The sequence below is a fragment of the Colwellia hornerae genome, assembly GCF_007954355.1.
GTDB lineage: Bacteria > Pseudomonadota > Gammaproteobacteria > Enterobacterales > Alteromonadaceae > Colwellia_A > Colwellia_A hornerae.
This window is the reverse complement of sequence record NZ_VOLR01000008.1, coordinates 115,343-173,013: the sequence shown is the minus strand read 5'-3', so window position 1 is coordinate 173,013 and position 57,671 is coordinate 115,343. Positions and strand designations below refer to the sequence as shown.

The window sequence follows — 57,671 nt, the reverse complement described above, 5'->3', positions numbered from 1 at the left end:
GCGTTTATCGGTCCTAGTGGTTGTGGTAAGTCGACGTTATTACGTTGTATTAACCGTATGAATGACTTAGTTGATATTTGTAAGATTGAAGGTGAAATTAACCTTCATGGCGAAAACATTTATGGTAAACAAGTTGATGTTGCTGCGCTGCGTCGCCAAGTAGGTATGGTGTTTCAACGACCTAATCCATTCCCTAAAAGTATTTATGAAAATGTTGTCTATGGCTTACGTATTATGGGTGAAAACAATCGCCGTGTTTTAGATGAAGCCGCAGAAAATGCGCTGCGAAGTGCTGCGTTATGGAATGAAGTAAAAGATCGTTTGCACGACAGTGCACTAGGACTTTCTGGTGGTCAACAACAACGTTTAGTGATTGCTCGCGCCATTGCGATTAAGCCCGAAGTATTATTACTCGATGAACCTACCTCGGCACTTGACCCTATTTCAACATTGACGATTGAAGAATTGATTAATGACTTGAAAAAGCAGTTCACTGTGGTCATTGTTACGCATAATATGCAACAAGCAGCACGTGTTTCAGATCAAACGGCGTTTATGTACATGGGTGACTTAATTGAATACAGCGATACTAATACGTTGTTTACCACACCGGCAAAAAAGAAAACTGAAGATTATATTACTGGCCGTTACGGTTAATAGAGACGATTAATATTCTACTTTTATTATAGAATAACAAGGAAAAACAATGGATAACATCAATCTTGGTCGTCATATATCAGGCCAGTTTAACGAAGATTTAGAAAACGTCATCAACCATGTCATGCATATGGGTGGGTTGGTTGAAAAGCAATTAAGTGATTCACTCACGGCTGTTTATGATGCCGATGAAGCGTTGGCAAAAAATGTGTTAGCGAACGATTATAAAATTAACGCTTTAGAAGTCAGTATTGATGATGAATGTACGCGTATTATCGCTAAACGTCAGCCAGCAGCTGGCGATTTACGTTTAATTATGGCTATTGTCAAAACAATTGCTGATTTAGAGCGTATCGGCGACGAAGCACAGAAAATTGCCCGGGTTGCACTGGAAAACTTCTCTGGCGAACAAAAAGCGCTGTTACTTAATTTAGATAATTTAGGCCGTAAAGTTTTAGAATTTTTACAAGCAACCCTTGATGCTTTTACACGCATGGACGTTGACTCAGCTGTGTTAACTCATGGTAATGATGAGAAAATTGACCGTGAATATGAGGCACTAATGCGCCAATTAATGACTTATATGATGGAAGACCCACGTTCAATTCCACAAATAATGAGTGTTATCTGGTCAGCGCGTGCTTTAGAGCGTATTGGCGACCGTTGTCAAAATATTTGTGAATACATTATCTATTTTGTCAAAGGAAAAGATGTTCGTCATACAACTGCGGAAGATATTAAATCTTTGTAAATTTACAAAAAGCCGCTACGTTTAAATAACTTTCTATATACCTGTGATGTTTCGACAAATCATAGGTATATCTACTTAAAAGCACAGGAATTGTCAGGTGATCGTGATAAAACGCTTGAAGATCGTGTTAAATGGGTTAATATCCGCGACGAATAATAACAAAGAGCAATTTGGCTCTGGGAATAAATTATGGCTAGAAATTCAATACTAGGTGTCTTTGCAAAGTCACCTATTAAACCATTAGAAAAACACATTCGATTGGTCACTAAGTGTTGTAATCAACTAACTCCTTTCTTTGCTGCTTGTGCTGAACAAGATTGGTCAAAAGCAGGAAAACTTCGCAGTAAAATTTCAAAATATGAACGTGATGCGGACAAATTAAAACGCGAAATACGCCTTGAACTTCCGGGTGGTTTATTTATGCCTGTTGATCGTGCTGACTTGCTAGAGTTACTTTCCCAACAAGATAAAATTGCTAACAAAGCAAAAGATATTGCCGGACGTATTTTAGGGCGCAAACTGATTATCCCCGAAACACTACAAGATTCTTTTGTGGCGTATGTCGCTCGAAATATTGAAGCAGCCGAAAAAGCAGCTGACGCGATTAATGAATTAGACGACTTACTCGAAACGGGTTTTCGTGGTCGAGAAGTAGCATTGGTTGAGAAGATGATTAACCAATTAGATGAAATAGAAGATGATACTGACGGCATGCAAATTAAATTGCGTAGCGACTTATTGGCGATTGAAAATGACTTAAATCCTATTGATGTAATGTTTTTATATCAAATTATTGAATGGATAGGTGATTTAGCTGATTTAGCCGAACGTGTTGGTGCTCGCTTAGAAATTTTACTGGCTAGAAAGTAAGGGTTACTCATGGATATATTATTAACACATGGCCCTATGTTGGTCATTATTGCCGGCGTTGTTGGCTTCTTTATGGCGTGGGGCATTGGTGCAAACGATGTCGCTAACGCAATGGGTACATCAGTTGGCTCTAAAGCGCTAACGATTAAACAAGCTATTATTATAGCGATGATTTTTGAATTTGCGGGTGCATATTTAGCGGGTGGTGAAGTGACTTCAACCATACGTAAAGGCATTATTGATGCAGCCTATTTCGTCGATAGCCCGGAACTGCTCGTTTTTGGTATGATCTCAGCATTGTTTGCTGCGGCAACTTGGTTGCTTATTGCTTCTATTCTAGGTTGGCCAGTATCGACAACGCACTCAATCGTTGGCGCTATTGTTGGTTTTGCTGCCGTCGGTGTTAGTGTTGATGCTGTTGAATGGGCCAAGGTTATCGGTATTGTAGGTAGTTGGATAGTTACACCTCTTATCTCGGGTATTATCGCGTTTATTATTTTTAATAGTGCACAGAAATTAATTTTTGATACTGACAATCCTTTAGTTCAAGCGAAGCGTTATGTACCCATTTATATGTTTTTAGCGGGTTTTGTTTTAGCGCTAGTCACCATTAAAAAAGGTTTGAAGCATTTAGGCTTAGACATAGGTTCAGGCGAAGGTTTCTTATACGCATTTATTGTTGCCGCTTTTGTAGCGCTTATCGGTAAGATCTTTATCAACCGTTTAAAATTTGATGAAACAGCGGCAAAGAAAACACACTATGCCAACGTAGAAAAAGTATTTGCGGTATTAATGATTGTTACTGCCTGTGCAATGGCATTTGCTCATGGTTCAAACGACGTTGCTAATGCGATTGGTCCATTGGCTGCAGTAGTAAGTATTGTTGGTAATGAAGGTCAAATTGCAGCTAAATCAGCTATTGCATGGTGGATTTTACCACTAGGTGGTTTTGGTATTGTTGCTGGTCTTGCCTTATTTGGTCACCGAGTTATTGCAACCATAGGTAACGGCATTACGCATTTAACACCAAGTCGTGGCTTCGCAGCTGAATTAGCGGCGGCATGTACGGTGGTTATCGCTTCAGGTACCGGTTTACCTATCTCAACCACACAAACATTAGTAGGTGCTGTGCTAGGTGTCGGAATGGCACGTGGCATTGCGGCAATCAACTTAACGGTTGTACGTAACATTGTCGTCTCTTGGGTTGTTACCTTACCGGTTGGCGCCGGTTTATCAATTCTTTTCTTCTGGGGAATGGTGGCAATTTTCACCTAAGCTCACTGAGAAAATTTACTTTTTAAAAAACCAGCAGTGATGCTGGTTTTTTTATTAAAAGTATTGAATTTGTAAACTTTTAGCACTAACCGTTATATAATTAAAAAGTGCTTAGGTAATGCTTGCCTGAACCACTATTACCCTATATTATAACGCCTCTTTGACGTTCATTAGAATCTCAAACTGCCTTGATAGCTCAGTCGGTAGAGCAGAGGATTGAAAATCCTCGTGTCCCTGGTTCGATTCCGGGTCAAGGCACCATATTTCTCTTAATTGAGACGCGAAAGCCCACAAGTTATTGTGGGCTTTTTTGTTTTAAAGAATATCTATTATCAATAAAATTAGTATCACTTTGCTAGATTCCCGTTTTATATCAAACTTTCTCTTTTAGCATTATGTTATAAATATCGTCCTTGATATCACTAGAACTCAATAATGATGAGTACAAAGCAAACCTATGTACCCTTAGGAATTTTTTTCGCCTCATGGAGTGAAAAAAAAGCTGGACGAGTACCGGGCAACATCCCTATCTGGGTGGGAATATTATCCGAATTAACCGAATTTGGTATTTTCTTTAGCGCCTATTTTATTGCTAAATTTTATTATCCGGCAGTATTCTCTCTTGGCCCGCAAAGTTTACATACCACTATTGGTGTATTGAATACTATTGTTTTATTGTCTAGTAGCTATTTTATGGCCAAGGCAATGGCCAATATTCGAATGAATAATTTAGTGAAATGTGAACGCTTTTTATGGCTTGCTCTACTTTGTGGTTGTAGTTACTTATGCTTAAAAACCTGGGAGTTCCACTGGAATGACCTACAAGGGTATAGCACTAGCACCAATGAATTTTTCACTGTCTATTATTATATGACGTTTAATCATTTCTTACATGTGGGGTGGGCAGCATGCGCCATATTATGGGTGATCTTTAGATTAAGAAAAGGGGCATATTCAGCAACAAATCATTCAGGTTTAGAGGCACTTGCTGTTTATTGGCATATGATTGATTTGATGTGGATTTTGATTTTTCCATTATTATATGTATTAAGGTAGCGTTGCAATATGAAAGGTCTCGGCAAACTAGAATACTACTTAATGGTATTAATTTTAATCACTTTACTTAACACTTTTTTAGGTGAAAATTTTCAGTCAACGGCAATTGTCAGTGTTTTAGTCGCAATAACGGTAATGTGCAAAGGTATCGTCGTTATTGATCACTTTATGGAACTTAAAGGCGCACATAGGTATTTAAGACTAATGATGAAAACTTACTTTGTGATATTCCCATCGTTAATCATGTTAACTATTTTTTACTGAGCTAAGCGCATTCTTGACGTTTACTTAGTCGCTATTTTAATAACCGACATTAGAAAGTATCACCACTCACCGTTTTATTCAGGCTATTCATCGCAGTAAACTTTCTGAAAGTAAACTTTTGTAAAGTCATTACAGTCTTTTATTAATATTGATTACAATTAATGTATTAAAAATACTATAAGTGGTTTCATTTTTATGGAAAACCGTTTTCGAATACATATCAAACACAGTGTTATGATTGTTATAGCAACAACCATGTTGTTGGCTTGCTCGAGTACTTCTGAGCTTGATAAAAATATCAGAAAAATTGACTTACCTGCAACTTGGCAAGAAAGTGAACAAAACCTTCAGGTTGAAAATAACTGGCTAGAACAGCTTGATAGTCCTCAAGTTCAACAACTAGTGAGAACAGCACTAGCATCGAATCACCAATTAAAAATTCAAGCATATAATGTTGAAATACAAAAGCAACAAATGATCATTTCTGGCAGTACGCTTTGGCCATCGCTTGATTTGTCTTTGCGTTCGGGTCGAAATAAATACAATGACTCTGGTACTTACGCTAATTCGAGCGCAGTTAATTTGAATTTAACTTATGAGCTTGATTTATGGGGGAAACTCTCTGCCGCTGACCAACAAGCTAACTTAACGTTTATGGCTGAGCAGTCGAGCTTTGAACAAAGTAAACAGCAATTAGTGGTTGATGTTGTCACCACATGGTTCGCGGTTGTTGAGGCGGAAAAATTATTGTCACTTTATCAAAGTCGTGTAAAAAACTCCCAACAAAATTTAGACATTATTGAATCAGGTTATAACAGTGGCTTAAGTGAAGCTCTTGATGTTTACCTGACACGTAATGAGCTAAACAATGAGTTAACGCGTGTTTGGGAACAAAAAGCGGTAAAAACTCAGTTAATTAGACAACTAGAACGTTTAGTCGGTGAGTATCCCACAGGAACATTGTTAGTTGAGGCTGATTTACCGCTACTAACCTCTGATATTCCGCTAGGACTGCCATCAGAGCTTATTAGCAGAAAGCCTAAATTAAAGTCTAGTTGGTATTTACTGCTTGCTAAAGATGCTGGCCTCGCTTATGCACACAAACAACGTTTTCCAAGCCTAAGTTTTACAGCGTCGGTAGGAGACAGTGGCATTGCTATCGATGACTTGCTATCAGGGGCATCGTTAGCATGGTCCTTGTTGGGAAATATTTCTGCACCTGTATTTAATGCTGGCCGCTTGGCTGCTAATGAAGAGCAAGCGCGGTTAGCGTTGAAACAAAACGAACAGCAATATCTTGAGCACTTATATAATGCCTTTACTGAGGTTGAGAATGTAGTGACCCAAGAAAAAAGTTTAAAAAATAGCTATAAAAGCATGTTGGCTGCACAAGAAAACGCCAAAGTTGCCGCGACACTTTCTTTTGAACAATACCAAAGTGGTTTAGTTAATTACACCACAGTACTTGATGCACAATCACGATCGTTTGACGCACAAAGTACCTTAATAAAACTTAAAAATCGTTTGATTGCTAATCGCATACAACTACATTTAGCACTCGGTGGTGACTTCACTGTGTCTGATAAAACCGCCACTACTATTAATCCAAAGGCTGAATAATAATGTCTTCACAACCTAGTTTACCTACAGAAATAACACAAAAACCAAGCATGATAAAAAAGCTGATCATTTTAACTGTTATTATTGGCGTTACATTATCATTAGTCGCGTTGATTTATAGTAACCCACCACAAGCCAAAAAGGCTAAAGCTTCAAAAGCGCCACAGATGACAGTAGCAACAAAGATTCTAGCGCCGCAACGTTATCAAGTCATGGTGGAAAGTTTTGGTACAGTAAAACCTCGCACGCAAAGTATACTTTTTTCACAGGTTGCTGGTCAAATTACTCAAGTCAGTAGCCAATTTCGTGACGGTGGTTTTTTTGAAAAAGGTGATGTTTTAGTACAACTGGATGACCGAGATCACCAGTCAGAAGTAAAAGTATCACAAGCAAATCTTTTATCGGCCAACCAAGTATTACTTGAAGAAAAAGCCAGAGTGCAACAAGCAAAAGCCGACTGGCAACGTTTGGGAAATGGTAAAGTAGCCGGTATTTTAGTGTTACGACAGCCACAACTTGAGTCAGCAAAAGCAAATGTACTTTCTGCACAAGCGCAATTAGATAAAGCCAAGCTATCGTTAGAACGCACCCAAATAGTGGCACCTTATGCGGGGCGAATTTTGAAAAAACAAGTCGATATTGGGCAAGTTGTTACCAATAACAGTCAACTTGCCACCATTTTTGCTGTTGATTATGTAGAAATTCGCTTACCGATTAATAATAAAGACCTTTCTTTGATTAATTTACCGGAAGAGTATCGATATATTGGTGAACAAGGTAATAAGGACGATGTAAAAATAACCTCAGATTTAATTGGTCATCAATCATGGCATGGAAAAATAATTCGCACCGAAAGTGCTATCGACGAACAGTCGCAGCAGCTCTATGTTGTTGCACAAATTAATCGCCCCTATGATGCAACAACCTCTTTGGGATCACCGATAAAAATAGGTCAATATGTTACTGCCCAAATAACAGCAAAAGAACTAAGCAACGTTTTGGTTATTCCCAGTAATGTTATTTATCAGGGAAGCTATGTCTATACAGTTGAAAATGGTTTATTAATTCGTAAAGAGGTTCTCCTTGGGTGGCAGAACGGTAAACAGTCAATTGTTGAGTCTGGGCTCGTTGCTGGAGATGAACTTGTGCTAACTTCTTTAGGACAGGTCAGCTCTGGAACTCCCGTAGCCATTGAAGGAAAAGCCCCAAGTAAAGCAGCACAAAAAAATCAAGAAGTTCTGCAAAATAAGGCAAAACTTAAAGGTATTAAAAGATCAAAGGGTGAAGCACAATGATCGCCTGGTTTGCTCGAAATCACGTAGCGGCGAATCTGTTATTAATTACTATTTTAATTTTAGGTTTATTTAGTCTCTCTGTGCGGATACCGGTTGAGGTTTTCCCTTCATTTGCCTCTGACCGTATCAATGTGAATGTCTCGTTACGTGGCGCTACGCCAGAAGATATTGAAAAAAGTATTTCTATTCGCATAGAAGAGGCGATACAAGACTTAGAAGGTATTAAGCAAATCGCTAGTCGTTCATCTGAGGGCTCTTCAGCGGTAAATATCGAAGTTGAAAGTGGTTACGATGCACGAGAAGTTTTGGCTGATATTAAAAGTCGTGTCGATACTATCAATACTTTTCCAGCAGATGCTGAAAAACCGGTAGTGTCGTTAGCAACTCGAAAAAGAGAAGTTATTTCAGTTAGTGTCGCAAGTATTTATGGTGAAAAAGAAACGCGAGAGTACGCAGAGAAAGTCCGTGACGAGTTGTTAAAAATACCAGCAATTACTCAGGCTGAACTGAGCGGTGTTCGCAACTACGAAATCTCTATTGAAATACCTCAAGATAAATTACAACAATATAACTTAACTATCTCGCAAGTGTCAGCCGCGATAAATAATTCTAGTACAGATGTTTCTGCCGGTAATCTAAGAACCGACGGAGGAGATGTTCTATTATTGTCAAAAGGGCAAGCTTATCGTAAAAATGAATTTTCTGATATCGCGATAAAGACTCATACCGATGGTTCTATTTTACGTTTGTCTGATATTGCGCTGATCACTGATGCTTTTGAAGAAACCCCGGTCAGAACTCGCTTTAATGGTAAGCAAGCCGCCTTTATCGACATCTATCGTATTGGTCCACAAAGCGCCATCGACGTTGCCGATGCAGTAAAAGATTATATTGATGAACAGCAAGAAAATGTGCCAATAGGTGTAGAGTTAAGTTATTGGGATGACGACTCTCAAATTGTAAAAAACCGTATTGCAACGTTAACAACAAGTGCGCTGCAAGGTGGTATTTTAGTATTGGCATTATTGAGTTTGTTTTTACGCCCGTCTATCGCCTTTTGGGTTTTTATTGGCATTCCGATTTCATTTATGGGTGCTTTTATAGCAATGCCTTTTTTTGGTATAACACTAAATGTCATGAGCCTATTTGGATTTATTTTAGTACTCGGTATTGTCGTTGATGACGCCATTGTCACCGGAGAAAATATTTATACCCATTTAAAAACCGCTAAGTCGGGGGAAGAGGCGGCGATAAGAGGTACGGAAGAAGTGGCTACGCCGGTTACTTTTGGCGTGTTAACCACTATTGCCGCATTTTTACCGCTGGCATTTATTGAAGGAGCGCGGGGGGCATTGTTTGCACAAATCCCGGTCATTGTTATTCCTGTTTTATTGTTTTCTTTAATCGAGTCAAAATTTGTTTTACCGTCACATTTAAAGCATTTAAAACTGCGCAGTCAAAAAACAAAAACCTCTAAATTTAGTCAACTACAACAACGCTTTGCGGATGGCTTTGAAAACACAATTTTACGTTATTATCAGCCTTTGTTAAAAAAAGCCATTAACTTTAAAACCGCAACGTTTTTTGGTTTTGTAGGTGTTTTCTTAATTATCATTACTTTGGTGATGAGTGGCTGGACTAAATTTATCTTCTTTCCAAGAATACCCAGTGAGACGGTAAGAGCTTCATTGACCTTACCAGCAGGATCACCATTTGAGGTAACGAATAAACATATCTTAAAAATGACAGAGAAAGCAGAAGAATTACGTGAGAAATATATTGATGAGGCGACCAATGAAAGTATCATCATTAATATTTTGGCAACAACGGGCGGCAGAGGCGGCACAACCAATCAAGGCAGTGTTCGTTTTGAGATAACGCCACCAGAGTCTAGAAGCTTATCAATTGGCTCAACACAGTTAGTTCGAGAATGGCGGGAGCTCATTGGGCCAATTCCTGGCGCTGAAAGTATGACCTTTAGAGCCGAGATAGGTCGCTCGTCAGACCCTATCCAAGTACAACTCAAGGCAAGCTCTTTAGACTCTCTTAAAGAAATTACCGATAAGGTGAAGATACGTTTAGCTACTTACCCAAGCGTTTTCGACATAGAAGACAGTTTGTCAGACGGTAAAGAAGAGCTACAAATCGAATTAACTGAGCAAGGTAAAGCGCTAGGGCTAACTCGGGTAAGTATATCTAATGAAGTACGCCGCTCGTTCTTTGGCTCGCAAGTTCAACGTATTCAACGTGGTAGAGACGATGTTCGGGTAATGGTACGTTTACCTTTGAGTGAGCGTCGCACAATTGCTGATTTAGAAAATATTCTTATTGGAACTCCAAATGGTGGTTCAGTTCCTTTGGCTCATGTTGCTCGTTTTATTCCAGGAAAAAGTCCATCTACCATCTCCAGAATTGACCGTTATAGAACCGCCAATGTTAGCGCTGATGTCGATAAAGAAAACACCAATATGACAATATTACAGGCTGATTTAAAAACTTATTTGGATGAACTTCTTTTACAATATCCAGGTGTTAGTCATTCGCTTGAAGGTGAAGCTAAAGAGCAACGAGAATCATTTGGCTCGTTAGCTTGGGCATTAGTTTTTGTTTTCTTTATTATTTATGCTTTGTTGGCCATTCCATTTAGGTCTTACTTACAACCTATTATTGTAATGAGCGTTATTCCTTTTGGTATGATAGGTGCTGTTATAGGCCACTGGATCATGGGCATGGAATTAACCATTATGAGCTTATTGGGCATGCTGGCATTAATTGGTGTGGTGGTGAATGATTCATTGGTATTAGTTGATTTTATCAATAAAAAACGAGCCGAGGGTATTAAGCTTATGGAGGCCGTACTTACCGCGGGCGCTTCACGTTTTCGTCCTGTTATGTTGACTAGCTTAACCACCTTTATTGGTTTAATGCCGTTACTTTTTGAGCAATCAACTCAAGCACAATTTCTTATCCCTATGGCTGTTTCTCTTGGTTTTGGGATCTTGTTCGCGACCTTTATTACCTTGATTTTAGTGCCGGTTAACTACTTGATTGTTGAACAGATAAAAGCATTTTTTGGTGTTAAGCCTACGGGATATATTATGGAGCAAGTTTAGCTTTTACATTTATGGTCTTTGAAGCAATAAAAAACCCAATAAAAAACCCAGTTAAAAACTGGGTTTTTTCATTTGAAATAAAGCTAGAAATCTTCCAGCATAAACTCTAACGAGTCTTCATACGCTTTTAGTTCTTTTTCTAGTTGAAACCTTTCCTTGATCAGTTCTATTTCACGCCATTTTCTTTTCTTATTAGTGCTTTCTGAGGACTTAGGTCTTTTACCAAATGAGCCCATTACTTGTTGAAGTTTATCCATAGAACACTCCTTTTTATTTAATAGCACCTTTTTAATAACACATTCAAGATGATAAGCAAATAATTAAAGCAATAAATACGGCTAATATCTGTTGGCAAAGTAACTCATTTTAGACTTTATTTTAAACTAACTGTATGAATAATAGCTATTAAAGCAACTCTGCAAGCTGTTTTTCTAATTTAATCTGGTCAAGGGTGAAATTTCTGATCCCCTCAGCAAGTTTTTCTGTGGCCATAGCATCTTCATTCATGGCCCAGCGATAGCTACTTTCTGATAATTTTTCCTGAGCGGCTAGTGTTGGTTGCTCACTAAATAACTTTTGCTCAAGGGGTTCATTACACTTTGATAGTTCGTCTAACAGGTTTGGACTTATCGTTAAACGATCACAACCGGCAAGTTGACGTATCTCATCGATGTTTCTAAAACTAGCGCCCATCACTACAGTTTTATAACCTTTACCTTTGTAATAGTTATAAATGCTAGTAACCGAGACCACGCCAGGGTCTTCATCAGCCGCGTATTCACTTTTACCGCTATCCTTTTTGTACCAATCTAAGATACGGCCAACAAAAGGTGAGATTAAATAAACTCCTGCTTCTGCACAAGCTTGTGCCTGAGCAAAACTAAACAATAACGTTAGGTTACAGTTAATGCCTACCTTTTCTAGTTGCTCTGCAGCTTTAATACCTTCCCAAGTAGATGCCAGTTTAATAAGGATACGATCGTTGCTAATACCTGCTTCTTTATACATCGCCATAAGCTTATGCGCTTTGGCAATTGAAGCTTGTGTATCAAAAGATAAACGCGAATCTACTTCTGTTGAAATACGGCCAGGTACTGTTTTTAAAATCTCTAAGCCAATTAATACTGATAGTTTATCAGCCGCATCAATAACTTGCTGTTCTGTAGATGATGACTGTTCTTTCGCCCATGTCACAGCTTCAGTAAGTAAATGTTGATAACCGTCCAGTGACGCTGCTTTTAATAATAGCGATGGGTTTGTGGTTGCATCTTGTGGTTGAAAATTTGCGATCGCTTCAATATCGCCGGTGTCAGCAACTACTGTGGTCATCTGTTTTAATTGTGAAAGCTGGTTAGTCATGTCCATTACCTTTTTAACGAAAAACTTAAAATTGGAGAATTATTACAACATAAATGGCTAAAAAAGCGATAAATCTTTGATGTAATGCCTAATATGACTGTATTTGTAACAAATTTTCAATATATAGCAAGTATGTTTGACATTTTTTTAACTGTGATAGCAATTGGCTTATCATTTATCTTCATGTTTAGCGGTTTTATTGTATTATATGGGCTATATATTCTGACATTGCTATTAAACGGGACCTTTATGCTACTTGTTGTTTCTCCAGCTAAAAATTTAGACTTTGAGTCACCATTACCGACCGATAAATTCTCTCAACCTGAGCTTTTAGCGCACAGTAAAACCTTGATTGCCCATTGCCAAAAATTAACACCGGCACAGATATCAACATTAATGGGTATTAGCGATAAACTTGCCGGGTTAAACGCTGCTCGATTTGGCGAATGGTCAATGCCTTTTACTGTTGATAATGCTCGCCCAGCGGTTTTAGCATTTAATGGCGATGTTTATACCGGATTAGACGCAAAAACCTTTAGTGAAGATGATTTTGATTTTGCTCAAAAGCACATGAGAATTTTATCAGGGTTATACGGTTTACTTAAACCCCTCGATTTAATGCAAGCCTATCGCTTAGAAATGGGCTCAAGGTTAGCGAATGACCGTGGTAGCAACTTATATCAATTTTGGGGAGACATTATTACTGATCACGTTAATGAAGCTCTAGCCCAACAAGGTGATAAAGTGTTAATTAATCTGGCATCCAATGAATATTTTAAATCAGTAAAGAAAAAAAATCTTCAAGGTGAAATAATTACTCCAGCATTTAAAGATTGGAAAAATGGCCAATTTAAAATGATCAGTTTTTTTGCCAAAAAAGCACGAGGTTTAATGGCGCGTTATATTATTGAACATCGCTTAACAGAGGTAGAGCAACTTAAGTCATTTGATGTTGCCGGCTACCAATATAATGAAGAAATGAGTCAAGGTAATGACTTTGTTTATACCCGTAAAGAAACTGAATAGTTGCGCTAAGCCATCAGCTCACTTTAATTTAGTTTACTTACTCAGTTATCGTTAATCAGCTATGCTTTAAGCTGTAAATACATAGCAAGAGAACACAAAAAAGGAAAAGGAATGCTCACATTACTCGCTAAACTGTTCAATGCACTGAACTCAGAAAGTTCTACTCGGCAAATATCATTGGCCATAGCGTTAGGTTTTATCGTTGGACTATCGCCACTGCTTACTTTACATAATATTTTTTTTATCTTCGTGGTTTTATTCTTACGGGTCAATATTGGCGGTTTTATCGTCGCTTGGGGATTCTTTAAAGGATTAAGTTACTTATTAACATCATTAATTGTCACTGTAGGCGAGTCATTACTGACCGCAGAGTCATTACAGCCTTTATTTGATGCTTTATATCAGTCTTCGTTATTCAAGCTAGGCCATCTTCATCATACTTATACGCTAGGCGCTCTAGTGCTTGGCTGTTTATTAGCTGTGCCATTATATTATCTAAGTAATTTTTTAATTGAAAAGTATCGGCTACATATTAAAGCCTTCTTTGAGAAATTTCGTATTGTTAAGGCATTAAAAGCATCAAAGTTCTACCGTATTTATAGCCACGTTTCTGGCCAAGGAGAGTTATAATGAGTCGTTTTATTCGCTGGAAAGGGCTAGTTGGTTTTTTTGTGGTCATGGCATTAATGATCACTTTTATTTATGTATTTGCGGATGCTTTAGTCAAGAAAGGTATAGAAAAGTCGGGAGAATGGTATTTAGGTGCCGAGGTTAATGTAAACGAGGTTGAAATAAACTATTTACCATTAACACTTAATATTGAAGGTTTTCAAGCAACGGATCCTGAAAAGCCTAGTCATAACTTAGTGAGTTTTTCACAAGCTTCGGCCGGTGTCGATGTTTGGCAATACTTATTTGGTAAGTTATATATTAGTGAGTTAACCGTTGCCGAGTTACGCATCGATCAACCAAGACAGTCTGCAGGTGAAGTTTATGCGCTGGGTGATGGTACTGAAAACGGTAATGATGGCGCAGGTGATTCTATGTTACCAGAGCTCGATGTCAGCTTACCTAAAGCAGAAGATTTACTCAATAATAGTGATTTGTTAACGGTTAAGCGCGGCAAAGCTTTAGCGCAAAGTTATCAAATCGAAAAGAAAAAGCTACAAGCTGCTTATGAAACATTACCGACCAAAGACGCATTAGCAGACTATAAAAAACAAGTAGAGCAACTCGCTAATATTAAGATAGAAAGTTTAGCTGACCTTGAAAAGCTTAATAAAGACTTTACCGTGCTGAAAACACAGTTTGAAGCTGACCAAGCTATTATCAAACAGGCAAAACAGCAAGTTAGCGCTTCAAAAACATTATTAACTGAGCAAACTAAAGCCTTAAAAGATGCGCCAAACGCCGATTGGAAAAACATTGAGAGCAAGTATCAACTTGACAGTGTCGATGGTGCTGATTTTGCTCATTTGTTGTTTGGTGAACAAGCAAGAGAATACTTCGGTTATGCTGATACCGTTTATCAAAATATTGCACCGCTAATTAAATCTTCAAAAGTCGACAAAGCAGCACCAGTAGCAAGCGACCAAGGTCGTTATGTGCAGTTTAACGATGAAATACCTTTGCCCGATGTACTTATTGAACAAGCAAACTTTTCTTTAATATTGCCGCAAGGCGAATTTGCAATTAGTGGCAAAGAATTGACACATCAGCACTGGGTACGTGGCCATAATAGTATTGTTAACGTTAAAAGTGACAACGTACAAGGATCAGGGGCATTAGCGCTAGCATTAGCTTTTTCATTAGATAAGCAAAGTCTTCTAACGGGTGATGGCCAATGGCAGCTCGCAGATGTTGACCTCAAAGATGTTTCACTACAAAAATCAAGTGCTTTTACTTTACAGCTTAACAGTGGTTCATTATCAGGTAATGGTACTTTTTCATTCATTGATGACCAAGTTAACAGTGAAAATAAATTTAACTTGGCTAACACTCAATATAGTGGTGCTGGCACTTCGCAGTTAAGTACACTATTTATTGACACAGTTAGGTCTTTAAAGTCGTTAGCGTTAACTATTGCCGCAAAAGGTAAAATAACAGACCCGACGTTGTCTATCTCATCACCACTTGATAATCAGCTAAAAGATGCAATGGTGCAGCAGGTATCAACTAAATTAACAAGTTTCAAAACTGATATTAAAGCAGGGTTAAATACCAAACTCACTAATGCTTTAGGGGTAAGTAATAAGGAAGCGGAGTCTTTAATGGATGTTGAAGCACTCATCGGAGATACTGATAAAGCATTAGATAAGTTGATTAACTCAGATATTGTAACAGCGAAAAAGAAAGAGTTTGAAGATAAACAAAAAGATAAGCTCAAAGATAAGGCAAAAGAAAAACTAGGGAAATTATTTGGCTAAGCTAGTTACGCTTGCTTATAATTACATGACAGGTTTACGCTTAGCTATCGTTTTAGTTACCAAAAAGTAGTTGAATAGCTAAGGTAAATTCGTTCGATAACACAGCTTGAATTTTTTGATGTAAAAAAGCCTCAGCTTATTGTTAAGTTGAGGCTTTTTTGTCTTTGTTAACGGGATATCTAGCGTTATTAAAGAGGCAGTGAGCAATGATTCTTACGTTCTTTTAACCGTTTAGTCTTAAGCTTTAATGCCTAAACTACTAAGGCCGCCACTTTTTTTGCCCTTACTATTGTAAGTCATGGATGAGCGATTATGATTCTCAAGTAGGGAGTTTTTCATGCGTTCAGCGGCGAGTGAAGATTGCTGTATGATTTGACCATTGACTTGGTTCTTGTCTTTACAACGCAATAAAATAGCTTCAATTTCAGCAATTTTATGCTGATGAATACCTGATTTCACTTCGTTTTTTAAAACAACATTTTGAGCGTTTTGTTCATCAAGTTGTTGTATGGTTTTTAGCAAAGCCTCTTTCTGTTCAGTGACAGCAGTTAATGCTTGTGGGCTTTGTTTTTGTAATACTTCTTTTTCAACGCTGAGCAGCTCTTCAAGCTGCTGTAGGTTATGTAATTGTTGAGCAATTAATTGCTCCGCTGCTAACGCTGTCATCACGTGTAACTCCTGTGATTAGGTTAACAGCTAACTGTTAACCTAGTTTAAATTCGAAATTTGCTATACTGGCAGCAAGCTTTTCAGGATCAACTTTGTACTCACCATTTGCAATTGCTTTTTTGAGTTGATCGATTTTTTTCTGATCAACTGCCGGTGCATCACTCGCTTTCTTTTGTAGCTCATTTAACTGTTGAGCTTGTGGTGTTAAAGAGACCGAATCTTTGCCTACAGATCTTCCTTGTTCACTACTTGCTGCATTTTGTGTGGCTTGCTGTTTGACTTGTATTTGTTGATCAAGCTTTTGCTTTACCTGACTGTTGTTTGACAAGTTATTGATATTTATAGCCATAATACTATCCTATAGATAACGGGTTGATATTCACTATCTTGTTATCGGCAAGCAGCCTAATAACTTAACCATTATTATAATTTAATTATGACTTCGTTGATAGCCGAGACTCGTCCTGTTACCGTTCTGCCACTCCCTTCATTTTCAACTCCTATTTGCTCACCCAAACCACCATCTTCAAGGGCTATGCCGGAGGTTTTTATCGTTAACGTTTTCGATTGCGCAATGAGCGTGACATGGCTGCCTTTGCAAACAAAACAAATGTTTTTCTTGGTTAAAATTGAGCCAGCAGATAATCTCCTTTTAGCTTTCGTCCCTATCACTATCTTTGTATCATTTAGAGATTCACCGCGGATTCTTCTGCTATCGCGATATTCAACGGTTACATTCGATTTATCAAGTCTACTGCCCTTACTAATGATACTTTTTGCCACAACTACCGGTACCACCACTTTAATTTTTGCAGGAATGTAAAGATACCAAGACGACGGGTCGTCACAATTTATTTTAACATTTACGTTTCTACCATTATGATTTTCAGGTATATTTGCGATTAAAGGCGTTAAGCAAGGTTTAATGATAATTCTTGGATCTAAAGTCGATACCGAAACGTTTATCTTTCCTCGTGTTGGTAATGGTGTGTTATTTTTTATGAATTGGGTCACAAAATCTTGAAGTTGCTCTCTGTCCATCGTTTGGGCAAAGACTAAATTTGAAAAAAACGCTGAGATTAGCGAAAGAATGATAAATATCTTGAATATGCTCATAAATTTGTCAACTATTTGCTAGGGAAATTAAAATACTCGTCTATGCTTAATTTATCTATCAGTTTAACAATAAGTAAAAGCAGACGAATACGCACTAAACGTCAAAAAATTGAACGTTCAATATGTATTAGTAAGCACAATCAAGAAGTGTGCCTTTTTGTGAATTAAGTAAAATGAGGTTTGTATGGCAGGAATTTTAGACTCAGTAAATCAACGTACTCAGTTGGTTGGGCAGAATAGGCTTGAACTATTACTTTTTCGTTTAATCGGATCACAACGTTTTGGTATTAATGTTTTTAAAGTACGTGAAGTTATGCCTTGTCCGCGTTTAACCTTATTACCAGGTCAAGACCCTTTCATTAAAGGTGTTGCCCATATTCGTGGACAAACGATTTCGGTGATCGATTTGAGTAAATCAACAGGTGGGCCTGAAATAATTCCTGATGAAAACTCCTTTGTCATTATCGCTGAATATAATCGCAGTGTGCAGGGGTTTTTAGTTGGAGGTGTTGAGAGAATAGTCACGCTAAGCTGGAAAGATATTATGCCTCCTCCAGAAGGCGCCGGTAAATCAAGTTATTTGACGGCTGTTACTGAAATAGACAAAAAAATGGTCTCTATATTAGATGTAGAGAAAATTTTAAATGAAATTAGTCCTATCTCAACAGAGTTAAGTGAAGATGTTGTTGATGCGAGTGTTGGTGTTGACCTTGGCGAACGGGTAATTATGATCGCAGATGATTCAACCGTGGCACGAAATCAAGTGAGAAGAGCATTAGAGCCTTTAGGGTTAACTATGCTATTAGCTAAAAATGGCCAAGACGCTTTAGATCAATTACTCGCTATAGAAGCCGAGTGTCATACATCAATTACTGAAAAAGTGGCTTTGCTTATCTCTGATATAGAAATGCCTGAAATGGACGGTTATACCTTAACCGCTGAAATTAAAAATAATGACCGATTAAAAGCCATGCCGGTAATTTTGCATACTTCATTAAGCGGTGTTTTTAATAATGCTATGGTTGCCAAAGTAGGTGCCGAAGATTTTATTCCCAAGTTTCATCCTGATGAATTAGCCACAGCAGTAAAAAAATGGTTAAAAAAAGATGAACTAGCAAATAATGCTAATTAACCCGTTATTTGTAGCGTATTCTATCGTTACTCAATGATAATAATAATTTAAGGCGGAATATCGTAGTGTCAGACCGACAGCTTGATGATAGCAGTTATCATCAGTTTAGAGTTTTCCTAGAGAAACAATGTGGCATCGTCTTAGGTGAAAATAAACAATACCTAGTGAAAAGCCGTTTAGCCCCTTTAATGGCGAAATTTGATGTTGCCACCTTAGGTGATTTAGTTACTCGTACTCTTAGCCCAATAGAAAGACAGTTACGCGCTGCGGTCATTGACGCCATGACAACCAATGAAACATTGTGGTTTCGTGATGAGTACCCCTTTGAACTATTGAAAAAACGTTTACTTCCTGAGTTTAAAAATCAAAGAACGCCTTTGAAAATTTGGTCAGCGGCAAGCTCTTCAGGCCAAGAACCTTATTCTATTGCTATGGCAGTACAAGAATTTAAGCAAAGTAATCCTGGCGCGTTTTCGGGAGGTGTTCAAATTATTGGCACTGATATCTCTAATACTATGCTTGAACATTGCAAGTATGGTCATTATGACAATTTAGCTTTGTCACGAGGTTTATCTGCCGAACGCAAAAGAATGTTTTTTGAAAATGGCGATAAAGGTATGTCAAAAGTCAAAGACTCGATTAAAAAAATGGTTAATTTTAGACAACTAAACCTATTAAATAGTTATAGTTTAATGGGTAAGTTTGATATCGTTTTTTGTCGTAACGTATTGATTTACTTCGCACCAGAAATTAAAAAGCAAATAATATCTCAAATTGAAGGGGTGTTAAATCCTAACGGTTACCTCTTTCTTGGCGCCTCAGAATCACTAACTGGTTTAAACCAAAACTTTAATATGGTTCGCTGTAATCCCGGTATTATTTACCAGAAAAAGAAATAATCACCCCACTAAAATCTCCTTTGGCATAGAAATTGTATAGTTATCTTCATTGATTTGGAGGTAACACTATGGCTATCACTTTTGAAAAAGCACTTGGCATTCATCCGCAAACACTTGCTGTTCGTGCTAAACGTGCAGAAGTTATTGCGAGTAATATCGCTAATGCAGATACACCCGGCTATAAAGCCAAGGGTATGGACTTTAAGTCTGCCTTAGCGCAAGCCTCTCAAAAACAACAAACAGGCATGTCACGTACCCACGATAAGCATTTTGATGTTCGCATTTCAAGCAACAATGGTGTGCAGTTTAGAACACCAGATCAAGCAGATACTGGCGATGGAAATACAGTAGATGCACAAGTGGAACGAAACTTGTATCTAGAAAACTCAATGCAGTATCAAGCCAGTCTTCAATTTCTTACTGGCAGGATTAAAGGCTTGAAAAAAGCCATCACCGGAGCAGGGCAATAATTATGAGCCTATTTAACGTATTTACTATATCTGGCACGGGTATGAGCGCTCAATCTGTTCGCTTAAATACCACAGCAAGTAACATTGCTAATGCTGATAGTGTTAGCAGCAGTGTTGATGCAACCTATCGAGCACGGCATCCGGTTTTTGCCGCAGAGATGCAAAAAGCTGCCGCAGGACAAGACGATTCAGCCGTGGGTGTAAAAGTTTTAGGTATTGTTGAAAGCGATCAACCTTTAAACATTCAACATTCTCCAGGACACCCAATGGCAGACAAAGATGGTTTTATTTATAAACCGAACGTCAACGTGATCGAAGAAATGACCAATATGATTTCGGCATCACGCTCATATCAAACAAATGTTCAATTGGCTGAATCAGCAAAGAATATGCTGAATAAAACCCTGCAGCTTGGCAAGTAACAATTAAAGGTGGGATAAAATATGGAAACAGTAAGCGGTAGCAAACCTTTAGATGGCATGCGCTGGCAAAAGGAAGATGTTACAACGACGGATAATGGCAATGGCATGTTAACGCAAGCAGATTTCTTTGCGTTACTGACCAAAGAGCTTTCTCATCAAGATCCGACTAAGCCCGTTGAAAATAATGAAATGATTTCGCAAATGACCGCGTTTTCAACGACCGACGGTGTAGCAACCTTGAACAAACAATTTACTTCGTTTGCGGCATCGATGTCTTCTAGCCAAGCCTTACAAGCCTCCTCGTTAGTTGGCCGTAGCGTTTTAGTTGATGATAACGTTTTTGGCATGGCTGAAGGTGAAGCGGTTAAAGGCAAAATGATCACAGATAAAGCGGCGAGCAATGTCAACATCTATGTTGAAAATACCGCCGGTGAACTCATTCAAACGGTTCCTGTTGGCAGTGTTGCCAAAGGTGAGTTTACCTTCAATTGGGACGGCAAAATGACAAATGGCGAGCCCGCTCCACAAGGTGCTTATCGTTTTAGAATTGCAGGCTTAGTAGAAGGTGAAGCATCAGAATTGCAAGCGATGACCTATCGTAAAGTTGATAGCGTAACGTTAGCGGGTTCAGGTGGAAATATTTTATTAAATCTTAATGGTGGCAGCTCCATGGCACTAGCAGATGTGGTGGAAGTATCAGAAGGTTAAATTAATAGTTCGTCGAACTTAATAAATTTAAGCCACTGTTATTTCAATGAAGAGTCAATACTCGAAAATTAGCAGTAATTAAGATAAACAATTTTTTATATGAGGTGCAATTATGTCATTTAATATAGCGTTGAGCGGATTAAACGCTGCTCAAAAAGATTTGGATGTTACATCAAATAACATCGCTAACGTCAATACCACAGGTTTTAAAGAATCGCGTGCGGAATTTGTCGATGTGTATGCTGCATCATTACTTGCTTCTGGTAAAACAAAAGTAGGTGACGGTGTTTTGACGGCAGACGTCGCTCAGCAGTTTCAACAAGGTAGTATTCAGTTTACTAATAACGCGTTAGATTTAGCCGTTACCGGTAATGGTTTTTATGCAACAGTACCTGAACTCGACTCATTAGAAACGTCATATACCCGAGCAGGTCAGTTTAAATTAAATGACAGTAACTTTGTTGTTAACTCGGCAGGTGAGCATTTATTAGGTTTTCCAGTCAACCCTGACGGCACCTCTGCGTCGGTAAGTTTAAGTACGGCAGAGCCTATTCGTATTCCTACGGCCTCTGGTGCTCCTCAGAAAACCAGTGAAGTAGACGTACGAATGAACTTACCTGCTGGTGACTCTTTCATTAGTAGTGCGCCAGGTAACTTTGATCCCGATGATCCTTTGACTTTTAACCATTCAACCTCAGTGACTATTTTTGATTCATTAGGTGATAGTCATATAATGACTTATTACTTTATTAAAGATAATCCTTCGTCTGATGCTAACGAGTGGATGATGTTTGCTGGCGTTGATGGCATACCGGTAGATTTAGCTGATCCAGGTGGACAGACAGATCCAGATCCAACAGCAGCCCCTGGAACGCCGATATCAAACCCACAAGGTGGCGATAATTCAGGTCCATTATCAGCAGGTGGTGGTGTTACTGGCATGCGTATGTACTTTGATTCTTCAGGTGATTTCGTTGCACAATTACCTATGCCAGGTGACGGTGGTGCTATTACTGTGCCACTTGGACCAACGATATTAGCCAATGGTGCTGATCCAGCTCAAACTGTAAAAATTAATTTTAATTTAGACCCGCTTGGCCCTAATCCAAATGAACCGACGCAGTTTGCTTCAAACTTTGAAGTAACTTCGTTAGAGCAAGATGGTTTAGCGGTTGGTCGATTAACCGGGATAGATATTGGCAGTGATGGTTTAATTCGAGCGACATACAGCAACGGTACGTCAGAGCCATTATCTCGTATCGCTTTAGTGAATTTTGCTAATGAACAAGGCTTAACGCAAATTGGTAATACTTCATGGAAAGAAAGCATTAGTTCTGGTGAAGCATTGGCTGGTGAAGCGGGTTCAGGTACTTTTGGTACCATTAATTCATCGGCATTAGAGCAATCAAATGTTAACTTAACCACTGAATTAATCGACTTGATTTCAGCACAACGAAATTTCCAAGCTAACTCTCGTGCATTAGAAGTTGATAATCAACTGAACCAAACTATTTTACAAATTCGATAAATAAATTATTTAAAATAATCTAGTTTGAAATAAAAAAGATAAAACATGCAGATGTTTTATCTTTTTTTTTACCAGTTTCGAACGACGATGTTGTTTATCTTTTTAATTCCTTTCTCTTTATTTTCTCGCAGTTATATTTCTTCTGGCATTGTTATTGCATTTCTCATAGTAAGATACAATTTTAGAGATCTGTTATGGACAAAATGCTTTATATCGCAATGAGCGGTGCGAAACAAAATATGCATTCGCTTGCCGTTAATGCTAACAACCTTGCAAACGCTAAAACTACAGGTTTTAAAGCCGATTTAGCGCAGGCGCGTTCAATGCAAGCTTTTGGTGAAGGCTTGCCTTCTCGTGTGTTTGCCATGACAGAAAATGCCAGCCAAAACTTTGACAGTGGTTCTTTAATGCAAACTTCTCGGGATTTAGATCTCGCTATTCAAGGGCCTGGTTGGTTTGCGGTTCAAGCAGAAAATGGCACTGAAGGTTATACCCGTGATGGCCAATTTAGACTTAACGAAGAAGGTGCTTTAGAAACCTCCAAAGGTGAACTTGTCTTGGGAGATACCGGGCCGATATTTATACCTCTGCCGGTAAATAATATTCATATCAGTAAAGACGGCACCATTATGGTTCAGCCTGAAGGTGCGCCCAGTTCACTTCAAGAAGAAGTGGGACGTCTAAAAATGGTTAACCCTAGGGTACAAGAGTTAGCCAAAGGTGCGGATGGCTTGTTTCGTCGAAAAGATGGACTAAATGAGAACGCTGACGTCAATGTTAAAGTAGAAAACGGCATGCTTGAAGCAAGCAACGTAAACCCTATTGGGGAAATGACCGCGATGATTTCTTTGCAGCGACAGTTTGAAATGCAATTGAAACTCATGAAAACGGCCGAAGAAGTTGATGCAAGTTCAGCATCTTTATTACGTGCTTTCTAATTTAAATAAATAATTTTTGAGGTGATTTATGAACCCAGCATTATGGATAAGTAAAACAGGGTTAGATGCGCAAACAAAAGATATTGCGGTAATTTCTAATAATTTAGCTAACGCTAGTACCATAGGTTTTAAGAAAAGTCGGGCGGTATTTGAAGATTTACTCTACCAAACGATTAATCAACCGGGTGGTCGTTCAGCACAAGATACAGAAATGCCTTCAGGCTTAATGCTTGGTGCGGGTACAAAAGTGGTTGCTACGCAAAAAATTCATACCCAAGGTGATATGCAAACTACCGATAACGCTTTAGATTTAATGATCCAAGGTGAAGGTTTTTTTGAAGTACAGCTCCCAGACGGTACGTCGTCTTATTCAAGAAATGGTCAATTTACCATGGACGAAGAAGGCAATATGGTAACACCAGGCGCGGGTTATTTAATTCAACCACAAATAACGATCCCACCCGATGCGTTAAGTATTATTGTTTCTCAAGATGGTGAAGTATCTGTAACCCTGCAGGGTCAACCTGATCCCGCTGTTATAGGTCAAATTAATACCGTTAACTTTGTTAACCCTACGGGTTTGCAACCGATAGGACAAAATTTATACATTCAAACCGCTGTTAGTGGTGCCCCACAAGAAGGGGTTCCGGGTTTAGAAGGTTTTGGCATGATAGTGCAAGGCGCGCTAGAAACCTCGAATGTAAATACTACCGAAGAACTTGTTAACTTGATTGAAAGCCAACGGGTATATGAAATGAACTCAAAAGTAATTTCAGCAGTTGATGAAATGCTTAGTTATATTAATCAGCAGTTATAACGTTAAGGAAGCTCTTATGAAAATTCGCTTAGTATTCGTTATCCTTTTTCTATCAATAAGCGGTTGTGCCAGTATTGAACAGGCAAAAACGTTACCCGATGATCCTGACTTTGCGCCGATCTTACCTGAAATGGAAGAAGCGTCTATTATCCCAACAGGGTCACTGTTTAAAGCTAATTATGTCAATAATATTTATTCTGACTCAAAAGCTCATCGTGTTGGCGACATCATTTCAGTCATTTTGAGTGAAAGTACCCAAGCTAAAAAAAATGCTAAAACTGAATTGAAGAAAGCAAACAGTGCCAGCTTAGACCCCATTATTGGTTTAGGAGGCGGAGCGGTTAACTTTCAAAACGATGCCATACAGTTTGGTTACAACCAAGGAAGTGATTTTAAAGGTGATTCAAAGTCTAATCAGGGTAACAGCTTAAACGGTAATATTTCTGTGCACGTTTTACGTGTTTTACCGAACGGTAATCTGATGATCCGTGGCGAAAAATGGATGAGTTTAAATAACGGTGATGAATTTATTCGATTGACTGGGGTTATTCGGGCACAGGATATCAGCTCAGGTAACACCATTATTTCCAGTAAAATTGCTAATGCGCGCATTGAATATGCAGGCACAGGCACTTTTGCCGATGTACAAGAACAAGGTTGGTTATCGAGTTTCTTTAGTAGCGCTTGGTGGCCACTGTAGAGTTAATTCAACAAAGACTTTCAATAGGTATTATTATGAACACTTTTTCCACAAGTATGAAAGTGACTGTATTAGCGGTAACACTTTTGCTTAGCTCGATGAGCTCTGCGCAACGCATTAAAGATTTAGCTGATGTTGCCGGTGTCCGCAGTAACCAGTTGGTTGGCTATGGTTTAGTGGTTGGTTTACCTGGCACAGGCGAACAAAGCCCATTTACCGAACAAAGTTTTAAAACCATGCTAAGTAATTTTGGTATTACTATGCCGGCTAATTTAAAACCAAAAATTAAAAATGTTGCTGCGGTTGCTGTTCATGCCGAACTTCCTGCGTTTACAAAACCTGGTCAAAAAATTGATATAACTGTTTCTTCAATGGGCAGTGCGCAAAGTTTACGTGGCGGTACCTTAATACAAACTATTCTGATGGGCATTGACGGCAATGCTTATGCGGTTGCGCAAGGCAGTTTAGTGGTCAGTGGTTTAGGTGCAGAAGGTTTAGATGGTTCAAAGGTGATTGTTAATACCCCAACCGTTGGCCGTATTGCTAATGGTGCTATGGTTGAACGTGAAGTTATTTCACCCTTTACTTCTGGCGATTATATTACCTTTAATCTTAGGGATTCAGATTTTAGTAGTGCGAGAAATTTAGAGCGAGTAATTAATAGCGAGTTTGCTAATATCAACGATCCTTCAACGTTTATTGCTCGTGCTCTCGATGCAACCTCCATTCAAGTCAATGCACCAAGAGATGCTAGCCAACGTGTTAGTTTTCTTGCCGCATTAGAAAATTTAGAATTCGAACCTTCACGTCCTGCGGCGAAAGTTATTGTTAATTCTCGCACAGGTACCATCGTTATTGGCTCTGATGTGCGCTTATTACCTGCCGCCATAACTCATGGCGGTATTACCGTTACGATTAATGAAACACGAGATGTTTCACAACCTAATGCTTTTGCTGATGGTAATACGGCGGTAACGAATCAATCGGTAGTTAACGTCAATAAAGATGATAACCGGATGTTTGTTTTCAATCCTGGAGTAAGTTTAGACACACTCGTTCGCGCCATTAATGAAATTGGTGCCGGTCCTGGTGACGTAATGGCAATTCTCGAAGCCTTATCACAAGCGGGTGCATTAAGAGGAGAATTGATCATTATTTAATGATCAATAAAGCTTATGACTACACCGACTCAATCTTCACTAACTTCATTTGCACCGCAGGCATCGGTGACGGCTAATTCTCAGAATTTTTTAGACATTAATGGCTTGAACTCTATTCGCCAACAGTCTAAAGAAACGGATAAAGGCTCAAAAGATGCGGCTTTACAAACAGCTGCTAAGCAGTTTGAAGCGATCTTTATGCAAATGCTGATGAAAAGCATGCGTAAAGCACAAGAAGTTTTAGAGTCAGATAGTCCATTTAACTCAGAAAGTACCAAATTTTATCGTGATATGCATGACCAACAAATGTCATTAGAATTATCAAACAATGGCTCTTTAGGTTTATCAGACTTAATTGTTCGCCAGCTAGGCGGCGATACTGAAAGTTTCACCCCGCAATCATTTTTACAAAGTGATAATCGCTTTAGTAAAAATAACGGCTTACTTAGCGAAGATAATAATAAAGGCAAGTCAATTGTTGAGACAGGGATCCTTATTTCAGCTAAGGATCGTCAAACTAATGACTCGGGTGATCATGCAACGAATAGCCGACAAGCATTATTTGATATGCCACAGCGAGCGCCTTCTTCATCTAAAAGCGTAAACCCACTAGATAACAAACCATCTGTTTATGAAACGCTTGCCATGCAAGAGCCGCAGTATCAACAACCTAAAGATTTTGTTATGGCATTAACTGAAGATGCTAAACGTGTCGAAGAAAAATTAAATATTCCTTTTGAAGTCGTTATTGCTCAAGCCGCATTAGAAACTGGCTGGGGACAAAAAATCATCAAAACGGAAAATGGTCAAAGCTCTAACAACTTGTTTAATATTAAAGCTGACAAACGTTGGGACGGCGACAAAATTAATAAAGAAACCCTTGAATTTGAACAAGGCGCTATGGTTAAAAAACGTGAACCCTTTCGTGTTTATCAAACGATTAGCGACAGTGTTAATGATTACATTCAGTTCCTCTCAAATAGCGAGCGTTATAAAACTGCATTAGACAAAGCTGGCGATGTGGAACACTTCCTGCATAACTTACAGAGTGCTGGTTATGCGACGGATCCCAAATACGCAGAAAAAATTAAGGGAACACTTCGAACCGTAACCAGTTTACTGAATAAGTAAATACGTACTCAGCATATAAATGCATTGAGTTTTGGTTAGGTTAGGAGCGAAGTCATGTCGGTTAACTTATATAACACAGGTGTTAGTGGCTTACTTGCCGCACAGCAACAGCTGGCGACAACGGGTAACAATATAGCTAATGTTAATACTGAGGGCTATAACCGACAACGCGCAGAACAAAATTCATCGGTGGGTTTATTCAGTGGTGGTAACTATGTTGGCTCTGGTACCTATGTTAACGATATCACTCGCCTATACGAACAATTCTCTCACAAAGAACAACTGCTTAATCAAAGCAAACTCGGTAATGCTGACTTATTACAAGGGCGCTTAACGCAATTAGATCAGGTGATGAGTACCTCAGGCAACGCCGTGGTCGGTTCACTTAACAGCTTTTATCAATCGCTCAATGGTGTTGCCGATAATCCTAATGATTTAGGCTTGCGCAGTATTGTACTTAACCAAGCGAATATTTTAAGTAAAGATTTTAATGAGTTAACCAATAATTTTGACAATATGACCAAAGCGGTTAATGGCGAAATTGAACAAATTGCTACCAAAATTTCTGAAATATCCAATGAATTAGCAAAAATTAACGAAACCATCATGCAAACTCAAGGGTTAAATCAAACAGGGCAACCTAATGATTTACTTGATAAACGGGATCAGTTAATTGGTGAACTGAGTAAGTTTACCAAAGTAACCACCGTAGAAGATGCTAATGGTGTACTCACCGTAATGATAGGTCAAGGTACCACGCTTGTTGCGGGTATTACGCCGATGACAGTGCAAGTAAAGGCTGGTGACCCAGATCCTAATAAAACACAGCTGACTTTAGTGAGTGGCAATAGTCGAGTGGCATTAAATGGCTCTACTTTAGGCGGTTCTTTAGCGGCAAATTTTGAATTTAGGGATGAACATTTAAACCAAACGCGTAAAGAAATTGATCGCTTAGCGATGTCGATATCGTCAATATTAAACGATAGTCAGGCCAGTGGTTTAGACCTAAATGGTTTCCAGGGAGCTAATTTTTTCACTGATATTAATACGACACAATTACAACAAGGTCGTGCGTTAGCACCTTCATCAAATACGGGTACCACGCAACCTCAAGTGGCAATCAACGACGTCTCTTTATTATCTACCGATGACTTTGAAGTCCGTTTCGATGGTACAGATTTTACCTTATATAATTTGACTACCGGTGGTAGTGAAAACCTAGGAGGACCTGGTACAGGTATTCCCGCCGGTACTCATACACCCACGACACCCGATTATGGTTTTTCATTTATCGAAACTGCGGGTGGTACGCTTCAGGCAGGTGACAAGTTTACTATAGTACCGACTAAAAATAGTGCAGCATTAATGCAAGCAACATTAACTGACGGTAATGCCATCGCAGCAAGTACAGCGATTGCGGTAACACCGTCAAGTAACAATGTTAGCAATGGTAAAATAGAAATTACTAATGTAACTAACCCTGTTGCGGCGAGTGGATATGACCTTACTATTGACGTTTATGAAACGCCACCACCACCACTGCCAGCAGCTCAAATACCTACCGGTATATTTGAGTATCGCGTTTATAACACATCAACGCCACCACCAGGAACGCCAGCCATAGCATCAGGTAGTTATGCGACAGGGGCGAGTGCTATTATTGATATTCCTGCTGGTTCACCTGATTTTCAAATCGAAATTAAAGGTGATCTTGCTGGCGCAGGCGCTAATGCGCGTGAAACTTTTACCTTAGGTAATTCCTTTGGTGTCGGTAATGGTAATCATGCGGTCGCCATGGCAAAAACCCAAGAAATCGGCGTGGTAAATGCGGGTAAACAAACCTTCAGTGAAAGTTTAGCCGTTTCAACTTCAATAGTAGGCTCAAAAGCGAGTAATGCTGATTTATCAGCAGATACCGCACAGGCCTTATTTACTCAAGCTTATAATCGCAACCAAGCAACATCAGGGGTAAATCTTGATGAAGAAGCCGCCAATCTTTTGAGATACCAACAAGCTTATCAAGCGGCATCACAAATAATCTCTACGGCAAATACTATTTTTGACACCATTTTATCGGCAGTCAGGTAAGGAATTTTTATGCGCGTTTCAACGGCCCAGTTTTACTTACAAAGTTCACAGCAAATGAGCCAAAAAAGCTCTGACGTTAATGATCAAATGGCTTACTTATCGAGTGGTAAAAGGGTGCTAACCGCAAAAGATGATGCTATTTCTTATAGTACATTAGCCGGCTACAACAATGACTTAGCCAGTATTGAAAAATATAAACGTAATATTACTATGGCTGAAAGTCATAACAATATGCAAGAAATTGTCTTTGCTGATGCAGACCTTATTTTAGATAAAATAAAGTCTGATATGTTACTTGCCAATAATGGTCGTATGTCAAGTGAAGACATACAATCGCTCGCTGAACAAGTAAAAAGTAACTTCAGTCAGTTACTTGATCTTGCTAATAGTCAAAATGAAAATGGTGACTATATCTTTTCTGGCTACCAAACTCAGCAAAAGCCTTTCAGCCAAAATGTTGACGGTAGCGTTACTTACAATGGCGACTCAGGTGTTCGAGAGTTGCAAGTCGCTAAGAATATTAATATAGCCACTAATCAAGCGGGCGACGCAGCTTTTTTAAAGGTTGAAAACGCCATAGGTGATTTTACTGCTAATTACACCGCGAACACCTCAGGTGTTGCGGTTGAAAGCGCCAAAATAACTAACCGTGATAACTACAACTCTAGTGCGCTGCCGCACGACTACACGTTTACTTTTGACGCGATAACAAATGACTTAACTGTAACAGGGAGCGCTGGTGTTGTTTTTCCAGCCGCGCCCTATACCGCAGGTCAAACCATTTCCTTCGACGGCATCGACGTTACCCTAAACGGCAACCCTTTGCCGGGTGATAGCTTTACCATCAGTGAGCAAGAAGAAATGAGTGTCTTTGACACTATCAATAATGCAATTGCTTGGATGGAAAAAGGCAGCGTCTCAGTTAATCAAGAACAGCATCAAGTAGACTACAACGCTTTACTCAATCAGCTTAGTTCAGCGATGAACCATATAACATCGAGACGTGTTGACTCAGGTATTCGCTTACAAACACTTGAAAGCCAAGAGAATCGTCATCTTGATTCAGCCCTAAACCTAGCTAAAGGAAAATCTAATATTGAAGATTTAGACTTTGCTAAGGCTATTTCTGAATTTGAGCAATCAAAGTTAGCTTTACAAGCATCACAGCAAGCGTTTAGTAAGGTACAAGGGTTAAGCCTGTTTAATTATATTTAAAGATTAAATACCAACACTTATTAAGTGGCACAGTTCATGCTTTATTATTCGTACGAATAAAAGACAGTAAACAACAAAAGTCGATATTAAATAGCGCAGTTGTTTTTTCAATAAGACTAAAGAGGCTTTTTTAAAAAGCTTCTAATTAAATAACATTAATACATTAGGAGTTTTATCATGGCTTTATCAGTAGTCACAAATACCTCGTCATTAAACGCACAACGTAATTTAACAAAATCGGGTCAAGGGCTTGCTACATCGATGGAACGCTTGTCATCGGGTATGCGTATAAATAGCGCCAAAGACGATGCAGCGGGTTTGCAAATTTCAAATCGTTTAACCTCACAAATTAATGGTTTAGGTGTTGCACAACGAAATGCAAATGACGGTATTTCAATGGCGCAGACTGCTGAGGGGGCAATGCAAGCCTCTACTGATATTCTACAACGTATGCGAGAGCTAGCACTTCAATCAGCTAACGGCTCTAACTCAAGTGAAGACCGTGAAGCAATGCAAAAAGAAGTGTCAGCGTTACAGTCTGAATTGACCCGTATTTCTGATACCACCTCATTTGGTGGTCAAAAATTACTCGATGGCACGTTTGGTACTAAAAATTTCCAAGTTGGCGCTAATGCCAATGAAACTATTTCGATGACGATGGGTAGTACCGCTGCTGAAGATATAGGTGCAAACGGCGCCTCTGTAGATGGTGCTATAAGCATCACTGGTCTTGGCGGGATAACCGCAACTACAGCGCCAACTTCCGTGGTTGGTGATTCATTAGACGTTAACGTTAATGGCAAGACCACTGCAGTAGCGTTAAGCGATGGCATGGCTGCAAATGCAGCGAGCATCAATGCACTGGGCGGGATCAGTGGCGTTACCGGTCAAACAGAAGCATTAATCAATGTAACCACTCCAGCAGCAGCTACCGGTTCGTTAGACTTAACCATTGATGGTGTTGCCCTTACCGGCATAGACACTACCACTAGTAGTGCGGCTGCTGAAACTAATATAATGGGTGCAATCAACGGCGATGCTACTTTGGCTGCTGCGGGTATTACGGCAGCAATCAATACTAATGGCGACCTATCGATTGTCAAGGCAGATGGTACTGCCATGGCAATTACAATGGGTAGTACTGGTGCAGCTACAGCTGCTGGGATATACACACTTGCTGCTGCTGATTCGGCAGGTGCTGAAATTACAACGGGCAAAGTCACTCATACGGCGGGAAATGGTGCGTCTACCGCTGAACCGATACAATACGTTCAAGGTTCGCTTGATTTCAGTGATGCGATAGTTGAAGGCGATACTGCTAAAGGCGATACTCCTAGTTTAACCATTGCTGCAACTACTGGTAATACAACGGTTGCTGTCGGAACGCAGAATTTAGCAATAGGAGCTCAAACTTTTTCGGCTATTGCTGATGTTGACCTTTTGACTGAGGGCGGTGCGCAAAGCGCCCTTGCTACTATTGATGGTGCCTTGGCGGGAATTGACAGCCAACGCGCTGATTTGGGTGCGGTGCAAAACCGTTTTGGCCATACCATTAGTAACTTGGCAAATATCCAGGAAAATGTATCAGCGTCTCGTAGTCGAATTCAAGATACTGACTTTGCGGTAGAAACTGCAGTGATGACCAAGAACCAAATATTGCAACAAGCAGGTACGTCAATTTTAGCGCAAGCTAACCAAATACCACAAGCGGCCATTAGCTTGTTAGGTTAGTTTTAGCTGGTTTTAGCGGCGACTTTAGTCGCCTAAATAGAGTCATGAGTTTAAAAAAGCCGAACAATCATTGTTCGGCTTTTTTTTGTGCTTATTTATAAATGGACGACGACTAAAGTCGCCCCTACGGTGATTGTTGGCTGGGTGTTGTAATATTGTGTAGCTGCGAGTTTAGTCGCCTAATCCAATGCCCAATAATCTTTTTGATAAAAAGATTAAAGTTAATTTTTCTCCTGCCGTTAAGGTGTATAGAACGGGAACTTGATGCACTACTGATAGTTCCAAAATCTACTAATTAATTAACGCATTACATTTATGTAAGCAGGAGTTTTAACATGGCTATATCAGTAGTAACAAATACAGCATCATTAAATGCACAACGTAACTTAACTAAGTCAGGTGCTGGTCTTCAACAATCAATGGAGCGTCTATCATCGGGTATGCGTATTAACAGTGCTAAAGATGATGCAGCTGGTTTACAGATTGCTAACCGCTTAACCTCACAAATAAATGGTTTAGGTGTAGCGCAACGTAATGCTAACGATGGCATTTCAATGGCACAAACCGCAGAGGGTTCAATGCAGGCGTCTACCGATATATTACAACGTATGCGTGAATTAGCCTTGCAATCTGCCAACGGTTCAAACTCAAGTGAAGACCGTGAAGCAATGCAAAAAGAAGTATCTGCATTAAGTAGTGAACTTACTCGTATTTCAGAGACAACCTCATTTGGTGGTCAACAATTACTTGATGGTAGTTTTGGCTCTAAAAATTTCCAAGTAGGCTCTAACGCGAATGAAACAATTTCATTCACTTTAACTAGTACCGCTGCTAAAGATATAGGTGCAAACGGCGCCTCTGTAGATGGTGCTATAAGCATCACTGGTCTTGGCGGGATAACCGCAACTACAGCGCCAACTTCCGTGGTTGGTGATTCATTAGACGTTAACGTTAATGGCAAGACCACTGCAGTAGCGTTAAGCGATGGCATGGCTGCAAATGCAGCGAGCATCAATGCACTGGGCGGGATCAGTGGCGTTACCGGTCAAACAGAAGCATTAATCAATGTAACCACTCCAGCAGCAGCTACCGGTTCGTTAGACTTAACCATTGATGGTGTTGCCCTTACCGGCATAGACACTACCACTAGTAGTGCGGCTGCTGAAACTAATATAATGGGTGCAATCAACGGCGATGCTACTTTGGCTGCTGCGGGTATTACGGCAGCAATCAATACTAATGGCGACCTATCGATTGTCAAGGCAGATGGTACTGCCATGGCAATTACAATGGGTAGTACTGGTGCAGCTACAGCTGCTGGGATATACACACTTGCTGCTGCTGATTCGGCAGGCGCTGAAATTACAACGGGCAAAGTCACTCATGCGGCGGCAGATGGTGCGTCTACCGCTGAACCGATACAATACGTTCAAGGTTCGCTTGATTTCAGTGATGCGATAGTTGAAGGCGATACTGCTAAAGGCGATACTCCTAGTTTAACCATTGCTGCAACTACTGGTAATACAACGGTTGCTGTCGGAACGCAGAATTTAGCAATAGGAGCTCAAACTTTTTCGGCTATTGCTGATGTTGACCTTTTGACTGAGGGCGGTGCGCAAAGCGCCCTTGCTACTATTGATGGTGCCTTGGCGGGAATTGACAGCCAACGCGCTGATTTGGGTGCGGTGCAAAACCGTTTTGGCCATACCATTAGCAACTTGTCAAATATCCAGGAAAATGTATCAGCGTCTCGTAGTCGAATTCAAGATACTGATTTTGCCGTGGAGACTGCGCAAATGACTAAAAACCAAATCTTGCAACAAGCCGGTACATCAATTTTAGCGCAGGCTAACCAATTACCACAAGCAGCATTAAGCTTAATCGGTTAATCTCATTAAGAGCTAAAGCTAAATTAGCTAAGCTTGGCCTAAAATAGTGAAAAAGGAAGGGGCCTAAATACCTCTTCCTTTTTGTGTTTTAGTAATAGGTTTGGCTTTAACAAGTGTAGTTATAAGATAAGGAGTCTATAATGAGTATAGTAAAAAGTGGTCTTGACCTCAGCTCTACTAATTTAACTTCTGAGTACAGTAAAAAGCAAGACTCAGAAAGTGATGTCTCATTAGCAAAAGGTATTGATAACAACATAGCAGAGAAAAATGTTACTCAGCAAAATGTTGTTGATAAAACTGTTGGAAACGACGATATCACAAAGCCGTTGACACCAGAGCAACTTGAGAAAGTGGCACAACAACTGCAAGATTTTGTTGGCGAAATGAATCGTGGTTTAGAATTTACTGTTGATAAAGATTCTGGTCGTGATGTCATTAAGGTTATTGATAAAAACAGTGGCGATTTAGTTAAGCAATATCCCTCCGAGGAAGTACTAAGTTTAGTCGCTAAGTTGTCTGATATGGTTGGTGGTTTTGTTGATGCAAAGGTATAACTATCTTTGCTTTTTATAAGCAGAGTAATTATTTCGTGTTCATTATAAAAAATAAAAGGGGGACTTATGCCTGATTTAACGTTTACTGGGATAGGCTCAGGTTTACAAGTTAGTGAAATCGTTAGTGCTATTGTAGGTGCGGAGAAAGCCCCTTTTATTTCTCGAGCTAACAAACAGCAAGCAGAGATGACGACTGATATCTCTGCCATAGGTGCATTAAAATCTGCTTTAGAGAGTGTTACCAATTCTATATCGAGTCTGGCAGACGCCGACAACTATCAATTGCGAGCAGCAAGTGGTTCAGATAGCTTTGTTGGTTTGAGTGCTAGCAAAGATGCTCAAGTAGGTAATTATTCAGTAAAAGTTGATGTTTTGGCACAAGCTCATAAGTTGATGTCGGGTGCCATTGATAGCGATCAAACTGTTGGCGAAGGTACCTTAAATATTGCTGTAGCGGAAAGTGATTTTGATATTGCAGTCTCCGCCACTGATACCTTGAGTGATATTCGAGATGCAATTAATGACAGTGTTGATAATGACTCTGTTATCGCCACTATAGTAACAGATGATGCTGGCCAACATCTTATTATGACCAGTAAAGAAACTGGTGTTGTAAACGCGATTACCACCACAGTTACTGGTGACAGTGGTGGCGATGATATTGATAATCTTGGTTTGTCTCGCCTTGCCTACGATGTTTCAGATCCTGATTCGCTTAATCATATCAAAAATCTGGCTGAGGTTACTGAAGCGCTTGATGCTCAAATTACTATCGATGACACGCTTGTAGTAACTAGTAGTACAAATACATTTAAAGACGTTATTGATGGCGTAGATATCACGGCTAAAAAAATGCACGAGGTTGATGATGATATTAGCAAAATTAGCTTTACAGAAAATAACGCTAATATTAAATCAGGCTTAGAGAAGTTTGTTAAAAGTTATAATGAGTTACAAGTCTTAAGCAAACAGCTGGGAGCAGCGGGCGAAGGTGGCAGTGGACCTCTTGCGGGTGATTCATTGTTACGTGGCGTTATGGGGAAATTACGTCAACAATTTAGCCAAGAGTTTGATATGGGCAACGGTAAGACTTCATCACTTTCACAGCTCGGTGTGCAAAGTGATCAATATGGTGTGTTGAGCTTAGACACTGAAACTTTGAATGAGTATATTGATAGCGATGTGGGCGGTGTACAGCAGTTTTTTGTGGGGTCAGATTCAGCTAATGGATTTGCGAATTCACTTGAGAGGCTAACTAGCTTTTATACTGACTCCGATGGCGTTATTCAAAATCGTATTGATAGTCGAACTAGCCAATTAGATAAATTAGATGATAGTTATTTAACTTTTGAACGTAGGATGGAATCATTAGAAGCACGATTGTATTCCCAGTATAATGCAATGGATTTGATCGTTGCCCAGTTAAATTCTACCAGTACTTACCTAATGGCTCAATTAGATAATATGCCAGGGGTTGTTAGAAAAAATAACTAACCTTTAATTGATAAAACTACAGTAATTAGTTCCTAATTAAATAATAAATCAACTATTCGTTAAATTACCAACAGAATGAGCCCTACCAATGGTTGATCTAATCCTTATTACTTCACTGGTAACATCTTCAATCTCTCTTGATGCCTCAACTTACATTTCTTTCACTGCTTATCAATACCTAGTTTTGAAATTTCCACAAAGACAGCTGAAAACACGCCTAAATCTGGTTTTAGAGTTATCTCTTTTTCAAGAGCCTTAACTCTTGTAGCAAAGATTTGTGATATATCACTACTTGCGCTTAGCAGGTTGGCAATTGACATTACACTTTCCAGCGTCGTCTCTAAGTAATCAGTTAAGTGATCAATAACTAAAATAATCGATATAAAGTTAAGTATAAGTGTGGTTGTTTATAATTTAAACTATTGAGATCTTGGGTCTGTGAATAACAGAGCAATAAATAGCGTCGTAATGAATAGTAGATTGATGTTATATCTGATTTTTAACAGCTATTAGTGTCTAGCTTTGGCCCTTAGTTTTCACTATTTTTTTGCTCAATCAAATAAATAGTGTTTGGCTAAAGAGAGTATGGGCATTAATACTTCTGGTAGGATTTCGTTATTTTTTTACTTTTTTTCACTTTAAGGACTTGTTCGGTTATTAATTGTTTAGATGATTTAGCGTTAGCGGTTAATTCGATATCAAGCGCTATCATCTCTTGCACAAGTTCGGATTCAGCGTTCATTTTTTCAGCTGTATTGTTTTTAAATAACTTGGTTATCAATATTTGTCGCTTTTGGGATAACTCTGTTAATTCAGCTAATTCTTTATTCTCTCTATTTGCTAATTGCTCTTCGGTGATTTCTAAGTTTGACTTTAGAGGGGAAAGTTGGATGTTATTATGAGTAGCAAGTATGCGCGACAAAAGTTGTCGCGATACTTTATTTATTTTTTTAAGGTGTTTTTGGGTACAATCAGCCACTAAAAACTAACCCTACCCTGGCTTTCTAGAGGAATAGAGTCCCAACCAGACTTTATTGGTAATAACACTTGGATAATTTCTTCTAGCTTATCTGGATCATTATTGGTACTTGCCGTTAATAACTGTTCAGAACAATATTTATAAAGTGAAGCTAAATTTTGTGATACTTCTCCCCCTTGTTTAAAATCAAGAGATCCCTCTAAAACGCCAATAATAGCGATCGCATTTGATAGCTCTGTACCTTTTAGATCATAGTTCTTTTGCGAAATAGCGCCTTTAGCGGTAGCTATATTGCCTAACAACTTTTGAAAGAGCATAGCCACTAATTGATAAGGTGATGCTTGCTGAGCAGTGCTTTTGTTGGTTTGTTGATACTTTTTAAGTGATGCGTGTGTCATAGACACCTCCTCGTTAGCTATATCTTGAGTATAGAAAACTTGTAGAATTGAAACAATAGCTTTAGACGTTAACTTTTAAGTTAGCTAGCTTAAACTAAAGGTTGGTTATTTACAGTTACCGCAAAACCTTCATTTTGTGCTTTTTGATAAGCCTGCAGTAATACATCATGAGTTATATCTTCTTTGTTATTTAAAACACCGTTGCTTATTACTTCAATATTATCCCAACCGCGAGTGACTAAATACTCTTCTATTTGGGTGATTTGTTGTTCAAAAGGCATTTCTTTTGAAAACATATTAAACTCGTGACGGGTTCCTTTAGTGAATTCTTTATTATCATGCATTAATTCAGCCGTGCCATTTATAATCAACATCTGATTTCCTATTATTTAAAATATAGTTATTAATACTAAGTATGCTTTTTTTGTGCCAAATATTCAGATTGATTTTTTTATTAATGTTAACTTAATTAAGTTATTGAAAATAAATGTGAAATATGAATTTAAATGATGGTTTTTATTATGATATTGATAAAAGTGGACATATATTAAGAATAAATAGATAGCAAATTTTTGACACTCACTTTAGCCTAGTAATTTTAATATAGACTCTGCTGCTATGTTGCTCTGTGCAAGTAACGCGGTTGTTGCTTGTTGCTTAATTTGTAAAGAGGTTAATTGCGCTGTTTCTGTGGCAAAATCGGTGTCTTGTATGCGAGAACGACTAGCACTGACATTTTCTTGAATATTACTTAGATTTGAAATGGAGTGCTCTAGTCTATTCATAAAAGCACCTAAACTTGAGCGCTGATTATCAACGTAGCCTAAAGCATCGTCAATACTAGCTATAGCTAACTGTGGGTTTTCCATTAAATTTATTCCATCTAATCCCATGTTTTTTGTGGAAAATCCCGAGATTTTTAAGTCAATAGTTTGGTTGGCATCGGCCCCTATTTGAAACTTTGTTTTATCGCCGCCCAAGGAAAAAGCGGTGCTGTATTCTGCTAAGGCGACTTCATTAAAAGTAGTTGGGTCCCATTTAGCATTAGTAGAATCAAAATCAGTTTGGTCGGTATCATCATCCCCATTAACAAAGAAAGATGCAAAGTTAGCGGTTGTTGCGGATCCATTAGTACCAACAATAGTTTCAGTTCTATTTACTCCACCCGCAGCATCGAAGCCACCAAAAGCGCCATTGTCAGCATTAGTTGTATTTATATTCGAAGTAATAAAGTCTTCAAAAACAGTTCCTGTTGTCATTAAGCTATTTCTTAATGCAGCATTATTTGCAAATGTTCCTTGGGCAGCGAGTGAGTCATCAAATGTTGAACCTGCAGAAAGGCTAGCCATAATACTTTTTATACCTGATTCTCCTACCTGATCTTCTAGGTAGCGCATAGTGATATAACCACCTGAATATACACCAGCAACATCAAGATCTGTAACTAAAGTCGCATTGTTATTACTAAATATACCATCGAGTTCAGTTTTTAATGCTGCAACTCCAAAGTTAGCAATATCAGCAGCTACGCGATCATCAGCGCCACTAACCGCCTCAGCTGTTCCTTCCACAAACCAAGTTGGGACCGAAGTTAAGTCCATGTTATTTGCCATTACTGCATGAGTCATCTCATGCAGTAATGTAGATTTTAACAGTTTAGTTTTACTGGCATCAAGAGTTGAAAAGTCATCTAAATCAATGGTCATAACTAAATTAATACCAGGATTACCAGTACTTCCTAAGTATGAAACAGAAGCAAGTTTACCGTTAACACCATCAACATTCTCAAAATCTATTTTCATCTTGGAACCATCACCAGTTAATCCTAATACACTTTGGAGAATATCTTCTGACTCTGCTAATACGCCACTTTGTAGTATTTGCATAATATTTCGCTCAGCTTCAGTGCCTGTACTTGAGGCAACATCATCCGTCTGCTCGAAAAGCTGATTACCGCCAAAAGATGTAGTGCTGTTGATTCTGTCTAACTCTGACTTTAATTGTTCAGACTCTTTATTAAGGGCTTCTCTATCATCTATAGTTAATGATCCATTACTCGCTTGTAGTGAAAGATCACGCATTCTAAAGAGAATATTGGTCGATTCGTTTAAAGCACCCTCAGCTGTTTGAGCAATTGATATACCGTCGTTAGCATTGCGCTGTGCTACAGCCAGACCATTAACTTGTGAAGTTAATCTATTTGATATTTGTAAACCGGCGGCATCATCTGCTGCTGAATTAATACGCATACCCGATGACAGTCGAGCAAAGGTTACCGATAACTTATTAGTGTTATCGGTGAGTTGACGTTGCAAAAACAAACTAGTTACATTGGTATTTATGCTAACCATTGGGCTCTGCTATAAACAAATTATCCTAGAAAATTTATCGGCAAATTTTTATTTATCTTTAGACCTTTTTACCTTTATATGAAGATAGCGTGATTTATCATTTAGATAGAATCACTTTTTTGGACTTGCTTTATCGGTTAACGACGATAAATATCATACTATTTAAGTCAATTTTATGACGTTACACTGTCAATTTATTGTTGCTTATTTACTATATCTCGCTAGAATAAAATTATAATCAACAAGAATATGGTTTTATTAGATATATGCAGGGTCAAAAACATGTACTTGTCGTTGATAACGACATTGCCAGACGCGATCAAATAGCGACCGTATTATCATTTGTGGGTGAACATTTTTATGTTTGTCCTGAAGATGATATTGAGCAGTATTTCAAAGAAACTGATAATATTCTTACCGTGATTTTGTGTGGTAAGGTCAGTGATTTACTGGTCGATTTTGTTAAAAAGCACCCTGAAACACCTTTTATCCTCCATGATGTACTAGATGCGACTTTACTCAGTGGCGCTGTTAATGTTTTAGGCAGTTTAGCGGTACCTTTAAATTATGCTCAGCTTACCGAGCAAGTACACCACTGCCATCAATACCATAACCAATTACCCTCAAAAAGAAATCACACCGGACCTAATTTGTTATTCCGCTCTTTAGTGGGCACCAGTGAGCCGATGTTACAAGTGCGTTTTTTAATTGAACAAGTCGCTAGCACGCAAGCCAGCGTCTTGGTTTTAGGTGAATCTGGTACGGGTAAAGAAGTTGTTGCACGTAATATTCATAATTTATCTGACCGCGCTAAAGGACCTTTCGTACCGGTTAACTGTGGTGCTATACCCGGTGAATTATTGGAAAGTGAATTATTTGGTCATGAGAAAGGTGCCTTTACTGGCGCTATTTCTACCCGTAAAGGCCGTTTTGAAATGGCTGAAGGCGGCACGTTATTTCTTGATGAAATCGGTGACATGCCACAACCCATGCAAGTCAAGTTATTACGTGTTCTGCAAGAACGTACGTTTGAGCGTGTTGGTGGTGCAAAGAGTATTAAAACCAATGTCCGTATTATTGCTGCAACCCATCAACACTTAGAAGATATGATCGCCGCAGGCACCTTTCGCGAAGATTTATTCTATCGTCTTAATGTTTTTCCTATTGAAACACCGGCATTACGTGATAGAAAAGAAGATATCCCACTTCTGATTAAAGAGCTTATTTCTCGTTTTGAAGCAGAGCAAGGACAAAGTGTACGTTTTACTGAGCAAGCGATTGAATCTTTAAAATTACATGCTTGGGCGGGTAATGTACGTGAATTATCAAACTTAATTGAACGTATGATCATTATGTTTGCCGAGCAAGTGGTTAATGTTAGTGAATTACCCGCTAAATATCGTCATATTGATGTTGAAGAGTATCAACCTGAATACCCTGATGAATTGCAAGAACGTGATGCGATAAATGAGCTGTTTTCTGGTTTTGATTATGATGATGACGAAGAAGATAACAGTAGCTTTGCTGATCAACCAGGTGAAGCATCTGTGGTTGATGTTTTACCAAACGATGGCTTGAATTTAAAAGAGTACTTGGCAGATCTTGAAGTGTCGATGATAAACCAAGCCCTTGAAAAAAATGATTGGGTTGTGGCTCGCTCGGCAGAATTATTAGGGATGCGCAGAACGACATTAGTTGAAAAAATGCGCAAGTATAACTTACAAAAAAGTACTCAATAAGACCATCGTTTACTCCGCTGTATTCTTGATGGTATTGGTCATTATACTAAACAGAATATCCGCGGATACAAGGATAGTTAGCTTTTAAACCGTAATATACGGCTCGTGCGAGATACCAAACAGCCAAATCTTTGACAACGATTTTTACTCAGTAAATCACCTGTAACTTCATGTAAATTAATACAAAACCTCTTTGGCATAGTTAATGCTTTATTCAGTTGGTATTTTTAAATTGAGTAAAGCATATGGCCGTTGCAGTTTCACATTCATCAGCATCTTCAAAATTGTCTCCACCCATTCATTGTGTGGAAGATAATCTGTTTCATAAAGCTAAGTTTGCTTTTACTCCGCAGCCCATTGCCCATAGCGATACATTAGAGAGTGAAGCATACCGTGGTGAGCTATCATTACTGCGTCGAAAGTCTAATCAACTCGAGCAAATTATTGACGTTATGCCAACAGGGATGATAATGCTTGATGGTGACGGTATTGTTATTAAAACCAATAAAATTGCTAGCTTGTTACTTGATGAACCGATCCTTGGTCAAGCTTGGCTTGATGTGATCAAACGTTCTTTTAAACCTCGTGCCGACGATTGGCATGAAGTGTCGTTGAAAGATGGTCGTCGAGTTAAATTAGAAATTACCGCTTTAGGTGAGCAACCTGGTCAGTTAATTATGATCACCGATTTGACCGAAACGCGTTTATTACAAGATAAAATTAGCCATATGCAACGTTTATCGTCATTAGGTGATTTGGTTTCAAAGCTGGCTCATCAAATTCGCACACCACTTTCTGCTGCTATGTTATATGGCGCAAATTTAAAAAATAAAAAACTTTCTCCTGACGATCGCAGTAGCTTTCAAGACAAATTAATGGCGCGCTTGCACGACCTAGAACAACAAGTAAACGATATGCTGTTGTTTTCAAAAAGTGGTAAACAAAAAGTCGTTGAACCACTTTCAATCAATAAATTGATCACTCATTCAGTAAACAGCGTCGAAGCATTAATTGCACAGGCCAAAGCGAAAGTAAACATTAGGCTTTGTGATGACGATTGCCAAATCTTAGGTAATAAACGCGCGTTAAGTGGTGCCATTGAAAACTTAATTCATAATAGTTTACAAGTTGTTAAGCAGGGTGCAGAAATTACCCTTACCACCTACTGCCAAAATGAATACGCTTATATTAGTGTACAAGATAATGGCCAAGGTATTAGCGAAGAACTTGCCAGTAAAATCTTTGAACCTTTTTATACATCAAGGGCACAAGGAACTGGCTTAGGCTTAGCGGTAGTAAAGTCGGTTGCAAAGGCTCATCAAGGCGATGTGCGCTTAGTGAGTAAGCCCGGAGAGGGCGCGCACTTTTGTATTCACTTACCTATTTTAGAAACAAACAATATTAACGGGGAGAACACTAATGAGTCAAAGTAAAATATTAGTTGTTGAAGATGATGCAGGATTACGTGAAGCCCTGATGGATACTTTGAAGTTATCAGGTTATCAATGTCTTGAAGCTCAATCAGGTGAAGATGCGTTACTGACGTTGAAAGAACAAAGTGTTGATCTTGTCGTTAGTGACGTGCAAATGGATGGTATGTCAGGGTTAACCTTACTCAATAGTATTAAAAGAAACTGGCCAAATTTACCTGTGCTTATTATGACAGCGTACGGTACGATTCATGACGCCGTTCAAGCGATGCGCGATGGTGCTTGCAACTATATGGCAAAACCTTTTGCGCCAGAAGTGTTGCTCAATATGGTCAATCAATACGTACCATTGAATGTAACTAACCGGTATGAACCTGTAGTTGCCGATGCCCAAAGCATTGAACTATTAGCCTTAGCTAAAAAAGTAGCGACCACGGATGCTTCTGTCATGGTGCTTGGCCCTAGTGGTTCAGGTAAAGAAGTTTTAGCACAATATGTTCATTACCATTCAAACCGAAGTGACAAGCCTTTTGTCGCTATCAACTGTGCTGCAATTCCAGAAAATATGCTGGAAGCGACTTTATTTGGCTATGAAAAAGGTTCATTTACTGGAGCGATTCAAGCGTGCCCAGGTAAGTTTGAACAAGCGCAGGGTGGTACTATTTTATTAGATGAGATCACTGAAATGGATCTTGGCTTACAAGCAAAAATTTTACGGGTCTTACAAGAGCGAGAAGTTGAACGCTTAGGGGGTCGTAAAACAATTAAGCTTGATGTTCGTGTTATCGCAACCAGCAACCGTGACTTAAGAGTTGCTGTAAAAGATGGCATCTTCCGTGAAGATCTCTACTACCGTTTAAACGTTTTTCCATTAACCTGGTTAGCATTAAATAAACGCAGAGATGATATTGTGCCATTAGCCAAACATTTAATTACTCAAGCATCGTTAGCGAATAGCATGGCTATTCCAGAACTAACCGCTTCAGCGAGAAATAAACTCACTAGCTACGATTGGCCAGGCAATGTTCGTGAATTAGACAATGTTATACAACGCGCCATTATTTTGCATAGCAACCATATTATTGATGCCGGTGACTTGTTAATTGAAAATTTTGACAGTGAAATTATTACCGATGTGCCGTTCGAAAATAATAGCGAAGACATGCTTGGCAATGAACTCAAAATACAAGAGCATCAAATTATTCTTGATACGCTCACCGCCTGCCAAGGTAGCCGTAAAGATGTTGCGGAACGATTAGGCATTAGCCCAAGAACACTGCGCTACAAAATAGCAAAAATGCGTGACTCGGGTATTCAAATACCAGCCTAACAATAGCTGTAAAGGGTAATATTCCTATAAAGCCAATATTTTCATTAAAAATATTGGCTTTACTGCTATCTAACGTTTTAAATGTCAAACCTCTCTCAATCTCCACAATCCTTTAATTTTCATACTGGCACCATGCTTGCAATATCTTAGTTATATCGTTACTTAAGCCGTTATTTATAGGCTTAGTAGCAAAAAATTGACACAAGTGAGTAGCTCATGAATATCGATACCAACTCTTTATATGCACAAATGCAAAGTATGTCGCTTGGAAACTCATCGTTGCAGGGGGCTTCATTTGAAAAAATGGGCAATAACCTTGCCATGGGAGACAGCGCGATTCCTGCGTTGAATAAGTCGACCAGTAATTTCGGCGATATGCTTAAAGATGCGGTAAATAACGTCAATGATATTCAAAAAGAGTCTGGAGCAAAGAAAATAGCCTTTGAAATGGGCGACCGTAGCGTTACGCTTGCCGATACCATGGTTGCTTCCGCTAAAGCCGGTATTGCTTTTGATGCCACAGTACAAGTACGTAATAAGTTTGTTGAAGCATATAAAGAAATAATGAATATGCCTGTTTAACAAAACCTTAGTATAAAATAGATAGTATTTCGTAATAAAATCAAGTGGTAGTGGAGAAAGTAAGTGGCTGATACTGATAATAATTCTATGGTTGCTGCCGATGGCGGCACCGGATTAATGGCAAGTGATGGTGCTGATAATATGGCTGATGAGCAAAGATCAGGCTTTGCTTCTGCTATGGGTAATGTTGATTTATTACGCCAAGTCACTTTAATTATGGCATTGGCAATATGTTTAGCTATCGCCGTTTTTGTTATTATGTGGGCAAATCAAGCCGAATATAGATTTCTTGCCAAACAACCTACCGAACAATTAATCAAAACAATGGACTTTCTAGACGCTAACCAAGTGGACTACCGTCAAGAAAACAACACTATTTCAGTAGAAAGCGATCAATATCAAGAAATTAAAATTTTACTTGCTCGTGAAGGTTTATCCGATGAACCGACAGAAGGTAGTGAAATTATTATGCAAGATATGGGCTTTGGTGTTAGTCAGCGCCTTGAAACCGAACGTCTTAAGTTTTCTCGTGAGCAACAATTGGCTCGCACCATTGAAGAACTACAAGCTATCTCTAGAGCGAAAGTCTTACTGGCGATACCGCGGGAAAATATTTTTGCTAAACGTACGCGTAGTGCATCAGGTACTGTGGTATTAACTATGCGTAAAGGGCGGATGTTATCAGAAGAAGAAGTTGATTCTGTTGTTGATATTATAGCTTCTGCCGTTCAGGGCATGGAGCCTAACCGAGTAACAGTAACAGACCAAAATGGTCGTTTACTTAATTCAGGCTCACAAACTTCTGTTTCTTCTCGCTCACGCAAAGAATTCGAAATGGAGAAAAAAAGAGAAAATGAATATTTAAACAAAATAGACAGCATCTTAATCCCTGTTGTTGGTTTAGGAAACTACACCGCACAAGTTAATGTGACTATGGACTTCACCTCAAGTGAAGAGATGCAGCGTCGTTATAATTCAGATTTACCGGCACTGCGCAGTGAAATGAAAGTTGAAGACAACACTATTGGTGGTTTACTTGGTGGTATTCCCGGCGCGTTAAGCAATCAGCCACCGCTAGATTCAAATATTCCAGAGAATGCTAATGGTGGTGCACAACAAAGATCAATGCCAGGTCGTAAACATCTTGAATCAACGAAAAACTATGAATTAGACGAAGCCATAAGCCATACCAAGCAGCAAGCCGGTGTCGTTCGTCGAGTAAGCGTTTCTGTGGCACTTGATTATTTGTCCGTACCCAACGCAGAAGGTGCGACAACACCAGCGCCAAGAACCGTTGAAGAAATGTCTAACATTCGCCGCTTATTACAAGGTAGCATTGGCTTTAACTTACAACGTGGTGATGTATTAGAAGTCGTTACCTTGCCATTCTCTCGTCAAATTATTGAGGATGCTCCTAAAATTCCTTTTTATGAAAACGACAATATATTAAAGTTTTTCAAATTAGGCATGGGCGCATTGGTTATTATTGTCTTGATACTTGCCGTTGTTAAACCTATGCTCAAACGTCTTATTAACCCTGATCAAACACCTGATGACTACGGTGATAAATCACTTGATAGCCACATTGATTTGGGTGATGAAACCATGGATATGCTAACATCAGACTTTGACGCGGCGGCGGTAGGTTTTGCGCCTGACGGCAGTTTACAATTACCTGATTTACATCGCGATGAAGATATACTAAAAGCTGTTCGAGCGCTTGTTGCTAATGAGCCTGAACTTTCCTCTCAAGTGGTTAAAAGTTGGTTGAACGAAGATGAGTGATGAAATGCAAGAGTTAGCCCCTGCACCAAAGGGTTTTGACGTTGACAAACTTGATGGTGCAGAAAAAGCTGCGATATTATTGCTAAGTTTATCTGAAGAAGATGCCGCGCAAATTTTAAAACACTTAGAGCCTAAGCAAGTTCAACAAGTGGGCATGGTTATGGCTGCGATGGAAGATTTCACCCAAGAAAAAATTACCGCTGTTCATAAGCTTTTTATCCATGAAATACAAAATTTCAGTACCATTGGCTTCCAAAGTGAAGAATTCGTTCGTAAGGCATTAACTGCAGCCTTAGGTGAAGATAAAGCCGGCAATTTAATTGACCAAATTGTCATGGGCGGCGGCGCAAAAGGTTTAGATTCATTGAAATGGATGGACTCGAAACAAGTAGCCAACATTATTCGTAATGAGCATCCTCAAATTCAAACGATTGTACTTTCCTATTTAGACCCAGATCAATCGGCTGAAATTATGAGTCAGTTTGCCGAAAAAGTGCGTTTAGATTTAATGATGCGTATTGCCAACCTTGAAGAAGTTCAACCGGCAGCATTGCAAGAGCTTAATGAAATTATGGAAAAACAGTTTGCTGGTCAAGCAGGCGCACAAGCCGCTAAAATGGGCGGTTTAAAAGCAGCAGCCGACATTATGAACTATTTGGATACTAACGTTGAAGGTATGCTGATGGATTCAATTCGTGAACATGACGAAGAAATGAGTCAACAAATTCAAGACTTGATGTTTGTCTTTGAAAACCTTGCCGATGTAGACGACCGTGGTATTCAAGCGATATTACGTGAAGTACAACAAGATGCGCTGATGAAAGCAATTAAAGGCGCAGATGATGTGCTGAAAGAAAAAATTATGGCTAATATGTCCAAACGTGCCGCTGAAATGTTGGCGGATGACCTTGAAGCTATGGGGCCGGTACGCATTAGTGAAGTTGAAGCAGCACAAAAAGAAATATTATCGGTTGCTCGACGTTTATCTGACGCCGGAGAAATTATGCTTGGTGGTGCTGGCGGTGGTGATGAGTTCTTATAAACCTCATCTTTTTAGGTCAGTCAAAACGATACTGTTATAAAATATTATGAAAATATTAAATAAAACCAATGCTGAAGTTATTAAACATAATACCGAACAAGAAACCGATGTTTGGTCATTACCGACCGTTGAATCTGAAAATAAAATTAAAGATGAAACAACCAATGCCATGGGTAAGAAAGCCGCTTGGCGTTTTGAGCCCCCGGAAGATTTTGTCGAAGAAGAGATCGCGCCATTAACCGCGGAAGATATTGAAAACATTCGTCAAGCCGCATTTGACGAAGGCCTTAATCAAGGCAAAGAAGAAGGTTTTGCTAAAGGTTATGAAGAAGGCAAAGTCTCTGGTCATGAAGAGGGTGTGGTACTTGGGCATCAAGAAGGTCTTGAAACCGGCTTAGCAGCAGCAAAAGAAAGTATCGATGAACAATCTGCTGCATGGGCGTCGCTTACTAAACAGCTTCATCAGCCATTACTCGACGTCGAAAAAAATGTCGAACAACAGTTACTTCATCTCGTTGTACAACTCACCGAAGCTATTACCTTAGAAGAAGCTAAAACTAACCCTGATATTATTATTGCGGCGATTTCTGCGGGTATAAAAGCTTTACCTAGCCAAGAAGCGCAAACACAAATTTTATTACACCCCAACGACATCAAACGCGTTGAAAAGCAATTTGGCGCTAAGCATGTGCAAGAACAAGGTTGGCGTTTACTGGCTGCTCCGCAATTAGTTCCGGGTAGCTGTCAAATTGAAAATAGCACCTCTAATGTCGACTTAAGTGTTAAATCTCGAATAAAAGAAGTATTGGACTCGTTTTTGCAAGATGCTCTACATCAGTAATTTCTTGTATAAAAGAGTCAAAATACCGCTATGGTTGATACTTCTCGCCTTAATGAAAGACTAAAAAACTGCCAAGAGTTTGTGCACCCGCATAAAGTTTCTGTTGCTGGGCGTTTAGTTCGAGTCGTTGGGTTAACGCTTGAAGCTGTTGGCGTAAAAGCCGCGGTTGGTAGTCAATGTTTAGTTGAAACTGCGCAAGGCGATTTAATCGCTGAAATTGTTGGTTTTTCTAAAGAGATAACCTTTCTAATGCCAGAGCAAAGCTTACAAGGTGTTTTACCCGGTGCACGCGTTGTGCCACTAACCACTAAAGCCCGCTTACCCTTTTCAATGGATTTACTCGGCCGAGTTGTTGACGGTGTTGGTAAACCACTCGACGGCAAAGGGCCAATCAAGAACTCAGGCAACTATCAAATAAATAATAAGCCGATTAACCCGTTATCAAGGCGTGGTATCACTGAACCCCTTGATGTAGGTGTGCGCGCTATTAATAGTTTTTTAACGGTTGGTATTGGCCAGCGTATGGGCTTATTTGCCGGCTCAGGTGTCGGTAAAAGTGTCTTGTTAGGTATGATGACACGTGGCACAACGGCCGATGTCATCGTGGTGGGACTTATTGGCGAACGTGGTCGAGAAGTTAAAGAATTTATTGAAGAAATTTTAGGCGAAGAAGGGCGAGCACGTTCAGTTGTTGTTGCGGCGCCTGCCGATAATTCGCCATTAATGCGTTTAAAAGGCTGTGAAACTGCCGTACAAATTGCGGAGTATTTTCGTGATCAAGGTATGAATGTCTTGCTACTGGTTGACTCACTAACGCGTTATGCCCAAGCGCAACGAGAAATAGCACTGGCTGTCGGTGAACCACCGGCAACCAAAGGTTATCCGCCTTCAGTCTTTTCAAAGCTACCACAACTTGTTGAACGAGCCGGTAATGGTGGCGATGAACAGGGATCGATTACCGCATTTTTCACGGTATTAACCGAAGGTGATGATTTACAAGATCCGATTGCTGACGCAGCGCGAGCTATTTTAGATGGTCATATTGTTTTATCTCGTGCCTTAGCCGATTCTGGGCATTACCCAGCAGTTGATATTGAAGGCTCTATCAGTCGCGTTATGCCGATGGTAACCAGTGATGAACATCAACAACTTGCTCGGCAATTAAAACAAGTCTATTCACTCTACCAGCAAAATAAAGATTTGATTGCTATTGGCGCTTATAGCCGTGGTAATGACCCTCGCATTGATCAGTCCATTGATTTAATGCCGGTGATCAAGTTTTTCCTACAACAAAAAATGCTGGAAATTATTCCTTATGATCAAAGCTTAACGCAACTCCAAGAAATACTTTCTGCAGCGCAAGCACACGCGCAAGCAAAACAAGGTCAGCAAAATGTCTAAACATAATAACATTAATGATATTTTCGAAAAATTCATCGACTGTTTAGCCTTGTCCAGGGGGAACTTATGCCATTAAAGCAACTAAACACCTTACATCGTTATGAACAAGACAAAGAGAAAAAAGCAGCGCAAGCACTGCAAACTGCTGAGTTTGAATATCAACAAAATATTGAACGTTTAAAAAGTGTCAGTGATTATCGTCTTGAATATATGAAACGTTTGAATGCTCGCTCTATGGTCGGTATTGACAGCGCAACGTTTAGTCATTTTCATGCTTTTATTGCCAAGCTCGACAATGCTGCCGGGCAAGTTGATATTGCGATTATGCAAAGTAAGGCGATGGTGGAAAAGAGCAAACAACTGTGGCTTGCTCAGCGACAGAAAATTCAAGCGGTAGAATTACTACTCGATAAAAAAACACAAGCGCTGACTATTATCGCTAACAAGCAAGAACAAAAAATGTTCGATGAAATTGCCACGCAACAATTTGTCCGTCGAAAAATGCTTGGTTAAAGCGGGTTAAATTGTAATTTTTTAATTGGAACAATACTTGCTTATTTAACTGATAGAAAAAATATAAGCTATAAATGACGTTGTCATCATTGTAAAGATAGCTCAAATTTACCGTTGAAATGAAAAGGTTTACTATGCCGCAAGTTACTCCATTAGCCATAGATATCTCGCCAAGTAAGGACTTTAGCCCTGTTCAGTCAGGAGCTATAAGCTCATCAAAAAATTCAAATAAAGATTTTGCGCAAATGGTTGACCAGCATTATCAAAGTCAACAAAGCGGCAAAAAGCAACAGACAAGTGGCAATAACACGAAACTTGCTAGCGAGATTAATGCTGAACACAAAGCACCTCAAGACAAATCTTCAACAACGGACGTTCAATCAAAAGAAAAGGAACTCGGTACAGTTTCTGATAACGACGCTAATACAGAAACTCACCAAAGTGACGCTTCAGACACCTTGCTTAGTGATGATAAAGCGACGAGTGAAAAAAATGCTCGGGTAGAAAAAAACCTACAAGAAATGCTTGAACAGAAAATTACCGGCTTCATTAATCTTGATAACGACACGGCACCTGCTGAGCCTATAGATAAAAGCACCGAGCAATTTATGTCGTTGTTATCTGCTTCTCAGCAGATATTAAATGATGATGTAAAAAGTGACCGCGCGATACCCTCACAACTTAATGACAAATCGTCAATAGTTGCGGCAGGCAATAGCCAACAAGAAAAAACACAATTAGAAGCCATGCTAAAGCAAGTGCTTGGTGGCAATACCAAAGAGCAAATAACGACAACTGACGATAATTCAGCAAGAGTTAGCGCTGAGCCCGCGTTAGCTAAGTCATTAAAAGTTCCACTGGTCGCCAACAATGAAACGTTATTGAAAAAAGTTGAGCTAGCTGGCGAACCCAAGGTAGCGGCTGATAAAGTTGTGCAGGGGGCAGGTGAATTAGCCTTATCTGCATTATTGGAGAAGAAACCAAGCAGTGAAGGACAAGATCCCTCGTTAAAAACTGCCAATAACAATAGCCCGCTATTAACTCAAACAGTCTCCAGTCAAAGCGAAACTTTGGTAAAAGCAGCGCTTAGTGTCGATAAAATCAATAATGCCCTTAAGCAGGCAATGCCAGCGGGTGATCTTGAAGCGTTATTAGCGGATATGGACAAGGCGCCCACTGAAACTGAACTCGCACAAATTAAAACGGCGCTTATCGGCAATCAGGACCAAGCTATAACCCCTGAAAAAAGTACTCAAAGTCTCAGCAATAGTAAAGCCTCGGTTGATAAAGATATAACTGGGGCAGTAATACCTGCAACACTTAATACCGAAAGTTTGGCTAGTGAAATTGCCACGGCTACTGATGCTGACAAGGTAAATACCGATAACGTCGCTTTTTCAAGAGTGGGTGTCTTGGGTGAAAAACAAGCCCTAGAAAATAACCCTAATAATAGTCGCGTGGTTAATCAGATAAACCAGAAAACCCTTGAAGCACAAAATTCAAATGCCGGTGAACCATTTAAAGAGCAATCTAAAGATCAATCGGCAGAGCAACAAAGCCAAAAGCAGGGACAAAGTTTATCTCAGGTTGATAAATTGGCTAACAATGACCCGCAAGTTAAAGAAAAACCTCTTAACGAAATGTTTGATAAGAAACAAGTAAGCACAAGTATCGAGAATACTCTTAATAGAGATATGCTTCGAGTCAATAATGAAGTGACCAAATCGACTGCCTCTGCGGAAGAGATGATGACTAAGTTAAGCGGTGATCACCTGCAATCTACTGCTCAATCGGCAACGAACGCCAAGCAAGTGACAGCCTTACAAAATGAAGCTTTATCGGTATACCGGAAAGATTTTACTGGCGCGTTGAAAGATAAAGTCATGGTGATGATGAATCAAAAGCTTCAGCAAGTTGAAATTCGTCTCGACCCTCAAGAACTAGGTAATGTTAACGTAAAAATAAATCTGCAAAATGAGCAAGCGGTTGTTAATTTTACGGTTCAAAATCAGCAGGCTAAAGAAGCGCTCGATCAAAATTTAGGTCGATTAAAAGAGATGCTTGCTGAAAGTGGCGTTGATGTTGGTGATGCCAATGTCGAACAGCAAAGTAAACAAAATAATGAAGAAGAACTTGGTGAAGGTCGTCAAGGCGGTGAGGGTGACGGTAATGACAATGAATTTTCAAAATTAAGTGATACGCAAACACATAATTTGGTTAAAGGTTCGTCAACTGGCATAGATTACTACGCATAAATGACAAAACTCATTGGCTCGCTGACCATTCAACGATATAGTTGACTGAAAGTAATTTTAACATTTAAATAGATAATAAAGGCTCGATGATGGCTGATGATAAAGGCGAAGGGAAAGAGTTAGAATTAGACAATAAAGGCAAAAGCAAAAAGATGATTATTATCATTGCTGCGGTTGTGATATTGGCTATTGGTGGTGGAGCAGCCTATTTTTTTCTGGGTGGAGATGAGGTTTCTCAAGAACAACTTGATGCAGAGCTTGATGGCGATACAGCAGTTGACGGTGAAGCCGCTGAAAGTACTACGGCAAGCACAGGTTCAGCACTTTATGTTCCTATGCCAAGACCTTTTCGTTTTAATGTTCCTGGTGCTGCCCGCGACAGATTTGTTGAAATCAGAGTGCAGTTATTAGTACGTGGTTCTGATAATGAAGAAGCAGCGAAAAAGCATGTACCATTAATTGAAAGTACTTTATTGGCGACATTTTCTCAATCAAATGCTGATGATTTAGCAACCAGTGCCGGAAAAACGTCATTAAAACAGAAATCTTTAGTCGAAGTTCATAAAATTATGAAAGAAGTTGAAGGTAATAATGTGGTTGAACAAGTATTATTTACCGGTTTTGTAATGCAATAAGACTATGCGATAACACCATGCATTTAATTAAAGAGACTATCCAGTGAGTGATTTATTATCTCAAGACGAAATCGATGCGCTATTACATGGTGTTGATGACGTTGAAGAAGAGGAGCTAGTTGAAGACTTTGCCCGCGAAGCCGGCAGCACGTCTGACTATGACTTTTCATCACAAGATCGCATTGTTCGTGGCCGAATGCCAACGCTGGAAATGGTTAACGAACGTTTTGCGCGCCATATGCGTATCAGTTTATTTAATATGATGCGCCGTACTGCTGAAGTATCAATTAATGGTATTCAGATGATCAAGTTTGGCGAATATGTTCATACCTTATTCGTGCCAACAAGTTTAAATATGGTACGTTTTCGCCCGTTAAAGGGTACCGCACTGATTACCATGGAAGCACGACTGGTTTTTATATTAGTCGACAATTTTTTTGGTGGCGATGGGCGTTATCACGCAAAGATTGAAGGTCGTGAATTTACGCCAACGGAACGTCGTATTATTCAAATGTTGTTAAAACTCATTTTTGAAGATTACAAAGAAGCTTGGTCTCCGGTGATGGATGTCTCTTTTGAGTATTTAGATTCTGAAGTTAACCCGTCAATGGCGAATATTGTCAGCCCGACCGAAGTGGTGGTGATCAGTTCTTTTCATATTGAACTTGATGGTGGTGGTGGTGATTTTCACATTGCTTTACCTTATTCAATGCTCGAACCTATTCGTGAGCTACTGGATGCCGGCGTACAAAGTGACAAAGAAGACACCGACATGCGTTGGTCGAAAGCGCTTCGTGATGAAATAATGGACGTCCCCGTTGAATTAACGACAAAATTTATCTCCGTAGATCTACCGTTACAAAAGATTATGGATTTAGAGAAAGGTGATATTATTCCTATTGAAATGCCAGAACATATTACGGTGTTAATTGAAGGTTTACCGTCATTTAGAGCGAAATTAGGTCGTAGTCGTGACAATGTTGCGATTAAAATATCTGAAAAAATTAAACGTCCTGAATCAGTGAAAAACGAATTAACCATATTAACTAAAGGGGGTAAACGCTTAGATAGCGATGCTGAGCTACACCTTTTAGAAGACGATTTTGATTATTAATATTTTTATTAAAGCAGCAGTAAACAATAAAATAAATTTGAGGCCAATGGCATGAGTGATAAAGACGATGATTTAGGCATGTGGGATGAGGCTATGGATGAACAAGCCGAAGCTGCAGCAAAAGCCGAAACTGTTGAGTTAGAAGAGCTTGAAGAAGATGCACCGATAACGGGTGATGAAAAACGTAAACTTGATGCAATTTTAGATATTCCCGTGACTATTTCAATGGAAGTTGGACGTAGTCATATTAGTATTCGTAATTTATTGCAGCTAAACCAGGGCTCTGTTGTTGAACTTGACCGAGTCGCGGGTGAATCTCTTGATGTGTTAGTCAATGGTACGTTAATCGCCCACGGTGAAGTTGTTGTGGTCAACGATAAATTTGGTATTCGATTAACCGATGTTATTAGCCAAATTGAACGCATTAAAAAGTTGAAATAATACTGATGCGTTTTTTACTTTTTAGCTTGTTAAGCTTACTGACTTTTTTTAGTCATGCTCAAGAGAGTATAGTCGCAACAACCGTTGTTGAAAAAAACGACGCCACCGTTATAGCGCAAACAGTACCGGCGACTGTTGAAGTAGGCCGACATGTTATGGGTAATATTGATGCCGGTAGTATGATACTTTCATTACTGGCAGTATTAGTTGCTATTGTTGTTGTTGCTTGGCTATTAAAAAAGCTTCAAGTAGGAGGCACCGCAGTTAATGGCCTGAAAGTGGTAACGAGTTTAAATTTAGGCTCTAAAGAACGATTAGTGGTGGTGCAAGTGGGTAAAAAGCAATTACTGCTCGGCGTTACCGGTCAACAAATTAATATACTTGATACGCTAGCCGAACCTATTGAAGTTAAAGGTGGTGTGCCGATAGAACTTAGCCAAACATTAGCACGCTTTAGCCGTAATTCTGCTAATAAAGCCAATAGTGAAAAATACTCATGACAGATCCGATAATAACTGATGGTGCAAAAGCGACACTCTGTCCTGCTAACGCCATGGCAAAAAGAAATGTCCTAGAAAATTTACTGAGCAGTTTATTTTCTGTTAAAGGCTTTGTATTTTTATTCTTTCTCCTCATTGCTTTTTTTGCCAGCCAAACCGTCTTCGCTGCTGATGATTTAGGTATGTCGGCATTGAAGTTAACAACGAACCCCGACGGCTCACAAGAATATACGGTCACCTTACAAATTTTGATGTTTATGACGGCCTTGGGATTTATTCCGGCGGCGATTATTATGATGACATCTTTTACCCGTATTGTCGTGATTATGGCTATTTTAAGACAAGCGATAGGCTTGCAACAAACGCCATCAAATCAGGTTGTTATTGGCTTAACTCTCTTTATGACCATGTTTATCATGACACCTGTCTATAATGAAATAAATCAACGAGCGATAGAGCCTTATTTAGCCGATCAAATGACCTCTATACAAGCAATAGACAGTGCAAAAATTCCGTTAAGAGCGTTTATGCTTGAACAAACCAGAATTAAAGATTTGCAAACGTTAGCCAATATGGCCGGTATTGTTGAGGTTGATCAACCGACCGATTTACCCATGACAGTGATTATCCCTGCCTTTATTATTAGTGAGCTAAAAACCGCTTTTCAAATCGGCTTTATGCTCTTTATTCCTTTTTTGATTATTGATTTAGTGGTAGCTAGTATTTTAATGGCAATGGGTATGATGATGCTATCGCCGATGATTGTTTCTTTACCTTTTAAGCTGATGCTCTTTGTGTTGGTAGATGGCTGGAACTTGGTGATAGGCACAATTGCCACCAGTTATGGCATGGGGAGTGGCTGATGAATCCAGAAGTCTTTGTCGACATACTCAGTGATGCACTATTTTTAGTGATTGTTTTGGTGTCTGCGATTATTATTCCGGGTTTGTGTGTTGGCTTAATCGTGGCTGTTTTCCAAGCGGCAACATCGATAAATGAACAAACATTAAGCTTTTTACCTCGTCTAATTGTAACACTTTTAGCCCTTATTTTCGGGGGGCATTGGTTAGTACAAAAATTGATGGATTTCACTATCCGACTGATTGCAAGTATTCCCAGTGTGGTGAGCTAGTGGAGTTCACCGAGTCAGTTGTGATGCAATATATTGCTGACTTTATTTTACCTTTCGCGCGCATATCTGCGCTTATTATGGCAATGATTGGTTTTGGTTCTAAAATCATTCCAGGCAAAGTAAAAGTTTTTCTCTGTCTTACGTTAACTGTTGCGGTTATGCCGGCAATCCCTCCAACACAAGTCGGTAGCCTGATCTCTTTTGAAACTGCGCTACTGATGTTTGAACAAATGGTTATTGGTGTTGCGCTTGGCCTAGTCACCGTTATGGTACTCAATACCTTTACCTTAGCGGGTCAAATTATCGCGATGCAAACCGGTTTAGGTTTTGCTTCACTTGTTGACCCGGTCAGTGGTATGAATGTTCCTGCGGTTGGCCAATTTTTCTTGATTTTATCAACGCTGATGTTTTGGGCGATGGATGGACATTTAGCCTATATACAATTTATTGTTGCCAGTTTTGAAACCTTGCCGATTGGGGAGTACAAGTTTACTGCCGATAAATTTAAAGAGGTGGTTGAGTGGGGCGAGTGGATGTTTGCCACGGCGCTATCGTTAGCATTAGCACCACTTACGGCTATGTTACTGATTAACTTTTCTTTTGGGGTTATGACGCGAGCAGCACCACAATTAAATATTTTTGCGATAGGTTTTCCGGTAACTATGTGTGCCGGTTTGTTAATTATGTGGCTAACTATGGGTAACTTTTTTACCCATTACGAATTGCAATGGCAACGAGCACTCGACTTTAGCTGTTACCTCATTAATTGTAAGGCAAACTAATGGCTGATGCAGGTAGCGGTGAAAAAACAGAAGAACCGACGGCTAAAA

General features: G+C 39.3%; 57 protein-coding genes and 1 tRNA gene (2 of these 58 running past the window's edge). 48 read left to right on the top strand and 10 right to left on the bottom strand.

Features of this window, described 5'->3' with window-relative positions:
- The 10 genes from pstB to ESZ26_RS07685 form a co-directional block, all read left to right on the top strand.
- Nucleotides 1–657 carry the 3' portion of a phosphate ABC transporter ATP-binding protein PstB gene (gene pstB / locus ESZ26_RS07730; RefSeq protein WP_146799162.1) on the top strand. The gene continues 165 nt to the left of window position 1, outside the view, so only the last 657 of its 822 coding nucleotides appear in the window; its start codon lies off the left edge, out of view; it ends in the stop codon at nt 655–657.
- 49 nt (nt 658–706) lie between these two features.
- Complete coding sequence (phoU, locus tag ESZ26_RS07725; protein WP_070374672.1) at nt 707–1,408, top strand: phosphate signaling complex protein PhoU; 702 nt, start codon at nt 707–709, stop codon at nt 1,406–1,408.
- 189 nt (nt 1,409–1,597) lie between these two features.
- Nucleotides 1,598–2,278, top strand: coding sequence for a TIGR00153 family protein (locus ESZ26_RS07720; protein WP_146799161.1), 681 nt, complete (start codon nt 1,598–1,600; stop codon nt 2,276–2,278).
- A gap of 9 nt (nt 2,279–2,287) precedes the next feature.
- Nucleotides 2,288–3,553, top strand: a complete 1,266-nt coding sequence (locus ESZ26_RS07715; protein WP_146799160.1) for an inorganic phosphate transporter — start codon at nt 2,288–2,290, stop codon at nt 3,551–3,553.
- Nucleotides 3,554–3,738: 185 nt separating this feature from the next.
- Nucleotides 3,739–3,814, top strand: a tRNA-Phe gene (locus ESZ26_RS07710).
- A gap of 174 nt (nt 3,815–3,988) precedes the next feature.
- Entirely contained in the window at nt 3,989–4,609 is a 621-nt protein-coding gene (locus ESZ26_RS07705; RefSeq protein WP_223271708.1) for a cytochrome c oxidase subunit 3 family protein, read from the top strand.
- Between the two features lie 9 nt (nt 4,610–4,618).
- Nucleotides 4,619–4,873, top strand: coding sequence for a cytochrome C oxidase subunit IV family protein (locus tag ESZ26_RS07700; RefSeq protein ID WP_146799159.1), 255 nt, complete (start codon nt 4,619–4,621; stop codon nt 4,871–4,873).
- A gap of 195 nt (nt 4,874–5,068) precedes the next feature.
- Nucleotides 5,069–6,493, top strand: a complete 1,425-nt coding sequence (locus ESZ26_RS07695) for a TolC family protein (RefSeq protein WP_146799158.1) — start codon at nt 5,069–5,071, stop codon at nt 6,491–6,493.
- Between the two features lie 2 nt (nt 6,494–6,495).
- Nucleotides 6,496–7,788, top strand: a complete 1,293-nt coding sequence (locus tag ESZ26_RS07690; protein WP_223271707.1) for an efflux RND transporter periplasmic adaptor subunit — start codon at nt 6,496–6,498, stop codon at nt 7,786–7,788.
- On the top strand, nt 7,785–10,901 hold the full coding sequence (locus ESZ26_RS07685) for an efflux RND transporter permease subunit (protein WP_146799157.1): 3,117 nt from the start codon (nt 7,785–7,787) through the stop codon (nt 10,899–10,901). The genes ESZ26_RS07690 and ESZ26_RS07685 overlap by 4 nt, the downstream gene beginning before the upstream one ends.
- A gap of 83 nt (nt 10,902–10,984) precedes the next feature.
- On the opposite strand, the gene ESZ26_RS07680 is transcribed toward ESZ26_RS07685, so the two are convergent.
- A complete protein-coding gene (locus ESZ26_RS07680; RefSeq protein WP_146799156.1) occupies nt 10,985–11,158 on the bottom strand; it encodes a DUF3545 family protein in 174 nt (57 codons plus the stop codon).
- Nucleotides 11,159–11,306: 148 nt separating this feature from the next.
- On the bottom strand, nt 11,307–12,260 hold the full coding sequence (gene tal, locus ESZ26_RS07675; RefSeq protein WP_146799155.1) for a transaldolase: 954 nt from the start codon (nt 12,258–12,260) through the stop codon (nt 11,307–11,309).
- Nucleotides 12,261–12,509: 249 nt separating this feature from the next.
- On the opposite strand from tal, the gene yaaA reads away from it, so the two are divergent.
- From yaaA to ESZ26_RS07660, 3 genes are all read left to right on the top strand, one after another.
- Nucleotides 12,510–13,286 carry a peroxide stress protein YaaA gene (gene yaaA / locus ESZ26_RS07670; RefSeq protein WP_146799154.1) on the top strand — a complete coding sequence of 259 codons (777 nt, stop codon included), beginning with the start codon at nt 12,510–12,512 and terminating at the stop codon, nt 13,284–13,286.
- 111 nt (nt 13,287–13,397) lie between these two features.
- Entirely contained in the window at nt 13,398–13,916 is a 519-nt protein-coding gene (locus ESZ26_RS07665) for a TIGR03546 family protein (protein WP_146799153.1), read from the top strand.
- Nucleotides 13,916–15,712, top strand: a complete 1,797-nt coding sequence (locus tag ESZ26_RS07660; protein ID WP_146799152.1) for a TIGR03545 family protein — start codon at nt 13,916–13,918, stop codon at nt 15,710–15,712. The genes ESZ26_RS07665 and ESZ26_RS07660 overlap by 1 nt, the downstream gene beginning before the upstream one ends.
- A gap of 237 nt (nt 15,713–15,949) precedes the next feature.
- On the opposite strand, the gene flgN is transcribed toward ESZ26_RS07660, so the two are convergent.
- The 3 genes from flgN to flgA all read right to left on the bottom strand — a co-directional run bounded on the left by flgN (nt 15,950) and on the right by flgA (nt 17,497).
- On the bottom strand, nt 15,950–16,378 hold the full coding sequence (gene flgN, locus ESZ26_RS07655) for a flagellar export chaperone FlgN (RefSeq protein WP_146799151.1): 429 nt from the start codon (nt 16,376–16,378) through the stop codon (nt 15,950–15,952).
- Between the two features lie 37 nt (nt 16,379–16,415).
- Nucleotides 16,416–16,730, bottom strand: coding sequence for a flagellar biosynthesis anti-sigma factor FlgM (gene flgM / locus ESZ26_RS07650; protein WP_146799150.1), 315 nt, complete (start codon nt 16,728–16,730; stop codon nt 16,416–16,418).
- A 74-nt stretch (nt 16,731–16,804) separates the two neighbouring features.
- A complete protein-coding gene (gene flgA / locus ESZ26_RS07645) occupies nt 16,805–17,497 on the bottom strand; it encodes a flagellar basal body P-ring formation chaperone FlgA (protein ID WP_146799149.1) in 693 nt (230 codons plus the stop codon).
- A gap of 184 nt (nt 17,498–17,681) precedes the next feature.
- Here flgA and ESZ26_RS07640 point away from each other — a divergent pair, with 184 nt between their 5' ends.
- The 17 genes from ESZ26_RS07640 (at nt 17,682) to fliD (ending at nt 36,373) form a co-directional block, all read left to right on the top strand.
- Nucleotides 17,682–18,629 (top strand): chemotaxis protein, encoded by a 948-nt coding sequence (locus ESZ26_RS07640; RefSeq protein WP_146799148.1) that lies wholly within the window; start codon nt 17,682–17,684, stop codon nt 18,627–18,629.
- 65 nt (nt 18,630–18,694) lie between these two features.
- Nucleotides 18,695–19,528 (top strand): CheR family methyltransferase, encoded by an 834-nt coding sequence (locus ESZ26_RS07635; RefSeq protein ID WP_146799147.1) that lies wholly within the window; start codon nt 18,695–18,697, stop codon nt 19,526–19,528.
- 68 nt (nt 19,529–19,596) lie between these two features.
- Entirely contained in the window at nt 19,597–19,998 is a 402-nt protein-coding gene (flgB, locus tag ESZ26_RS07630; RefSeq protein ID WP_146799146.1) for a flagellar basal body rod protein FlgB, read from the top strand.
- A gap of 2 nt (nt 19,999–20,000) precedes the next feature.
- Nucleotides 20,001–20,420 carry a flagellar basal body rod protein FlgC gene (gene flgC, locus ESZ26_RS07625; RefSeq protein ID WP_146799145.1) on the top strand — a complete coding sequence of 140 codons (420 nt, stop codon included), beginning with the start codon at nt 20,001–20,003 and terminating at the stop codon, nt 20,418–20,420.
- A 21-nt stretch (nt 20,421–20,441) separates the two neighbouring features.
- Nucleotides 20,442–21,128 carry a flagellar hook assembly protein FlgD gene (locus ESZ26_RS07620; RefSeq protein ID WP_146799144.1) on the top strand — a complete coding sequence of 229 codons (687 nt, stop codon included), beginning with the start codon at nt 20,442–20,444 and terminating at the stop codon, nt 21,126–21,128.
- Nucleotides 21,129–21,240: 112 nt separating this feature from the next.
- Complete coding sequence (gene flgE / locus ESZ26_RS07615) at nt 21,241–22,656, top strand: flagellar hook protein FlgE (RefSeq protein ID WP_146799143.1); 1,416 nt, start codon at nt 21,241–21,243, stop codon at nt 22,654–22,656.
- Between the two features lie 194 nt (nt 22,657–22,850).
- A complete protein-coding gene (gene flgF / locus ESZ26_RS07610) occupies nt 22,851–23,594 on the top strand; it encodes a flagellar basal-body rod protein FlgF (protein ID WP_146799142.1) in 744 nt (247 codons plus the stop codon).
- Between the two features lie 28 nt (nt 23,595–23,622).
- Entirely contained in the window at nt 23,623–24,411 is a 789-nt protein-coding gene (gene flgG, locus ESZ26_RS07605) for a flagellar basal-body rod protein FlgG (protein WP_070374649.1), read from the top strand.
- A gap of 16 nt (nt 24,412–24,427) precedes the next feature.
- A complete protein-coding gene (gene flgH, locus ESZ26_RS07600; protein WP_146799141.1) occupies nt 24,428–25,111 on the top strand; it encodes a flagellar basal body L-ring protein FlgH in 684 nt (227 codons plus the stop codon).
- Nucleotides 25,112–25,146: 35 nt separating this feature from the next.
- Nucleotides 25,147–26,271: a flagellar basal body P-ring protein FlgI gene (locus ESZ26_RS07595; RefSeq protein WP_395880899.1), complete on the top strand. Its 1,125-nt coding sequence runs from the start codon at nt 25,147–25,149 to the stop codon at nt 26,269–26,271.
- 15 nt (nt 26,272–26,286) lie between these two features.
- Nucleotides 26,287–27,402 carry a flagellar assembly peptidoglycan hydrolase FlgJ gene (gene flgJ, locus ESZ26_RS07590; RefSeq protein WP_146799140.1) on the top strand — a complete coding sequence of 372 codons (1,116 nt, stop codon included), beginning with the start codon at nt 26,287–26,289 and terminating at the stop codon, nt 27,400–27,402.
- A 54-nt stretch (nt 27,403–27,456) separates the two neighbouring features.
- Nucleotides 27,457–29,490, top strand: coding sequence for a flagellar hook-associated protein FlgK (gene flgK, locus ESZ26_RS07585; RefSeq protein ID WP_146799139.1), 2,034 nt, complete (start codon nt 27,457–27,459; stop codon nt 29,488–29,490).
- A 9-nt stretch (nt 29,491–29,499) separates the two neighbouring features.
- On the top strand, nt 29,500–30,705 hold the full coding sequence (flgL, locus tag ESZ26_RS07580; RefSeq protein WP_146799138.1) for a flagellar hook-associated protein FlgL: 1,206 nt from the start codon (nt 29,500–29,502) through the stop codon (nt 30,703–30,705).
- Nucleotides 30,706–30,882: 177 nt separating this feature from the next.
- Nucleotides 30,883–32,436, top strand: a complete 1,554-nt coding sequence (locus ESZ26_RS07575; RefSeq protein ID WP_146799137.1) for a flagellin — start codon at nt 30,883–30,885, stop codon at nt 32,434–32,436.
- A gap of 335 nt (nt 32,437–32,771) precedes the next feature.
- The gene (locus tag ESZ26_RS07570) at nt 32,772–34,325 is read left to right on the top strand and encodes a flagellin (protein ID WP_146799136.1); all 1,554 of its coding nucleotides are present in this window, start codon (nt 32,772–32,774) and stop codon (nt 34,323–34,325) included.
- A 140-nt stretch (nt 34,326–34,465) separates the two neighbouring features.
- Nucleotides 34,466–34,879, top strand: a complete 414-nt coding sequence (locus ESZ26_RS07565) for a flagellar protein FlaG (protein WP_146799135.1) — start codon at nt 34,466–34,468, stop codon at nt 34,877–34,879.
- 66 nt (nt 34,880–34,945) lie between these two features.
- Complete coding sequence (fliD, locus tag ESZ26_RS07560; RefSeq protein WP_146799134.1) at nt 34,946–36,373, top strand: flagellar filament capping protein FliD; 1,428 nt, start codon at nt 34,946–34,948, stop codon at nt 36,371–36,373.
- Between the two features lie 161 nt (nt 36,374–36,534).
- Here fliD and ESZ26_RS19205 read toward each other — a convergent pair whose 3' ends face one another.
- The 5 genes from ESZ26_RS19205 to ESZ26_RS07540 all read right to left on the bottom strand — a co-directional run bounded on the left by ESZ26_RS19205 (nt 36,535) and on the right by ESZ26_RS07540 (nt 40,101).
- Nucleotides 36,535–36,693: a hypothetical protein gene (locus tag ESZ26_RS19205; protein ID WP_170246333.1), complete on the bottom strand. Its 159-nt coding sequence runs from the start codon at nt 36,691–36,693 to the stop codon at nt 36,535–36,537.
- Nucleotides 36,694–36,965: 272 nt separating this feature from the next.
- Nucleotides 36,966–37,352 (bottom strand): hypothetical protein, encoded by a 387-nt coding sequence (locus tag ESZ26_RS07555; RefSeq protein WP_146799133.1) that lies wholly within the window; start codon nt 37,350–37,352, stop codon nt 36,966–36,968.
- The gene (fliS, locus tag ESZ26_RS07550) at nt 37,352–37,750 is read right to left on the bottom strand and encodes a flagellar export chaperone FliS (RefSeq protein ID WP_146799132.1); all 399 of its coding nucleotides are present in this window, start codon (nt 37,748–37,750) and stop codon (nt 37,352–37,354) included. The genes ESZ26_RS07555 and fliS overlap by 1 nt, the downstream gene beginning before the upstream one ends.
- Nucleotides 37,751–37,839: 89 nt before the next feature.
- Nucleotides 37,840–38,124: a hypothetical protein gene (locus ESZ26_RS07545; protein WP_146799131.1), complete on the bottom strand. Its 285-nt coding sequence runs from the start codon at nt 38,122–38,124 to the stop codon at nt 37,840–37,842.
- 210 nt (nt 38,125–38,334) lie between these two features.
- Nucleotides 38,335–40,101: a flagellinolysin gene (locus tag ESZ26_RS07540; protein ID WP_146799130.1), complete on the bottom strand. Its 1,767-nt coding sequence runs from the start codon at nt 40,099–40,101 to the stop codon at nt 38,335–38,337.
- Nucleotides 40,102–40,367: 266 nt separating this feature from the next.
- On the opposite strand from ESZ26_RS07540, the gene ESZ26_RS07535 reads away from it, so the two are divergent.
- The 18 genes from ESZ26_RS07535 to flhB form a co-directional block, all read left to right on the top strand.
- On the top strand, nt 40,368–41,840 hold the full coding sequence (locus ESZ26_RS07535) for a sigma-54 dependent transcriptional regulator (RefSeq protein ID WP_146799129.1): 1,473 nt from the start codon (nt 40,368–40,370) through the stop codon (nt 41,838–41,840).
- 245 nt (nt 41,841–42,085) lie between these two features.
- The gene (locus ESZ26_RS07530) at nt 42,086–43,273 is read left to right on the top strand and encodes a sensor histidine kinase (protein WP_146799128.1); all 1,188 of its coding nucleotides are present in this window, start codon (nt 42,086–42,088) and stop codon (nt 43,271–43,273) included.
- Entirely contained in the window at nt 43,260–44,600 is a 1,341-nt protein-coding gene (locus ESZ26_RS07525) for a sigma-54-dependent transcriptional regulator (RefSeq protein WP_146799127.1), read from the top strand. Before ESZ26_RS07530 ends, ESZ26_RS07525 begins: the two co-directional genes overlap by 14 nt.
- Nucleotides 44,601–44,816: 216 nt before the next feature.
- A complete protein-coding gene (gene fliE, locus ESZ26_RS07520) occupies nt 44,817–45,182 on the top strand; it encodes a flagellar hook-basal body complex protein FliE (RefSeq protein WP_146799126.1) in 366 nt (121 codons plus the stop codon).
- A 63-nt stretch (nt 45,183–45,245) separates the two neighbouring features.
- The gene (fliF, locus tag ESZ26_RS07515) at nt 45,246–46,967 is read left to right on the top strand and encodes a flagellar basal-body MS-ring/collar protein FliF (RefSeq protein WP_146799125.1); all 1,722 of its coding nucleotides are present in this window, start codon (nt 45,246–45,248) and stop codon (nt 46,965–46,967) included.
- Nucleotides 46,960–48,009, top strand: coding sequence for a flagellar motor switch protein FliG (gene fliG, locus ESZ26_RS07510; protein WP_070374632.1), 1,050 nt, complete (start codon nt 46,960–46,962; stop codon nt 48,007–48,009). The genes fliF and fliG overlap by 8 nt, the downstream gene beginning before the upstream one ends.
- Nucleotides 48,010–48,055: 46 nt before the next feature.
- The gene (gene fliH / locus ESZ26_RS07505) at nt 48,056–48,850 is read left to right on the top strand and encodes a flagellar assembly protein FliH (RefSeq protein WP_146799124.1); all 795 of its coding nucleotides are present in this window, start codon (nt 48,056–48,058) and stop codon (nt 48,848–48,850) included.
- A 30-nt stretch (nt 48,851–48,880) separates the two neighbouring features.
- Complete coding sequence (fliI, locus tag ESZ26_RS07500) at nt 48,881–50,251, top strand: flagellar protein export ATPase FliI (RefSeq protein ID WP_146799123.1); 1,371 nt, start codon at nt 48,881–48,883, stop codon at nt 50,249–50,251.
- Nucleotides 50,252–50,317: 66 nt separating this feature from the next.
- Entirely contained in the window at nt 50,318–50,764 is a 447-nt protein-coding gene (gene fliJ / locus ESZ26_RS07495; RefSeq protein WP_146799122.1) for a flagellar export protein FliJ, read from the top strand.
- Between the two features lie 134 nt (nt 50,765–50,898).
- Nucleotides 50,899–53,019 carry a flagellar hook-length control protein FliK gene (locus ESZ26_RS07490; protein WP_170246332.1) on the top strand — a complete coding sequence of 707 codons (2,121 nt, stop codon included), beginning with the start codon at nt 50,899–50,901 and terminating at the stop codon, nt 53,017–53,019.
- An 89-nt stretch (nt 53,020–53,108) separates the two neighbouring features.
- Nucleotides 53,109–53,654 (top strand): flagellar basal body-associated protein FliL, encoded by a 546-nt coding sequence (fliL, locus tag ESZ26_RS07485; RefSeq protein ID WP_146799120.1) that lies wholly within the window; start codon nt 53,109–53,111, stop codon nt 53,652–53,654.
- 43 nt (nt 53,655–53,697) lie between these two features.
- Nucleotides 53,698–54,768, top strand: coding sequence for a flagellar motor switch protein FliM (fliM, locus tag ESZ26_RS07480; RefSeq protein WP_146799119.1), 1,071 nt, complete (start codon nt 53,698–53,700; stop codon nt 54,766–54,768).
- A gap of 51 nt (nt 54,769–54,819) precedes the next feature.
- Nucleotides 54,820–55,209, top strand: a complete 390-nt coding sequence (gene fliN / locus ESZ26_RS07475; RefSeq protein ID WP_070374625.1) for a flagellar motor switch protein FliN — start codon at nt 54,820–54,822, stop codon at nt 55,207–55,209.
- 5 nt (nt 55,210–55,214) lie between these two features.
- Entirely contained in the window at nt 55,215–55,709 is a 495-nt protein-coding gene (fliO, locus tag ESZ26_RS07470; RefSeq protein WP_146799118.1) for a flagellar biosynthetic protein FliO, read from the top strand.
- 182 nt (nt 55,710–55,891) lie between these two features.
- Nucleotides 55,892–56,572 carry a flagellar type III secretion system pore protein FliP gene (fliP, locus tag ESZ26_RS07465; protein ID WP_223271601.1) on the top strand — a complete coding sequence of 227 codons (681 nt, stop codon included), beginning with the start codon at nt 55,892–55,894 and terminating at the stop codon, nt 56,570–56,572.
- The gene (fliQ, locus tag ESZ26_RS07460) at nt 56,572–56,841 is read left to right on the top strand and encodes a flagellar biosynthesis protein FliQ (protein WP_070374623.1); all 270 of its coding nucleotides are present in this window, start codon (nt 56,572–56,574) and stop codon (nt 56,839–56,841) included. Before fliP ends, fliQ begins: the two co-directional genes overlap by 1 nt.
- Complete coding sequence (fliR, locus tag ESZ26_RS07455; RefSeq protein ID WP_146799117.1) at nt 56,841–57,623, top strand: flagellar biosynthetic protein FliR; 783 nt, start codon at nt 56,841–56,843, stop codon at nt 57,621–57,623. The genes fliQ and fliR overlap by 1 nt, the downstream gene beginning before the upstream one ends.
- On the top strand, nt 57,623–57,671 hold the beginning of the coding sequence (gene flhB, locus ESZ26_RS07450; RefSeq protein ID WP_146799116.1) for a flagellar biosynthesis protein FlhB. Its footprint extends 1,082 nt past the window's final position; only the first 49 of its 1,131 coding nucleotides appear in the window; its start codon is at nt 57,623–57,625; the stop codon falls past the right edge of the window. The genes fliR and flhB overlap by 1 nt, the downstream gene beginning before the upstream one ends.

Bases quoted from the DNA above. Each gene is read 5' to 3' on its own strand.
- flgF (WP_146799142.1), top strand. From the start codon at position 22,851: ATGGACAAAATGCTTTATATCGCAATGAGCGGTGCGAAACAAAATATG.
- flgJ (WP_146799140.1), top strand. From the start codon at position 26,287: ATGACTACACCGACTCAATCTTCACTAACTTCATTTGCACCGCAGGCA.
- flgK (WP_146799139.1), top strand. From the start codon at position 27,457: ATGTCGGTTAACTTATATAACACAGGTGTTAGTGGCTTACTTGCCGCA.
- fliN (WP_070374625.1), top strand. From the start codon at position 54,820: ATGAGTGATAAAGACGATGATTTAGGCATGTGGGATGAGGCTATGGAT.
- flgH (WP_146799141.1), top strand. From the start codon at position 24,428: ATGAAAATTCGCTTAGTATTCGTTATCCTTTTTCTATCAATAAGCGGT.
- ESZ26_RS07705 (WP_223271708.1), top strand. From the start codon at position 3,989: ATGATGAGTACAAAGCAAACCTATGTACCCTTAGGAATTTTTTTCGCC.
- fliP (WP_223271601.1), top strand. From the start codon at position 55,892: ATGTCGGCATTGAAGTTAACAACGAACCCCGACGGCTCACAAGAATAT.
- ESZ26_RS07720 (WP_146799161.1), top strand. From the start codon at position 1,598: ATGGCTAGAAATTCAATACTAGGTGTCTTTGCAAAGTCACCTATTAAA.
- ESZ26_RS07565 (WP_146799135.1), top strand. From the start codon at position 34,466: ATGAGTATAGTAAAAAGTGGTCTTGACCTCAGCTCTACTAATTTAACT.
- fliI (WP_146799123.1), top strand. From the start codon at position 48,881: ATGGTTGATACTTCTCGCCTTAATGAAAGACTAAAAAACTGCCAAGAG.
- fliH (WP_146799124.1), top strand. From the start codon at position 48,056: ATGAAAATATTAAATAAAACCAATGCTGAAGTTATTAAACATAATACC.
- ESZ26_RS07530 (WP_146799128.1), top strand. From the start codon at position 42,086: ATGGCCGTTGCAGTTTCACATTCATCAGCATCTTCAAAATTGTCTCCA.
- yaaA (WP_146799154.1), top strand. From the start codon at position 12,510: ATGCTACTTGTTGTTTCTCCAGCTAAAAATTTAGACTTTGAGTCACCA.
- fliS (WP_146799132.1), bottom strand. From the start codon at position 37,750: ATGACACACGCATCACTTAAAAAGTATCAACAAACCAACAAAAGCACT.
- fliO (WP_146799118.1), top strand. From the start codon at position 55,215: ATGCGTTTTTTACTTTTTAGCTTGTTAAGCTTACTGACTTTTTTTAGT.
- tal (WP_146799155.1), bottom strand. From the start codon at position 12,260: ATGACTAACCAGCTTTCACAATTAAAACAGATGACCACAGTAGTTGCT.
- flgN (WP_146799151.1), bottom strand. From the start codon at position 16,378: ATGACAGCGTTAGCAGCGGAGCAATTAATTGCTCAACAATTACATAAC.
- ESZ26_RS07570 (WP_146799136.1), top strand. From the start codon at position 32,772: ATGGCTATATCAGTAGTAACAAATACAGCATCATTAAATGCACAACGT.
- ESZ26_RS07540 (WP_146799130.1), bottom strand. From the start codon at position 40,101: ATGGTTAGCATAAATACCAATGTAACTAGTTTGTTTTTGCAACGTCAA.
- flgG (WP_070374649.1), top strand. From the start codon at position 23,623: ATGAACCCAGCATTATGGATAAGTAAAACAGGGTTAGATGCGCAAACA.
- fliL (WP_146799120.1), top strand. From the start codon at position 53,109: ATGGCTGATGATAAAGGCGAAGGGAAAGAGTTAGAATTAGACAATAAA.
- ESZ26_RS07545 (WP_146799131.1), bottom strand. From the start codon at position 38,124: ATGTTGATTATAAATGGCACGGCTGAATTAATGCATGATAATAAAGAA.
- ESZ26_RS07490 (WP_170246332.1), top strand. From the start codon at position 50,899: ATGCCGCAAGTTACTCCATTAGCCATAGATATCTCGCCAAGTAAGGAC.
- ESZ26_RS07695 (WP_146799158.1), top strand. From the start codon at position 5,069: ATGGAAAACCGTTTTCGAATACATATCAAACACAGTGTTATGATTGTT.
- flgL (WP_146799138.1), top strand. From the start codon at position 29,500: ATGCGCGTTTCAACGGCCCAGTTTTACTTACAAAGTTCACAGCAAATG.
- flgC (WP_146799145.1), top strand. From the start codon at position 20,001: ATGAGCCTATTTAACGTATTTACTATATCTGGCACGGGTATGAGCGCT.
- fliJ (WP_146799122.1), top strand. From the start codon at position 50,318: ATGCCATTAAAGCAACTAAACACCTTACATCGTTATGAACAAGACAAA.
- flgA (WP_146799149.1), bottom strand. From the start codon at position 17,497: ATGAGCATATTCAAGATATTTATCATTCTTTCGCTAATCTCAGCGTTT.
- ESZ26_RS07620 (WP_146799144.1), top strand. From the start codon at position 20,442: ATGGAAACAGTAAGCGGTAGCAAACCTTTAGATGGCATGCGCTGGCAA.
- ESZ26_RS07700 (WP_146799159.1), top strand. From the start codon at position 4,619: ATGAAAGGTCTCGGCAAACTAGAATACTACTTAATGGTATTAATTTTA.
- ESZ26_RS07575 (WP_146799137.1), top strand. From the start codon at position 30,883: ATGGCTTTATCAGTAGTCACAAATACCTCGTCATTAAACGCACAACGT.
- fliD (WP_146799134.1), top strand. From the start codon at position 34,946: ATGCCTGATTTAACGTTTACTGGGATAGGCTCAGGTTTACAAGTTAGT.
- ESZ26_RS07715 (WP_146799160.1), top strand. From the start codon at position 2,288: ATGGATATATTATTAACACATGGCCCTATGTTGGTCATTATTGCCGGC.
- ESZ26_RS07525 (WP_146799127.1), top strand. From the start codon at position 43,260: ATGAGTCAAAGTAAAATATTAGTTGTTGAAGATGATGCAGGATTACGT.
- fliG (WP_070374632.1), top strand. From the start codon at position 46,960: ATGAGTGATGAAATGCAAGAGTTAGCCCCTGCACCAAAGGGTTTTGAC.
- ESZ26_RS07665 (WP_146799153.1), top strand. From the start codon at position 13,398: ATGCTCACATTACTCGCTAAACTGTTCAATGCACTGAACTCAGAAAGT.
- ESZ26_RS07685 (WP_146799157.1), top strand. From the start codon at position 7,785: ATGATCGCCTGGTTTGCTCGAAATCACGTAGCGGCGAATCTGTTATTA.
- flgE (WP_146799143.1), top strand. From the start codon at position 21,241: ATGTCATTTAATATAGCGTTGAGCGGATTAAACGCTGCTCAAAAAGAT.
- flgM (WP_146799150.1), bottom strand. From the start codon at position 16,730: ATGGCTATAAATATCAATAACTTGTCAAACAACAGTCAGGTAAAGCAA.
- ESZ26_RS07660 (WP_146799152.1), top strand. From the start codon at position 13,916: ATGAGTCGTTTTATTCGCTGGAAAGGGCTAGTTGGTTTTTTTGTGGTC.
- ESZ26_RS07640 (WP_146799148.1), top strand. From the start codon at position 17,682: ATGGCAGGAATTTTAGACTCAGTAAATCAACGTACTCAGTTGGTTGGG.
- ESZ26_RS07595 (WP_395880899.1), top strand. From the start codon at position 25,147: ATGAACACTTTTTCCACAAGTATGAAAGTGACTGTATTAGCGGTAACA.
- ESZ26_RS07535 (WP_146799129.1), top strand. From the start codon at position 40,368: ATGCAGGGTCAAAAACATGTACTTGTCGTTGATAACGACATTGCCAGA.
- ESZ26_RS19205 (WP_170246333.1), bottom strand. From the start codon at position 36,693: ATGTCAATTGCCAACCTGCTAAGCGCAAGTAGTGATATATCACAAATC.
- ESZ26_RS07680 (WP_146799156.1), bottom strand. From the start codon at position 11,158: ATGGATAAACTTCAACAAGTAATGGGCTCATTTGGTAAAAGACCTAAG.
- flgB (WP_146799146.1), top strand. From the start codon at position 19,597: ATGGCTATCACTTTTGAAAAAGCACTTGGCATTCATCCGCAAACACTT.
- phoU (WP_070374672.1), top strand. From the start codon at position 707: ATGGATAACATCAATCTTGGTCGTCATATATCAGGCCAGTTTAACGAA.
- fliE (WP_146799126.1), top strand. From the start codon at position 44,817: ATGAATATCGATACCAACTCTTTATATGCACAAATGCAAAGTATGTCG.
- fliQ (WP_070374623.1), top strand. From the start codon at position 56,572: ATGAATCCAGAAGTCTTTGTCGACATACTCAGTGATGCACTATTTTTA.
- ESZ26_RS07690 (WP_223271707.1), top strand. From the start codon at position 6,496: ATGTCTTCACAACCTAGTTTACCTACAGAAATAACACAAAAACCAAGC.